Below are 56,561 nucleotides of genomic sequence, written 5' to 3'. Positions count from 1 at the left end.
GCCCGCCGCAGCCCACGGGCTGTCCCGAGCCCTTGTCGTAGGCCACCAGGAAGACGGCGCAGTCGGCGCCCGACGGCGGCGGGCCGGGTTCGTGGTCCGGCCGGCCAAAGCGGGCGTCGAGTTCGGCCTGCTGGGCGCGGCGAAGATCAGCGCCCACGGGATTGGACCAGGGGACCTGCCTGATGTTCAGCCTGGGATTTGTCTGCATATCTGCCTCGATTCGCCGGAGGGGTATGCCTGACAAGGCTAGGTGCCCGGGATTACGCGGGTGTTTCCTAACGGTAAGCACCTGGATAACGCCATTCCGCTGCGTATCCGTAAGTTGCTTGGCAGGCTAGTTATCAGTTGGTCTAAAATGATTCCATGGTTTCTACGGGCAATGAGGGCTCCGGCTACTGGTATGGGCCTGACGGGCAGCTGGACTACAGCGCAGCGGTTTTGAAGTCGCTCCGCGACTACCGGTCGGCGGAGACGGAAATCCGCCGTACCACCAGGGATTCCATGGGCATGGGCGAAACGGACATTCTCGCCCTGCGGTACCTATTGCGGGTGCAGGCGTCCGGCAAGCAGGCGGTGCCCAAGGACCTGAGCCAGTTCCTCAATATCACGAGCGCTTCCACGACGTCGTTGATCGACCGGCTCGTTGCCAGCGGCCATGTCCGGCGTGAACCGCACCCCACCGACCGGCGCTCTGTGGTGGTCATCGCCACCGGGGAATCGGATAAGGAAGTCCGCGAAACGCTGGGGGCCATGCATCGCCGAATGATGTCCGTGGCGGAAAGCCTCTCGGCCGAGGATGCGCGCATCGTGGTTGATTTCCTGCAGCGGATGACGGACGCCCTTGCTGCGCATGACGGGGAAGCAAAGAAGATTAGCTAGGCGGACTAGCTAGATCAACTAGTTATATGTAAGCTTACGATTGTTCCCCGAAGCTGCTTCCCAACGGAGTCGTGAGTGAGTTGGTTACTTTCACCGAAATTTCACCGCCTGATCCCTGCGATGATGCGGCAATGCTGACGAGTCCCCGCCTGGTGCGACCCTCCCTGGACGGCAATTCCGCGCCGCAGGGAAAGTCCGCGATCCACTGCGGTACTGCAATGCAGCTGGTCACTCCCGCTGTGGGCTCCGAGGGCGCCAGCTACACGTTCGCGCCGGCTGACAGCAACAGCATTGAACTTCCGCCCGTGTGGCGCTGCGGCTGCGGGTTCCAGCTCGATGCGTGGCCTGCGGGCGGTGACCGCAAACGATCAGCGGGCGCCTCCCGCCAGGGATCCTCCTCAGCTGTCCTGCCGGCATGACCGCCGTCGGGACGGTGCTGCCCGCGGCAGTGCAGCAGCCCCCCAATCCGGCCGCAGGCGTCGTGTTGGCCGGGCGGTACCGGCTTGGCGAAAGGCTGGGTCGCGGATCCGCTGCCGAGGTGTTCCGGGCCGTTGACCTGGAAGGCGGCCCCGATGCCGCCGTCAAGATTGCCACGGCAGGACACCGGAAGCACCAGCAGCGGATCCACAATGAGGCGGCGGTCCTGGCCGGGCTGGACCACCCCTCCATCGTGAGGTTTATTGCCGGAGGCGTCATGCCTGCCGGTAGTCCTTCCGCCGGGCATGCCTTCCTGATCGAAGAACTGGCGCTCGGGACAAGCCTCGCGGAGGCCATCCGGATGCGGAGCATGCCCCAGGCAGATATTGCCGTGTGGGCGCGCGGTCTCTTCGGTGCGCTGGCGCACCTTCATTCCAGGGGACTGGTGCACCGCGACATCAAACCGGCCAACCTGATGTTGAGCGGCCTGCGGAGGAGTCCGGTGCGGATTATCGATTTCGGGATTGCCGCGCCTGCGGGTTCCGCCCCCGAACCGGGCATCTCCTCCGGGACTGTGCATTACATGAGTCCGGAGCAGGCTTCCGGCCACGTAGCGGACCCGTCGTGGGATGTTTATGCCCTGGGCCTGGTCCTCCTGGAACTCCTCACCGGGACCAAGGCGTTTCCAGGGACGGCAATCGAGTCCCTCGTGGCCCGGACCCTGAGGTCCCCGAAGGTCCCGGACCACCTGGGCGACTGGGGCGTCCTGTTGCGCGCACTGACTGCGATGGACGCCACGCAGAGGCCGGCGGCGGCGGACGCAGCCGCAATGGCAGCCCAGCTTGTCCCCGCGGTTCCGCGGGGCAGCCAGGGCAGTCCGTGCAGGACGCGGCGGATCTTCCCCGGCCGCCGGCACCGGCAGCAGCTCTAGGGAGCCGTGACGTCCCGGCCGGTCGGATCTTCTGCCGTCGGGTCGGCCAAGGCAAGGCCGCCTACGGGGCTGCCATCCCAGTGGATCAGGTTCCACCCGCCATCCAGGCTCCCCTCGACCGCCACGATTCCGGTGTTTGCCAGGATGTGCCGGGCCGCAAACTCGTGTCCTGCACCCCGGGCCCGCAGCCCCGTCCACGTACGGATCGCGGCGCCGTGGCTGACGACGGCCGCCGTGCCGTGCCGGTCCCGCACCGCCCGCTCCACCACGTTCGCGATGGCAGCGTCGAAGCGGTCGAAGAAGGCATGGCCGTCGGGTCCCGCCGGCATGCGCTGGTCCAGGTTCCCTGCGGCCCAGGAGATAACGGTCCCCATGTAGCGCTTGTGCGATTCGTGGTCCGTGAGCTTCTCCAGGGAGCCTGCCTCGATTTCATGCAGGCCGTCCAGGACTTCAATGTCCAGGGAATGCCGCCGGGCCAGCGGGGCCGCGGTGATCTGCGTCCGGATCAGCGTGGAGGCGTAGAGCGCCCCGATCCGCTCGTTGGCCAGGGCCCGTGCCATGGCCTCGGCCTGGCGTTCACCCAGTTCGGTCAATCCAGGACCGGGGTGGTCGGTGTCCAGTTGGCCCAGGACGTTGCCGGGGGTCTCGCCGTGTCGGATCAGGAGCAGCCTCATGATTCCAGTTTCCCACCCGATCGGACACCGGCTCTCACCTGCGCCGCAGCGGCAGGCCGGCACGCGGGCCGGGATTCACGGACGGCGCCGGACCCTCCCGGGCCCGGCGCCGCCGTCGTGCATTCCTGCCCTGCTGTGGGCTTTACTTCAGGTGGTCCACCAGCTGGTCCGCAATGCCGGTGTACTTGCCGGGCGTGAGGTCCAGGAGCCGGGCCTCGGCCTCGGGGGACAAGCCCAGGCCCTGCACGAATTCCCGCATGCGGGCGGCGTCCACGCGGTGGCCGCGCGTGAGGTCCTTCAGCCGTTCGTACGGGTTCTCCATGCCTTCGACGCCGGCGATCGCCTCTGCGCGCATGACCATCTGGATGGCCTCTCCCAGGACTTCCCAGTTGGTGTCCAGGTCGCCTGCCAGCACGTCCTCGGCCACGTCCAGGCGCTCCAGGCCCTTGGCAACGTTCGAGATGGCAAGCAGGGAGTGGCCGAAAGCGACGCCGATGTTGCGCTGGCTGGAGGAGTCGGTGAGGTCGCGCTGCCAGCGGGAGGTGACCAGGGTGGAACCCAGGACGTCCAGCAGGCCGGAGGAGATCTCCAGGTTGGCTTCAGCGTTTTCGAACCGGATGGGGTTGACCTTGTGCGGCATGGTGGAGGAGCCCGTGGCGCCGGCGACGGGGATCTGCGCGAAGTAGCCGATGGAGATGTAGCTCCAGATGTCGGTGCAGACATTGTGCAGGATCCGGTTGAAGCGGGCGACGTCGGCGTACAGCTCGGCCTGCCAGTCGTGGCTTTCGATCTGGGTGGTCAGCGGGTTCCAGGTGAGGCCCAACCCCTCAACGAAGGACTTGGACACCTGCTGCCAGTCAGCACCCGGGACGGAGGCCACATGGGCGGCGTAGGTGCCGGTGGCGCCATTGATCTTGCCCAGGTATTCGGTCCTGGCAATCCGGTCCAGCTGGCGGGTCAGGCGGTGCGCGATGACAGCCAGTTCCTTGCCCAGGGTGGTGGGGGTGGCCGGCTGGCCGTGCGTGCGGGACAGCATGGGAACCGCGCGGTTCTCCTCCGCCATGGCGCTGATTTGCGCCACGAGCTTGCGGGCAGCGGGGAGCCACACGTCCTCCACGGCACCCTTCACGCCGAGGGCGTAGGACAGGTTGTTGATGTCCTCGGACGTGCAGCCGAAGTGGACCATGGCGGTCAGGTTTTCGATGCCGATGGCGGGCAGGCGGCGCCCGATGTAGTACTCCACAGCCTTCACGTCGTGGACCGTAACGGCCTCGATCTCTGCGAGTTCGGCCACCGAGGCGGCGTCGAACTCCGTGACGACGGCGCGGAGCTGCTCCTGCTGTTCCGTGCTCAGCGGGCCGGCGCCGGGAAGGACGTTGTTGCTGGTCAGGTGGATGAGCCACTCCACTTCAACGGCCACGCGGTCCCGGTTCAGTGCTGCCTCTGACAAGTAATCGACCAGGGGCGCGACGGCGGGCTGGTAGCGGCCGTCGAGGGGTCCGAGCGCGATTTTTTCCGGCGACGCGGCGAGGGCCAGGCGTCCTGAGGGCGTACGGGTGTCAGCTGTGGCGGCAGTTTCAGGCATGCGTTGATTCTTTCACGAAGTCGGGCGGCGCCTTAAGCGGGCAGCTCACGTTACTTGTCCACATAGCCGACGGCGGCCCTTATGCGCGGCGGCCGGTGTTCCTAGCGTTGGGATGGCAGGTGGTGGGGCGGGGCGTGATGAGCCCGGAAGGCAGGGTAGGAGAGGGCATGGGGAACGATGTGACGGAGGGGATTTGGGGCAGTGCGCAGCGCACCGGCGGCGAGCTCCAGCAACTGACAGGCCGGATCGCGGGCTGTGAGGGCCGGGTGGAACAGGTCTTGGCAGGTATCCGCGACACCCAGCTGCTCACCTGGGAGTCGCCGGCGGGCCGCGCCTACCGGGATGCGCTTTCAGTGCAGGCTGCCGCGTTGCGTTCGGCAGTCAGGTGGCTGGAGGACGCCAGGCAAGCGGTGGGCCGCCGTGCGGGCGAGCAGGTTCCCCTGCTCCCCACCGGTTCGGGGTGGCCGGGATGACTACAGACTTTCCGCCCGGCTCCGAGGGCATCAGGCTGTCCCGCTCCTCGAGGGACGGGGACCTGACGGTGCGCGGCGGGGTCGGCGGCATCAGCGTTCAGCTCGAGGAACTGACAAGCGGCGCACGCAGGATTGATGACCTTGCCGGAGATCTCCTGGACGCGGAGGTGGAGATGGGGCGTGTCCTGGACGACCTCTGCATGTTCGACCATCAGCCCCCGTGGTCAGATGCGCCGCACGTGGGGGCTGTGCGGGAAGGCCACTTCCGGCTTCGCACTGTGCGCAGCGGGATGCAGGAACTTGCCGCCCATGTTCGGGCCTGCGTGCGTGACTACGCTGACGCCGAGCACTGGGCCGCAGCGGGCCGGCGGATTGGTATCAACTGGTCCAGCGACGCCGGACCTTCCCTCGAACTCATGACCCAAGCCCGCGCGGTGGACCGTTCCGCGATGGAATCGATCATCGTGGGCCTGGGACTTGGGGCGCCGGAAATGCAAAAGGTCATCGACAATGCGCCCCATGCCAGGGACCTGGTCCTGAAGCTCTTTGCCGGGAACGCGGTCCCACGGGCCATCTCTGTTCGGCAGGAGGAATCAGTGCGTGTTGACCTTGATACCTCACCGGCCGGTCTCCTGGAACAGATCCGCCTCATCGATGCCCGCGGGGCCGGTTTTATCGAGGTCATCCAGGTCAATAACGGCGGTCAAAAGACGTTTGTCGTCGTGATTCCGGGTACCCAGTCCGCCGGAAAGTACGCCGGCGGTTCAAACCCTTTCGATGAGGCCGGCATCGCCGAGGGAATGCTCTACGACTCCGAGCAGATCAACGCTGCCGTGCTGCAGGCACTGGCTGCCGCCGGGGCCGAACCAGGAGCACCCGTGGTGGCGGTGGGATACAGCCAGGGTGGCATCCACGCCATGAACTTTGCCTCCGACCCGCGGGTTGGGCAGGAATACGACGTGAGGTATGTGCTGACGGCAGGGTCGCCGGTGGCGGGGATCAGCGTTGACGAAAAGATTTCGGCCCTGCACCTGGAGCACCAGGCCGATTGGGTTCCGGGCGCGGACGGTGCGGCGAACCCCGAAACCCGCAATCGCGTTACCGTCTCCCTCGACACCCCGCTCCGTGAGGTGCAGGGCGAGGGCGCCCTCGGGCTGGGCCACGGCTTGGCCGGTTACCAGGAAGGTGCGCGGCTGGTCTCGGCAAGCAGCGATCCCTCACTCGTCAGGTCCACCGCAGCTTTGGGCGGCGTCTTGGGAGCAGGCGGGGTTGCCACTGCCACGCGGTTTTCCTTGACCCGGGCAAAAGCGCCATCATCCCTGGTTCCCCCTGATGCCCGCGCCAGGGAGCGACACCTCGGCGGCCGCTGAATCACGCGATCTGGGCGGCGTGCATCGCGGCGTAGGCATCAAGCGGGGCCGGGTCCGGCGGCGGGACCGGCAGCGGAGCCGCGGGGGCGGGGGCCGCGCCGGGGCACCGGTAGTTGTAGTCGAGGTCCCCGTCAGTGAACTGCGTGAGGGCAACCATGCCGCCTGGCGTGAGGGGTGCTTCCCCGCACAGCTCCCGCGCCGTGGAGGTGGATTCCGCACCCGCCAGCCAGCTCTTGAGCCCGGAGAGGTTGCTTCCCGGATTGATGGCGCCGACGATTTCGCCGAATTGATATGCCGTGGAGTAGATCCCCACCTCTGCCCCCGCGCTTTGCAGGTACGCCGCCATGCCTTCCAGTTCGGCGGCGTTGGCGGCCTTGTCCCAGAGCCAGCTGTTTCCGGTTTCAACGTCCAGCCACCACGTACGCCGCTCCCCGCCGCCCGCTTCCTTCAGGATCGCCACGTCATTGAGGGCCATGGCGTACCCGTGGACATAGGCGCAGGCTGGCGATGCCGAGCCGTCGCACCCTCCGTAGGGGTTCCCGACGTCCTTGCCCTGGTACGTGTTGCCCGCCGGCCACCACAAGGGTTCCACCGGCCCGGTGGCGGCGGTGTTCACGTACACCGCCGCCGGAGTTCCTGCGGTGGCATCGGAGGTGCGCTCCGCCCAGGCCAATTGGGCGGACAGGCAGGGATTGGCCGTGTCCGGGCGCCCGCCGTTGACCCCCACGATCGCAAAGGCCGGCGGTCCGGGAAGGTCGCCGCCGCATTGCGGCCAGGAGATGTCGTTGCCGAGCGCGGCCCCGTCGGCAGGGGCGGCCCCTGCTGTGACTGCCCCTTGTGCCGGGCCCGCCTGCCAGGCGAACAGCAGGCAGGCGGCAACCATGATTCTTATGGCCCTCACTGATGGCCCCCGTTCCAGTAACTGACAGCAACGGGCCGCACGGCGGCCCAACTGGCAGCAGCCTAGGAGGCCGGGTCCCGCGGGTCATGGGTGGCCGGTACTGCAATTTCAGAGCGGTTCAGAGGACGCGCACCTGCCGAGTACTTGGTTCGGGGCGTATTCCTACTTGGGCGGGAAGGTCCCGGACGGCCGGAATCAGCGCCGGCGGCCCGGCAGGATGCCCGCCACCATGGAGACCAGGGAGATGATGATGGCGGCCAGCACCGCGGTCCAGAAGAAGGAATCAATGGTGAGGTGTACGGGGGTGTAACTGCTGATCCATGCTGTCAGGTAGAGCATGGCGGCGTTGATGACGATGGCGAACAGGCCAAGCGTCAGGATGGTGATGGGCAGGGCCAGGAGCCTTACCAATGGCCGCACGAATGCGTTGACCACCCCGAAGATGAGGCCGATGAAGAGATAGGCCAGGACAATCCCGATGGTGCCGGTATCCTGCGATATCCCGGACCGTGCCACCGCATCGGACGTCGCGGTGCTTGAGATGTCCATTCCCGGCAGTATCCAACTGGCCACCCAGAGGGCTGCTGCGTTGACGATGACGCGAAGGATGAAGGAACCCATGCCACCATGCTTCCACATGGTCAGGGGCGCCGGCTTGCAGTGCGGGCGTGGATTTCCGGGTTTGCCTCCCGGGTGCCCCCGGCACCCGCGAAGTAGGCTGGAACCATGACCTCATCTGAGACCAGGGAAGGCGGAATAGCGCCGCGCCCGGTGCTGGACCGGCTGCCCCGTTATGCCGCAGGAAAACCGCCCGCCGCCGTCAGCGGACTGGCCAGCTATAAGTTGTCATCAAACGAGAACCCGCTGCCGCCGATCCCTGCGGTGCTGGAGGCCATTGCCCGGCAGGATGACTTCAACCGGTATCCGGATCCCCTGAGCAGCAAGCTGAGGGCAGCACTTGCCGAATTCCTTGGCGTACCGGCCGAGGACATCGTGACCGGCGCGGGAAGCCTGGGGGCCCTGGGCCAGATCCTTGCGGCCTTTGCCGGTCAGAATGAGGACGGCAAGGCCGACGAGGTGATCTATGCGTGGCGGTCTTTCGAGGCCTACCCCATCAGCGTCGGCCTTGCAGGTGCGGAAAGTGTGCGCATCCCCGTGCTGCCGGACGGCCGGCATGACCTGGACGCCATGGCCGCTGCAGTCACAGCCCGCACCAGGGTCATCATCCTCTGCACGCCCAACAATCCCACCGGGCCCGCCCTCACGGCGGCCGAGACTGAGGCCTTCATCCGGTCCGTTCCCGCCGATGTGGTGGTGGTGATCGACGAGGCCTACCAGGAGTTCGTCAGGGCGGCAGGCGCCGTCGACGGGATCGACCTCTACCGCAAATACCCCAATGTCGTCGTGCTCCGGACGTTCTCCAAGGCCCATGGCCTGGCAGGACTCCGGGTCGGCTACAGCGTGTCCCATCCCCAGCTGACCCAGTACCTTCGCATCGCAGCAACGCCCTTTGCGGTGTCCCAAATTGCGGAGCGTGCGGCCATTGTTTCGCTCGAGAACTATGGCCAGGTTGTGGAAAGGGTACAAAAGCTCGTCGACGAGAGGGAGCGTGTCACCGCTGGCCTGCGGGATCTGGGCTGGGATATTCCCGATGCGCAGGGCAACTTCGTATGGCTGGCCCTGGGCGCCGAAAGTGCTGCGTTTGCGGAGCTGGCAGGCTCGCGTGCCCTCTCCGTGCGGGCGTTTCCCGGCGAAGGCGTAAGGGTAAGTATCGGGGAGGTTGAAGCCAACACGCGTTTCCTCCAGTTGTGTGCCGACTATACAAAGGCACCGGCCAGTTCCTAGCACTTAACAAGTAGCCCTTCCGCTACCTACCGAAGATAAAGTTAGGATCAGTAAGCCAATGTATATGCCGCAAGCGGAATGTATTCCATGTGCGGCATATATCCCAGCGACATTTGCATTGCATCCGGATGCGGCAAGCAAGGAGACGGTATGGGCACTCATCTGCCTTCCACCGAGTTCGACGGAACAGCGGTAGACGACCAGCGGGAAGCTGATGCTGAGGCTGTCTTGGGCGAGCCCGCGGCCCCCATGGTCCAGCTGCTCGGCCCCGATGGGAAGCTCGGCGCCGATCCGGTGTTCAGCAGGTATGCGGACAAGCTCACCCCCGAAGCGCTGCGCGGCCTGTACGCCGACATGGCCGCGATCCGCCGGTTCGACGTTGAAGCCACAGCCCTGCAGCGCCAGGGCCAGCTGGCATTGTGGGTGCCGCTCACGGGCCAGGAAGCTGCGCAGATCGGCTCGGGCCGTGCCAGTCAGCCGCAGGACTACATCTTCCCCACGTACCGTGAGCACGGCGTCGCCCTGACCCGCAACGTGGACCTTGCCGAACTCCTGCGCCAGTTCCGCGGAGTCTCCAACGGCGGCTGGAACCCCAAGGACACCAACTTCCACCTGTACACGCTGGTCCTGGCCGCACAGACCCTCCATGCCGTTGGCTATGCGATGGGAATCCAGCGCGACCAGAAGCTCGCCGCCGCAACCGATGGCGCAGGCAAGGAGCCGGACGCCGCCGTGATCGCCTACTTCGGCGACGGCGCCAGCTCCGAAGGCGACGTCCACGAATCAATGGTGTTCGCCTCTTCCTACAACGCCCCGGTGGTCTTCTTCTGCCAGAACAACCACTGGGCCATTTCCGTGCCCACCAACGTCCAGACCCGGGTCCCGCTCTCCAACCGCGCCAAGGGGTATGGCTTCCCGGGCATCCGGGTGGACGGCAACGACGTGATCGCCGTGCACGCGGTCACCGAGTGGGCGCTGGAGCACGCCCGCCAGGGCAAGGGGCCGGTCCTGATCGAGGCCTTCACATACCGGGTGGGAGCGCATACCACCGCCGACGATCCCACCAAGTACCGCCAGTCTGCCGAAGAGGACGCGTGGCGGGCGAAGGATCCGCTGGCGCGGCTGGAGAAGTACCTGCGCGCCGAGGGCCTGGCGGCTGACGACTTCTTCGCCAAGGTCAAGGCCGACGGCGACGAGCTCGCCTCCTACGTCCGGCGCACCGCCCACGACCTTCAGGACCCGGACATCCGGCAGGCTTTCGCCAACGTCTATGCCGAGGCCCACCCGCTGGTGGCCGAGGAACTGGCGTGGTTCGAGGAATACAGCGCAGGATTTGCCGGCGAGGACGAGTCCGCCGGGCAGGCAGCAAAGGCAGGCCACTGATGACCACCATGACCATCGCGAAGGCCATCAACGAAGGCCTCCGCGCCACGCTGGCGGCCAACCCCAAGTCGCTCCTGATGGGCGAGGACATCGGCCCCCTCGGCGGGGTCTACCGGGTAACGGACGGGCTGATCGGCGAATTCGGCCCCGACCGGGTCGTGGACACGCCGCTGGCCGAGTCCGGGATCATCGGCACCGCGATAGGCCTTGCCCTGCGCGGGTACAGCCCGGTATGCGAGATCCAGTTCGACGGCTTCGTTTTCCCCGGCTTCAACCAGATCACCACCCAGCTGGCCAAGATCCATTCGCGCAGCAGCGGCAACCTCAGCGTGCCCGTCGTCATCCGGATCCCCTACGGCGGCGGCATCGGCTCCATCGAGCACCACTCCGAGTCTCCCGAGGCGCTGTTCGCGCACACGGCCGGCCTGCGCATCATCACCCCGTCCAACCCGCATGACGCCTACTGGATGATCCAGCAGGCCGTGGAGTGCAAGGATCCGGTGATCATCTTCGAACCCAAGCGGCGCTACTGGCTCAAGGGCGACGTTGACGTCCAGGCCCCCGGCCCCTCCGCGGACCCCTTCAAGGCCCACGTCCTCCGCGAGGGAACGGACGCCACCGTGGTCGCATATGGCCCCCTGGTGCCCGTTGCCCTGGCGGCCGCGAATGCCGCGGAGGAGGACGGCAGGAGCCTTGAGGTCATCGACCTCCGGTCCATTTCCCCGATCGACTTCGACACCGTCACCGCGTCCGTCCTGAAGACCGGCCGGCTGATCGTCGCGCACGAGGCTCCCACGTTCGGCGGAGTGGGCGGCGAGATCGCCGCCAGGATCAGCGAGCGGGCGTTCCACTCCCTGGAGGCGCCGGTAATCCGCGTCGGCGGTTTCCACATGCCGTACCCCGTTGCCAAGGTGGAGGAAGACTACCTTCCGGACATCGACCGCATCCTGGAGGCGCTGGACCGCGCCCTCTCCTACTGAGGACACCATGACCCTTAACAAGTTCAACCTGCCGGACGTCGGCGAGGGCCTTACCGAGGCTGAAATCGTTTCCTGGAAGGTCAAGCCGGGCGACGCCGTCGCCATTAACGACGTGATCTGCGAGATCGAAACCGCGAAGTCGATCGTGGAACTGCCGTCCCCCTTCGCCGGGACCGTCAGCGAGCTGCTGGTGGCGGAGGGCGTGACCGTTGACGTCGGCACGGCCATCATCAGCGTCAGCGACGAAGTCGCCGGCGACCCCACTCCTGCCGATGTCCGCGCGCCGGAGCCCCCGGCGCAGCCGCTGTACGGCAAGCTCCCGGTGGACGCGGCAGAAGAGCCGACGGCGGCCGGCAGCGGGAGCTCCCCGGCCAATGCTCCCTTGGTGGGCTCCGGACCCAAGGCCGACGCCGTCAAGCGGCGCCCCCGCAAGAACGCACCCGCCGCCTCGGTGACGGTAAACGCTCCCGAAGTTGAGCCGGTGCAGCCGCGGACGCCAGCCGAGGTGACCGGCAGCGAAACTGCCGCCGTGGACAACCGCCCCACCCTTGGCGGCACCATCACGGGCCTGGTCAACCGGGTCCTGGCCAAGCCGCCGGTCCGCAAGATCGCCCGCGACCTCGGCATCGACCTCGCGGATGTGGTGGCCACCGGTTCCCGCGGCGAGGTCACGCGCGAGGACCTGGTCAGCTACCAGGCGCAGCGCGATGCGGAACTGGACAAGGCTGACGGCTTCTGGGGCAAGGCCGGCAAGCCACAGGACCAGCGCATCGAGCGTATCCCGGTCAAGGGTGTCCGCAAGGCCACGGCCAAGGCGATGGTGGAGTCTGCTTTCGCGGCCCCGCACGTCAGCATCTTCGTGGACGTCGACGCCAGCCGCACCATGGAATTCGTCAAGCGGCTCAAGGCCTCCCGCGATTTTGACGGCATCAGGGTATCCCCGCTCCTCATCCTCGCCAAGGCCGTTATCTGGGCCGCCGCCCGCAACCCCAGCGTGAACGCATCGTGGGTGGACAACGGCGACGGCAGCGCCGAGATCCAGGTCAAGCACTTCATGAACCTGGGCATTGCCGCCGCCACCCCGCGCGGATTGATGGTCCCGAACATCAAGAACGCCCAGGACCTGTCGCTGAAGGAACTGGCCCTGGCGCTGAACAACCTGGCCACCACCGCCCGGGCAGGGAAAACCCAGCCCGCGGAAATGCAGGGCGGCACGCTCACGGTCACCAACATCGGGGCACTGGGCATCGACACGGGAACGCCCATCATCAACCCGGGTGAGGTGGCCATCGTCGCGTTCGGCACCATCAAGCAGAAGCCGTGGGTCCTGGATGGCGAGGTGATTCCGCGCTGGATCACCACGCTGGGCGGATCCTTTGACCACCGTGTGGTGGACGGTGATTTGTCCGCCCGCTTCATGGCCGACGTCGCGGCCATCCTGGAAGAGCCCGCGCTCCTCCTGGACTAGGCCGTGCCCGTCAACACCGTGCCGCTGCGGGCGAAGAACCGCGCGGCCACCTGGATCACGGAGGTGTTCCAGCCGCCGGTGGTGGTCAGCATCCAGCTGTTGATCAGCCCGCTGGCCGAGCCGGGATTTCCGGGAACCATCGGCTACGGTGCACTCGCGGCGTTGTTTGTCTGCGTGCTGCCGCTGGCGGTGCTGCTGGTCCTGGTCCGGCTGGGCAAGGTCACGGACCACCATGTAAGCGACCGCAAGCAGCGCGCGCCCGTGCTCCTGATGGCATTGGCATGCATCGCCGTCGGACTGCTGGTCCTGGCAGCGGCAGGTGCGCCGCACAGCGTGGTTGCCATGGTCCTGGCGGTGGTGGGCGGCGTGGCGGTGTTGGCCGCGGTCAGCCTGTTCTGGAAAATGAGCGGCCATGCCGCTGCCATATCTTGCGCCGCCGTCGTATCGGTGCTGATGCTCGGCGCCGCCTGGGCGCCGTTGCTGGTGCTGGTTCCGGCGGTCTGCTGGTCGCGCGTTGTGCTTCGGGCGCATACGCTGCCCCAGGTGGTGGCCGGTGCACTCTTTGGCGGGGTGGTGATGGCCGGGATCTGGTGGCTGCTGCGGGGCTGGCTGGTGGGCTGAATGCCCGTCCCGGGGTACGGGGAAGTACGGCGCGCGGGCCTAGTAGGCGGCGTAGGCCGTGAAGGCTTCAAGGACGGCCGGGTCGGCGCTGGTGCCGAGGAAGACGGTTGCGGCCGTCATCAGGCCTCCCAACAGGGCTGCTGCACCTGCCCAGGCGCTGAGGAGTTTCCAGTCTTCGCGCAGGACGCTGCGCACGGTCTGCGGCAGCTGCAGTCCGGGGGCGATCAGGTTGGGAGCGCTGTCCAGGCTGCCGTCGTCGAGCAGTGCCACCACCCTGCCGTTGCTGCGGTCCACCCGCATTGAGGAGATGTGGTTCCCGTGGCGGGCCAGGAGGATGTCGTGGCCGACGAGCTGACGGCGCTGCAGAGTAATCAAGGGAGGCCTTTGCTGGAGGTGAATGGACGTGTCCACGCCTTTGGGGGCCTCTCCAATTTTATCGTTGCAGACCGTGCCGGGCCGCCGTTTCGGCGGTGAGAACGGACACCCCCCGCAGCGATGTCCGCCACCACGGGGAGTGTCCGCCGTTACGCTTCAGTCGGCGTCGTAGGTGTTGGCGATGTAGACATCGCAGGGCGCGTTGTGCGCCACGCTGTTGGCCACGCTGCCCAGTACCCGGCCGATTCCGTGCATCCGCCGGTTCCCCACCACAATCATGCGTGCGTCCACGCGCAGGGCTTCCTTGATGAGGGCGTCCGCCGGCCGTCCGCGCGCGGCCGAGTACGTCACCGTGACATCCCGGCCCAGGGATTCCGCCACCGTGCGGGCAACCTGTTCGGCGGCATCGGCGTCGGACACGATCCAGCGGTCGCTGCCGCTGCCGAACACCTCAGTCTTGTCGCTGTCGAACGCGGACACCACGTGCAGCGAGCTGCCCAGCGCCGCGGCCAGGTCCTTTGCCGACTCGGCCGCTTTCTTTGCCGTTGCGCTGCCGTCGACCCCTACAACGATGATTCCACCCATATGCATGCTCCCTTGCTCGGTTTTCGGCACTCGTGAGCCTTACGCTACAGCGCCGCAATCGCTTCCTGAAGCACCGGCGCCAATCGGCGGACGCCTTCCGCGATGGCGTCCGGGGGGACAGCGCTGAAGGCGAGCCGCAGCTTGTTGGACGGCTCGTCCGACGGCGTGAAGGCGGCTCCGGGGATGAACACCACGCCGGCGTCGATCGCCTTGTGCAGCAGCGGGTAGGTGTCCACGCCCTGGGGCAGCGTCACCCAGACGAAGAACCCGCCCTGCGGGCTGGTCCAGGTGGTTCCGGCCGGCATGTATTCCTCGAGGGCGGCCAGCATGGCCCGGCACCGTTCGGCGTAGAGGACCCGGTAGGTTTCGATCTGGCCCTTCCAGTCGTACTCGCGCAGGTACGCGGAGACCAGCATCTGGTTCAGGGCCGGCGGGCAGAGGGTGACGGACTCGGCGGCCAGGTAGTAGCGCCGCTGCAGGTGTTCAGGGACCAGTGCCCAGCCGATCCGCAGGCCCGGGGCGAAGATCTTGGAGAACGAGCCCAGATAGATGACGTCGTCGGGATTGGCGGCGCGCAGGGGTGCCAGCGGTTCGCCCTCGAAGCGGAGGAGTCCGTAGGGGTTGTCCTCGAGCACAAGGATATTCGCTCTGCGGCATATATCCACCACCTGCTGCCGGCGCTCCTTGGCCAGCGTGATGCCGGAGGGGTTGTTGAAGTTGGGAATTGTGTACAGGAACTTGATGCTTTTGCCGGCGAGCTGGAGGGCCGCGATCCGGGCTTCCAGCAGCTCCGGGACCAAGCCGTACTGGTCCATCTCCACCGTTTCCACCTGGACCTGGTAGGCCTCGAACGTATTGAGCGCCCCGACGTAGGTGGGGTCCTCCACCAGGACGACGTCGCCGGGATTGCAGAAGAGCTTGGTGGCCACGTCCTGTGCCGACTGCGAGCCTGCGGTAATCACCACGTTCCGGGGGTTCGCGTCCAGGATGCCCTCCGCGGCCATGACCTCGCAGATCTGTTCCCGGAGCTCCTCCGTGCCCTGGCCCGCCCCGTATTGAAGCGCGGTCAACCCGTCGTTGGCGATGATCGCGGCCGCCGTTTCCGCCAGACGTTCCAGCGGGAGCGACTGCAGGTAGGGGCTGCCGCCGGCCAGCGAGACCAGGCCGGGGCGCAGCGAAATGTCGAAGACATCCCGGACGGCTGACTGGCGGATGTTGGCAGCCCGTTCGGAGAAGAGCTCCTCGTGGCGGTGTGCCGAGGTGGCGGCACGCTCGATCGCATCGATGGCCTCCGAGGGCAGCGTGCCGGCGGACGCGTCAAGTGTTTCGTGGGTCACAGAGCCAGAATACAACCAGCTGTTGCTTGAAAGGCAACAGCTGTTGATTCCTTATTTACGGGCGCGGGATGTGGAACCCCAGGAGACGCCGGTGCCCGGCACGCGTGATGCGTACCGGGCACTGAAAAGGATGCCGGGCCGTCTTATGCCGCCGGGGTGGAGGCGGCGAGGGAGTCGAAGATGCCCTTGATCTGTTCCACGATCTCTGCGTCGTCCTTGGGGTGGACTTCGGCGAAGCGGACCATGGAGCCCGGCACGGCAAGCTTGACGTCCTCCAGGACGCGGGCGCCGGCGATGCCGGCGGCCTTGCGTGCTTCGTCCTGGGCCCAGACGCCGCCGTACTGGCCAAAAGCGGTCCCGACGACGGCGGTCGGCTTGCCTGCCAGCGCGCCGGCGCCGAAGGGGCGGGACAGCCAGTCGATGGCGTTCTTCAGCGTTGCGGGAACGGTGCCGTTGTATTCCGGCGTGACCAGCAGGACACTGTCGGCCTCCTCGGCTGCGGCGCGCAGGGCGGCGGCCGCGGCCGGCACCTCGCCTTCGACGTCGATGTCCTCGTTGTAGAAGGGGATGTTGCCCAGGCTCTCGTGGATCACAACGTCCACCTGCTCCGGTGCGTTGAGTTGGATCGCTTCCGCCAGCTTCTGGTTGGTTGACTCGGCGCGAAGGCTGCCGACGAGGGTCAGTACGGTGCTCTTGCTCATGGGAACTCCTGGCTAGGGGCGCGGCGGGGGCCGCGATCGGACAGAGGTCAGGCTCAGGGGAGCCTTCACCAGACTAAACGGACCGCGGTCCGCTTATATTCCCCATGGCTACACTGTCTTTGTGAGTTCCATACCAGTGCGGCCGGGTATGACGCCGGTGACGGCCGCGGAACGCAGCGATGCTGCCCGCAACCGGGAGCGCCTCCTGCTCGCTGCCCGCGACCTGATCGAACAGGGGGGCGCCGCGGCGCTCACCATGGACCGCCTGGCGGAACACGCCGGAGTGGGCAAGGGGACGGTCTTCCGGCGTTTTGGGAGCCGCGCGGGACTCATGCTGACGCTGTTGAACGACTCCGAGGCCGCGTTCCAGGCCCGATTCCTGTTTGGGCCGCCGCCCCTGGGGCCGGGCGCCGCGCCTATGGACCGGCTGATTGCTTTCGGTACCGAAAGGATCGCCTATGTGGTCGAGTACGGGGACTTGGTCCTGGCTGCTGGAAACGCCTCCCGGGGCAGGTTCGAAGTTCCGGCGGTGGCCCTCTGGAACCAGCATGTGGAAATGCTGCTGCGCGCCGGTGGCGTCGAGTCCCGGGAGCCGGGGCTGCTGGCCGGTTCCCTGACGGCGACCCTCGACCCTGAGCGGCTCCTGCACCTCATCCGGGAGCACGGCGTCACGAGCGAGCGCCTGGCCGCATCGTGGTCCGAACTTGTCACACGGGTGGCGGGGTCGGCGTAGATTACGCGGAGGAAAGCCCTTTCGTCCAGTCAAGCCAACTTCACAGAACTATTCATAACGATCTGATACGGCCCGCGGTATTTCGGGGGATTACTGCGCTTTCCGGCTGATGGCTTGTGATAGTTTCCTCTGGAATGTGACCCGCAACATAGTCCACCAGGGCGTGCCGTAGAGGCGGCGGGAGGCCAGCTATCCGCTGGCCGCAGGTCCCGGGGAGGCCGGCACAACCCGTGCTCGCCCGGGGAAGACGGAAGGATCCAGCAGTGATGGTTGATGTGGGCGGCATGGCATACCAGCGGACACCGGAGTGTTTTTCGATTCACCGCACGGCGGCGCCGCGGAAGAAATAGCGCCCCATGCTCAAATACCTCGCCAAGCGCGGCATTACCTACGTGGTGATGATCTTCCTCACCACGTCCGCCGGCTACTTCCTGGCTGTCAGTTCACTCAAGCCGGCACTCCTCGAGCAGGAACGCATCCCCCGGCCCACCCCCGAACAGGTCGCCAACTCCATGCGGCTCAAGGGCCTGGACCCGGACCTCAGCCCGTGGGAGCGCTACGTTGACTGGCTCACCGGCATCGTCACCCGGTGGGACTGGGGCCGGAGCCCCAACGGCGCGTACATCAACGCCGAATTCGGGGACCGCGTCTGGATTTCCACCCGCCTTTTCCTGGCCTCGATCATCCTGACCCTGGTTATTGGCGTCGCCCTGGGCGTGTACTCGGCGGCGCGGCAGTACAAGTTCCAGGACCGGGTCATCACGTCCTACAGCTACCTCGCCTACATCGTGCCCGCACCCATCGCCTACTTCCTGGTGCAGCTGGGTGCCATCAACATCAACGAATCCGTCGGTGACCGGATCTTCTTCGTCACGGGCATCTCAACCCCGGGTGTTGCACCCGGCTGGCCCCAGTTCGCCGACCTGATGGCGCACTACGTGGTGCCCACGGTGGCCATCACCCTCGTGGGCTGGGGCGCCTACCAGATCGCCCAGCGGCAGTACCTGCTGGACAACGTCAACGCCGATTTTGTCCGCACCGCCCGGGCCAAGGGCCTGAGCCGGAACCAGGCGATCGCGCGGCACGCGCTGCGGGTTTCCTTCATTCCGGTGGCCCAGAGCATCGCCTTCACCATTCCGGCCATCTTCGCCGGCGGTTTCTTCGCCGAGAAGATCTTCGCGTGGCCCGGCGTGGGGTCCTGGAGCATTGACGCCATCTCACTGCAGGACGTCAATGCCGCCACCGCCACGCTCGCTTACGGTTCAGTGATCTTCGCCTTGGGCGCCATCCTGGCGGACTTCGCCACCACGCTTGTCGACCCGAGAGTGCGGGTGCAGTAGCCATGACCAACCTGAACGCCGTTGACCCGGCAGCCGTGGCGCAGGACGCGCACTTGGAAAGCGCGGACGTCGTCATTGGCAAGTCCACCATCATCATCCGCCGGTTCCTGCGCAATAAGACTGCCGTGACGGGCTTGGCCATCTTCGTAGCCCTGACCGTCTTCTCGTTCATCGGGGGCTTCTTCACCCAGTGGGACAAGGAAACCATCGACCCCTTCAACATCGGGATGCCGCCCTCCGGCGAGCACTACCTTGGCACCTCGCAGGCGGGGATCGATCTCTACGCCATGACAGTCGAAGGAACCAGGATCTCCATCCTGATCGGCCTGGTGGTGGGCCTGGTGTCGGTGCTGATCGCCGCCGTCTACGGCTGCAGCATGGCCTACTTCGGGGGCAAGGTGGACAAAGTCATGCTGTTCATCCTGGAAGCACTGATCATGATGCCGGCGCTCCTGGTGGTTGCCGTTGCCACCAGCGGGGGCGGGGCGGGACTGAAACGCGACCTGCCGTCCTGGCTGCTGCTGATCATCGTCCTGCTCGTGTTCAGCTGGATGGGAACCGCCAGGCTGATCCGGTCCATGTCCATGTCCCTCATGCAGCGCGACTTCGTCAAGGCGGCCCAGTACATGGGCGTCCCGCCGCGCCGGATCGTTTGGCGGCACCTGGTGCCCAACATCGGCTCGCTGCTGATCCTGGACATCACCCGCGGCGTCACCGCAGCCATCCTGGCCGAGGTCGCCTTCTCCTTCATCGGCATCGGCATCAAAGTCCCCGACGTGAGCCTGGGCGTGCTGATCGGCCAGGCCACCTCCCAGGTCTCAACCTTCCCGTGGATGTTCTGGGTTCCGTTGACCGTGATGTTCCTGCTGACCGGCTCCCTGGCCATGATGAACGACGGCCTGCGCGACGCCTTTGACCCCAGCTCCACTTCCAGCGGCAAAGCCAAAAAAGCCAAAGCCCGGACTATCCGTGCGGAGAAGAAGACGCCATGAGCAGCGAAACCACCACCGGAGCCACGGACCCGTCGCAGTCGACCGTGGAGCGCCTGCACGTGGCAGGGCTGCACGCCCCCGGGGACGCCGTCCTGTCAGTCCGGGACCTGAACGTGCGGTTCAATACCGAAAACGGTGTTGTGCATGCCGTCCGCGGTATCGATTTCGACCTGCTGCCCGGCCGCACCCTGGGAATCGTGGGGGAATCGGGCTCCGGCAAATCGGTCACGTCCCTGGCCATCATGGGCTTGCTCGCGCCGACGGCCGAGGTCACCGGATCTGTCCGGCTCAAGGGCCGGGAGTTGCTCGGGCTGAGCGACAAGGCCATGTGCGAATACCGCGGCAACGAGCTCGCGATGGTCTTCCAGGACCCGTTGTCATCCCTCACCCCGGTGTTCACCGTGGGCACCCAGATCATCGAAGCACTCACCATCCACAACCCCACGATGAGCAAGAAGGCCAAGGAAGCCCGCGCCGTCGAACTCCTGGCCATGGTGGGAATCCCCAGCCCCAAGGACCGGCTGAAGGCCTTTCCGCACGAATTCTCCGGCGGCATGCGCCAGCGCGTCATGATCGCGATCGCGATCGCCAACAACCCGCGCGTCCTGATCGCGGACGAGCCGACGACGGCACTGGACGTCACCATCCAGGCCCAGGTCCTCGAGGTGCTGCACAAGGCGCAGGAGGAGACCGGCGCCGCCGTCGTCATGATCACCCACGACCTGGGCGTGGTGGCCGGAATGGCCGACGACATCATGGTCATGTACGCGGGCAAGCCGGTGGAAACCGGGGCCGTGGACCACATCTACTACAACCCGCGGATGCCCTACACCATGGGCCTGCTCGGCGCCGTCCCGCGCGTGGACGTGGCCGAGAAATCCTCGCTCGTGCCCATCGAGGGGATGCCGCCGAACCTCCTGCAGGCCCCCACCGGCTGCTCGTTCGCGCCCCGCTGCCCGCTGGCGTCGGACGCCTGCCTTGACGGCGAACCCGCCCTGGCACCCGTGGCCGACGACGGACTGCACCGCGCCGCCTGCATCAAGTCCGACTCCCTGGGCGGGACGGTGGACGTGCACGATGTCTTCGCCGCCCCGCCGGTACCGGTCTCCCGTTTTGACGCCATCCCGCGTGCTGAACGGGCCACCGTCCTGCAACTCACGGACGTCCGCAAGCACTTCCCGCTGACCAGGGGCGCCCTGATCAAGCGCAGGATTGGCACCGTCAAGGCGGTGGACGGCCTGAGCTTCGACATCCGCGAGGGCGAATGCTTCTCCATCGTGGGCGAGTCCGGCTCGGGAAAGACCACCACCCTCCTGGAAATCATGGAATTCCACCCGGACCAGGACGGCGAGGTGGTGATCGGCGGCCTGAGCAACAAGCAGGCGGCCGATGCCAAGACCAAGGGCAAGATGCGCCGCGAACTGCAGATGGTCTTCCAGGACCCCACAGGTGCCCTGGACCCGCGCTTCACGGTCTACGAGGTCCTGGCCGAACCACTGCAGAACGCGGGCCTGGACCGGGCGGCCATCAAGAAGCGGATCATGGAGCTGATGAAGCTCGTGGGCCTGCAGCCGGACCACGTCAACCGGTTCCCCAACCAGTTCTCCGGTGGCCAGCGGCAGCGGATCGGGATCGCCCGGGCCCTGGCCGTGAATCCCAAGCTGGTGGTCCTGGATGAACCCGTCTCCGCATTGGACGTATCGGTCCAGGCCGGCGTCATCAACCTCCTGGACCAGCTCCGCGCCGAACTGGGCCTGAGCTACCTGCTGGTGGCCCACGACCTGTCGGTAGTGCGCCACATTTCCAACCGCGTGGCCGTGATGTACCTCGGGAAGATCGTGGAGATCGGGGCTGTGGACCGGGTGTTCGACAACCCCCGCCACCCCTACACCCGTGCCCTCCTGTCCGCCATCCCGGTACCCGATCCGCACCTGGAACGGACCCGCGAACGCATCATCCTCCAAGGCGACCTGCCCTCCCCGCTGCAAGCCCCCAAAGGCTGCAACTTCGCCACCCGCTGCCCGGTCTTCGCCGCGCTGCCGCCCGCGAAGCAGGAAAAATGCCTCACCCTCGAACCGCTCCTGGAAGCCGCGGCACCCTCGGCGGCCGTGCAGGTCCTGCAACAGGCTCCCGTGCCCGTGCCGGACCAACAGTTCGCCTGCTTCTATCCGGACGGGGAAATTGATGAGGACATGCTGGTGGTCCATGAACCGGCGGACCACCTTGCACCCTAGGATTTTTTCGACCCACCCGCACCACCACTCGCACCAATCGAAGGGAAAACCATGAGGAAACTGAACAGGATCGGCGGGGCAGCAGCCATTGCTGCCGCCCTGACGCTGACGGCCTGCGGAGGTGGCGGTGCCAGCGGCCCCGAAACAGCCAAGGGGCAGGAGGCAGGCAGCGACCTGTCCAAGCTGATCAGCATCAACGAGAAACCGGCAGCCGACCTCCAGCAGGGCGGCAAGGTCACCCTGCCGCTGGGCAATATCGGCCCGGACTTCAACGGCTTCTCCAACAACGGAAACAGCGCTGACAACTCTGCCCTGCAGATTCCCATGAACCCGGTCGCCATGAACAGCGGCGGCATTGGTGGCTGCTGGAAGGTGGACTTCAAGGGCAAGGTCACCCCGAACCCCGATTTCTGCGAGTCGGTGAAGAGCGAGGTGAAGGACGGCAAGCAGACCATCACCATCGAGGTCAACCCCAAGGCCACGTACAACGACGGCACCCCGATTGACGTCAAGGCCTTCAAGAACACCTGGAATATCCTCAAGAGCGCGGACGCCGGCTACGACATTGTCAGCTCCGGAGCCTACGAGTTCGTGGATTCCGTTGAGGCCGGCAGCAGCGACAAGGAAGTCATCGTCAAGACGTCCCGCCCGGTATTCCCGGTCGATTCGCTGTTCTTCGGCCTGATCCACCCCGCCGTGAACACCCCGGAGATCTTCAACGAAGGCTTCAACGGCAACATGCACCCGGAGTGGATGGCCGGCCCCTTCAAGCTGGACCAGTACGACACCGCGGCCAAGACCGTGACCCTGGTTCCGAACGACAAGTGGTGGGGCCAGAAGCCGGTCCTGGCCAACGTGACCTTCCGCCAGCTGGAGACCAGCGCACAGATCGCGGCGTTCAAGAACGGTGAGATCGATGCCATGTCCGCCAACACCATCTCGCTGTACAAGCAGCTGGACGGCACCAAGGATTCAGACATCCGCCGCGGCCAGCGCCTCTTTGCCGGCGGCCTGAACCTCAACGCCCAGCGCATCACCGACGTCAACGTCCGCAAGGCCATCTTCGCCGCCGTGGACCGCGAAGCACTCCGCAAGGTCCGCTTCAACGGCCTGAACTGGGAAGAGCCCAGCTCCGGTTCCATGATGCTGCTGCCGTTCTCCGAGTACTACCAGGACAACTACCCGGTCAAGGAAACCGGCCCCGACGCCGCCAAGAAGGTCCTCACCGACGCCGGCTATACCGCCAACGCCAGTGGCGTCATGGAGAAGGACGGCAAGCCCGCCTCCTTCAAGATCAGCAACTTCGGTGACGATCCCACCACACTGGCCGTGGCCCAGACCCTGCAGAAGCAGCTCCAGGCCGGCGGCATGGATGTGGGCATCGACCAGCGCGCCTCCGCCGACTTCGGCAAGGTCCTGGGCAGCCGCGAGTTCGACCTGAGCATCTCCGGCTACACCGTGGGCCCGGATGCCACCGACGCCGTCAAGCAGTACTACGACTCCAAGGTCAACGAGAACAAGCTGGGCGACGCCGACCTGGACAAGAAGATCGCCGACCTCGCCTCCATCGAGGACAACGCAGCGCGCAACAAGGCTGCCATGGACGTGGAGAAGGAGCACATGGCGAAGTACTACTCCATGGGCGTGGTCTTCAACGGCCCGCAGATCTCCTTCGTCCGCACCGGCCTGGCCAACTACGGCCCGTCGCTCTTCCAGAGCACCTCGCAGGTCCCGGACTGGACCACCATCGGCTGGGAAAAGAAGTAACCCACCGCGGTCCAACCAAAAAGCCGGCACCCCTGGTTCACCAGGGGTGCCGGCCCGTTTAACGCTGCGCGCTCCGCGGTAGCGTAGCTTCCATGACTGGAGCTGAAGGCGACCCCCGCACCATCCGCACCGCCGTCGTCGGCTACGGGCTGGCAGGGAGCGTGTTCCACGGCCCGTTGCTGGCAGCCAACGGCAACTATTCGCTGGACCTCATTGCCACGTCCGACGCCGGGCGGCAGGCGGCTGCCGCATCCCGGCTGCCGGGGGCGGACGTGGTGCGCGACGGCGCCGCTGTCCTTGGGCGGGCAGCTGACCTTGACCTGGTGGTATTGGCGACGCCGCCGGACACGCACTATCCGCTGGCCAAGGCGGCCCTGGAGGCTGGACTGGACGTGGTGGTGGACAAACCGTTCACGGTGACCCGCGCGCAGGGGCAGGACCTGGTTGAGGTGGCCCGGCAGCGGGGCAGGGTATTGACGGTGTTCCACAACCGGCGGTGGGACGGTGATTTCCTGACCCTGCGGAAACTGCTGGCTGCCCGGTCCCTGGGTGAGGTGACACGCTTCGAGTCCCGGTTCGAGCGCTGGCAGCCCACCATCGCCAAGCCGTGGAAAGCACGGGCCACGGCCGCGGACGGGGGAGGGGCACTGTTCGACCTTGGCAGCCACCTGGTGGACCAGGCGCTGCAGTTGTTCGGTCCCGCCACGGTGGCCCACGCCGAGCTGTCGGCGCGCCGGTCCGATGAGCGCGCGGACGATGACGTCTTCCTGGTCCTGCGGCACGAATCGGGCGTTACCAGCCACTTGGCCATGAACATGCTGTGCGCGCAGCAGGAGCCGCGCTTCCGGGTGCTTGGTTCGGTGGGCGGGTACACGAAAAACGGCGTGGACCCCCAGGAGCCCTACCTTGCCGCCGGCGGCAGCCCCCTGGACGCCGCGTACGGGCAGGAAGCGCCCGAGTGGGCCGGGCTGCTGGGCCGTGACGGCCACCTGGACCGACTCCCCACGGAACGGGGGAACTACCCGGAGTTCTACCGGATCCTGGCGGACAAGATCCTCGACGGCGGCGTCAGCTCGCCGTTGCCGGCTCCCGTAGACCCGGAAGACGCTGTCGAGGTCCTAAGAATCATTGAAAAGGCACGCGAACTGGCTTAAACGCGTCGATTGCTCCGTAGATGCCGTTTGAGGGTTCAAAAGGACAAGTACGGAGCAATCGATGAAGGGCTTAGGCGGAAACCAGGTCGTGCCAGTCGGCGACGAGCGGCAGGTTGTGCGCCTCGGACACCGAGTGGTGTGCCACGTGGCCGGCGGCGATGTTGAGGCCGGCGGCCAGTGCGGGGTCGCGGTCGAACGCGGCCTTGACGCCCAGGTTGGCCAGGGACACGGCGTAGCGCAGGGTGACGTTGGTCAGTGCGTACGTCGAGGTGTTGGGCACGGCGCCGGGCATGTTGGCCACGCAGTAGAAGATGGTGTTGTGCACCTTGTAGGTGGGTTCCTGGTGCGTGGTGGGGTGCGTGTCCTCGAAGCAGCCGCCCTGGTCCACGGCGATGTCCACCAGGACAGAACCGGGCTTCATCCGTGCCACGAGGTCGTTGGTGACCAGCTTGGGAGCCTTGGCGCCGGGGATCAGCACGGAGCCGATCACCAGGTCGGCGTCCACTACTGACTTTTCGATCTCGTACTTGTTGGAGGCGACCGTCTTCAGCCGGCCCTGGTACTGGGCGTCGAGTTCGCGGAGCCGGTTGATGTTGATGTCCAGGATGGTCACGTCGGCGCCCAGGCCCAGGGCCATGGCGGCGGCGTTGGTTCCGGCCACGCCGGCGCCCAGGACAACCACCTTGGCGGGGCGGACGCCCGGGACGCCGCCCAGCAGCACGCCCTTGCCGCCGGCGGGTGCCATCAGCGAGGTGGCGCCCACCTGGACGGACAGGCGTCCGGCCACCTCGGACATCGGGGCCAGCAGCGGCAGCGTGCGGCCTTCCTGCACGGTCTCGTAGGCGATCGCGGTGACGCCGGAGTTGATGAGTTCCTGCGTCAGTTCCGGCTCTGCTGCGAGGTGCAGGTAGGTGAACAGGATCAGGCCCTTGCGGAAGCGGTGGTACTCGGCCTTCACCGGTTCCTTGACCTTCATGACCATGTCGGCGCGGGACCAGACGTCGTCTGCCTCATTGACGATCTCGGCGCCCGCGATCGCGTATTCCTCGTCGGTGATGCCCGAGCCCAGGCCGGCCCCGCGCTCCACCAGGACGGTGTGGCCGTGGGTGCGGAACTCGTGGACGCCGGCAGCGGTGATCGCTACGCGGAATTCGTTGTTCTTGATCTCTTTGGGGACGCCGATGATCATCGTCTGCTCCAAGGTGTGGTCCCGGCGGGCCGGGAAAGTGGAAGGATTTTCGTGTTTCAACGATAAATCCGCCAGTGAGCCAGGCGACATGGGCGGGGGTGAGGCCGGCCGGCGCAGGCGCGTGATTCCGGGGTTTTTGCCGTGGCAGGCTCGACAACTGTCGACTCCTGAAGCGTCAGGTGTCGCCTCGTGTTGGTTCGTGGGTCCGCCTGCGCAGGCAGTAGTGTGAGCCCATGCAGCAGCAGGGTGTGGAGCAACTCGTAGAACAGGTGGCACAGAAGCTTGGCCGCGGCCTATCCCTGGAGGACCTGGACGGCCTGCTGCTTGCCTACAGCTCCAACCAGTCCCACGCAGACCGAGTCCGGGTGAATTTCCTGCTGAGCAAGAAGGTCCCGGCGGATGTCAGCGCCTGGCAGCTCTCCCACGGGATCGCCACCGCCGTCCGGCCGGTGGTGATTCCGGGCAATCCGGACCTGGGCATGCTTGGCCGGGTCTGCGTCCCGCTGATGGTCCGGGGCTTCCGCGTCGGCTATCTGTGGGTGCAGCAGGACTCGGCAGAGGAAAGCCCGACGGCGATCCTCACCCAGTTGCCCGGCGTCAACCATGAGCTCGAGCTGCTTTCGGGGCTCCTGCTCGACTCGAACACGGCGGAATCAGAATTCCGGCGGGGCCGGGAGCGCGAGTTCCTGGCAGCCTGCGCCGGTGAACCCAACGCGGTGGCGGCGGTGGCGGGCTGGAAGGAAGTCCAGGGCCGCGGCCCCTGGCAGATGGTCACCATCCTCGACGCGGACGGCTGGGCCAGCGGGCCGGACCCCATCGCATCGGCCCTGATCCACCGTTCTACGGCGCTGCAGGCAACGGTGGGTGTGGATGCGGCCCTCTTCAGTGCCGGCACCGAAACCCATTCGGTGGTGCTGTTCCGCGAATCGACGGGCAGGGCCAACCACGCCCAGGTGCTGGTGCACTACCAGCTGGAGCTGGCCAAGCGCTCCGGCCGGCCGGTCCACCGGATCATCCTGGGCATCAGCGAGGGGTTCGCCAGGACGCGCCAGCTCGCGGAGGCCTACCGGCAGTCCCGGCTGGCAGCCCAGGCGGCCGCCGTCGACCCGCAGCTGGGCGAACTCGTGGACTGCCGCGCCACCGGCGTCTACCAGCTGCTCGCGTCGGCCGGCGGGGGAGTGGGTGCGTGGGCGGACTCCGGGTCCGTGTACTTCCGGATGCTTGAGGACCACGACCGCAACGGCGAGCTCATCCCCGTCCTGGAGCTGGTGTATGACAATGACGGCTCCGTCCAGGACGTGGCAACCCGGCTCCACTTGCACCGCAGCAGCATCTACAACCGGCTGGGGCGGATCCGTCAACTGCTGGGGGTGGACCCGCTGAAGGGCTTGCCGCGGCTGGAACTGCACGCCGCGCTCAAGATGCGGCGCTGGGCGGCAAGGCCCAGGATCTGACGCCAGGGAATCCCGGTTAGCGGGAGGGTGCCCCGACGAAGGACCGGATGGCCTCCGCAACCTGCCGCGGGCGCACATGCTGGACCACGTGGCCTGCCTGCGGTATTTCCACGAAACTTCCCTGCGGCACGGCCTGGGCGAGCCGGATGCACCACTCCGGCCCGGCCACCTGGTCATGGTTGCCGCGCAGGACCAGGACGGGCACATTGATGCCGGCCAGCCGCCGCTCCGTGGGGTAACCCATCATCACCGGCACTTCAGTGAGATACCAGCGCGGCCCGCAGCGGAAGTAGTCGGTGACCACAATCCAGTTGGATGAGGCACTTTCCCGGAGCAGCGCGTCCAGGAAGAGGGCCACTCCCTGCCGCGGGACGCTCCGGTGCCGGGAATCCACCACGGGTCCCATCAGGACCAGCCGGCGTGCCCGCTCCGGTGCGTAGAGCGCGGCCTCGATGGTGAACTGCACGCCCATCGAGTGTCCGACGAGGATGTAGGAGTCGATGCCGCTTGCCTTCAGTGTCTGGGCGATGAACGCGCCGTAGTCCTCCGCGGAGAGCTGCCTGCCGGGCCGGGGGGTGCCGGCGAAACCCGGCAGGTCAAGGGAGTAGGTGGGGGCGCCGGCCAGTTCGCCGTGCAAACGGCGAAGGTAGCGGTGGGAGACGCCGATGCCGTGAATGAGGACATAGGCCGGTCCGGCCGGGTTGCCTGCAGCGTCCCGCCCGGGTGCGGGCGTACCGTCAGCCCAGAACAACCTCCCCGTCAAACCATTGGCGGCCACCTCCGCAGAGCGCAGGCCGGCGTCTTTCCGGCGCAGGCCTTGGGGAAACCGCACTACTCCGCCTCGCCGGCGCGGCCGCCGGCGGCCTTGTCCTGCTTGCGCTTCCGGTCCTCAAGCTTCTGGTGCTCCAGCCATGCAAGGATGTCGGCCTGCCGGATCCTGCGGTGCGAGCCGCGGTACTCCACCGGGATCTCGCCGCGGTCGGTCATGTTGCGCAGGTACGTGTGCGAGATCCCCGCAAGTTCCGCGGCCTGGGAGGTGGTCAGCATTTCCTCCACGCTGCTCACAGTCACCGTTTCGCCGCGGCCCAGCCGTGCCAGGAGATCCACGACGGCGTCCCGTGCCTGCGCGGGCAGCCGGTGGACGGTGCCGTCAACGAAGACGGTGATGTCGTTGCTGTCCTCCAGGGCGCGCGCAAGGCTGCCGGCCTCGCCTGCGGGCAGGCCGGCCGTAACGCGGGTGGCTATCAATGCCATGGACGTAGCCTATCCCGCGTCCGGCTGCCGTCAGGCGAGGCCGGTTCCTCCGGATCAGAGCCCCAGTTCCTCCAGGACCGGCAGTTTCTCCCGGACCCATGCCCGGGCTTCCGTTGCGCTCGGCGCGGAGAGGGCAAGTTTTGCCAGTTCCTGGGCCTCGGAGAGCGTCACCGTCTTCAGCACGGCGGCCACCGCGGCGAGCGAGCGGGCCGTCATGGACAGGGTGGTCACGCCAAGCCCGGTGAGGACGACGGCGAGGGCGGGGTCCGCGGCAGCCTCACCGCAGACACCCACGGGCTTGTTGTGGCCTTCGGCCCTGGACCCTTCAACCGTGAGCCCGACGAGGCGCAGGACCGCGGGCTGCCACGGGGTGTTCAGGTTGGCCAGGGGGCCGAGCTGGCGGTCGGCGGCCATGGCGTACTGGGTGAGGTCGTTGGTGCCCAGGCTGGCGAAGCCCACTTCGCGGAGGATCGCTTCGGCGGTGAGGGCGGCGGAGGGGACCTCCACCATGACGCCGGGGGTCTTGATGCCGGCGTCCGCGCACATGGAGGCGAAGCGCGCGGCTTCCTCGGCGGTGGAGATCATGGGGGCCATGACCCAGACGTCGGCCTCGGACTGCTGCTGGGCCAGTGCGATGGCTTCCAGCTGCCGGTCCAGGACGCCGGGGGTGGTGAAGTCGGTGCGGTAGCCGCGGACCCCCAGGGCCGGGTTGGGTTCCGTGGAGTCGGTCAGGAAGGGCAGGGGCTTGTCGGCGCCGGCGTCCAGTGTGCGCAGGACCACTTTCTTGCCGGGGAACGCGTCGAAGACGCTCTTGTAGGCAGCTGCCTGCTCTTCGACGCTGGGTTCGGTGTCGCGTTCCAGGAAGCAGAACTCGGTGCGGAACAAGCCCACACCCTGGGCTCCGAGCTTCGCAGCGGCCTCGGCGTCCTTGCCGCCGCCCACGTTGGCGAGCAGCGGCACCTCGTGGCCGTCCGCCGTCGTGCCCGTGCCGTTGAATTCTGCCAGCAGCGACGCCGTGGCAGCCCAGGCCTCGGCTGTCGCCCGGAGGGTCTCGTCCGGTTCCGAGGTGATGTTGCCGGCAGCGCCGTCGACGTACACCTCGGTGCCGTCCGCGAGTTCGTCAACGCCGACGGCGGCAACGACTGCCGGCAGGCCCAGGGACCGGGCGATGATGGCCGTGTGGGACTGCGGGCCACCTCCAGCGGTGACCAGCGCCAAGACCTTGTTGGGGTCCAGCGTGGCGGTGTCGGCCGGCGCCAGGTCCTCGGCCACCAGGACGAATGGGGTGTTGGAGGCGGGGATGCCGGGGGCGGGAACCCCGCGGAGCTCCGCGACGATCCGGGCACGGACGTCCAGGACGTCGGTGGCGCGTTCGGCCATGTAGCCGCCCAGGTTGTGCAGCATCTCGGAAACCGAGGAGCCGGATTCCCAGATGGCGCGTTCAGCGGAGGTCCCGCGCGCCACAAGCTTGGCCGCGCCCTTGATCAGCATGGTGTCCTTGGCCATCAACGCAGTGGCTTCCAGGACGGCCTTGCCGTCACCCACGGCATGGGTGGCCCGGTCCTTCAGTTCGTCGTGCACGGCCTGGGCCGCGGCCTTCAGTGCTGCAGTCGCTTCCTCGGCAGTGGTGCCGGCCGCCAGCTGCTCGCCGGCGGGCGGCTCGCTGATTGGTTTGGGCATCTGGCGGATGGTGCCGATGACGCGGCCCGGACTGACGCCTACTCCTGGGAAGTTCTGCACTGAAGGTCCTCATTCTCTGCCGGTAGACAGGCCCGCCAAGGTCTCCGGCGCCGTGCCGGGGCTGCCGGTGGACTGCTACGTCCAGGGCAGGAAACGTGCCTGAAAAAATTGTATGTGATTCAGTTCATATAGCAACGCTATAGGTGCTAGGGTAGCGGTTATGAGTTTGGATGGCCAGCTTCCCCCCAAAATGCGGCTGCTCCGCGCAGCCGCGGAGTTGCTGGCAAATTCCGCGGGAGCGCCGGTGTCCACCCGCCAGATCACCCAGCTGGCGGGCGTTTCGGCGCCCACGCTGTACCACCACTTCGGTGACAAGGAAGGACTGTTCGACGCCGTCGTCGCCGCAGGGTTTGAGGAATATGTCGCGGGCGAAAGGGATTTCGCCCCTTCCGGACAGCCGCTTGAGGACATCCGGAGAATGTGGGACAACCACGTCCAGTTCGGCCTGAACCAGCCCGAGCTGTACCTGGTGATGTTTGGCAACATCCGCCCGGAGAGCCGGCCCGCCATCGTGGCGGACGCCGAGTCGCTGATGGAGGAGATGCTGAACAAGGCAGCGGCGGCGGGCCAGCTTAACGTCCAGCCCAGGGAAGCGGCCAGGTCCATCCTGGCGGCCAACGTGGGCGTGACGTTGATGCTGATTGCGGAGTCTGCCGCCGAGAGGAACCTCGAATTGTCCACCATGACCCGGGACGCCATGATCTTCGCGGTGTCCGCCGAGCCCGCCAGCGGCCCGGCCGCGGGCAGCACCGGAAAATCCTCGGTGGTGGTGGCAGCGATCGCCCTGAACGCCGCACTTCAGGCCTCGCACTCTGACCAGCTTTCCAGCTCGGAACTCAAGCTCTTCCTCGAATGGCTGCACCGGATCTCCACCAGCACCGCCGGCTAAGCCCCAATCAGCGCATTACCCAGCACTACGTCGTCGTAATCATTCGGACCATCCTGCGGAGCAGCAGGAATGACGGTTAGGAAATCACATGGCAACAGAGACAGTTGCAAAACCCCGCACCAGCGCGCGCGTGCACGTCCAAAAGTTCGGGACATTCCTGTCCGGCATGATCATGCCCAACATCGGTGCGTTCATCGCCTGGGGCATCATCACCGCCCTCTTCATTGAGAAGGGCTGGCTGCCGGTGCCGCAGCTGGGTGGATTCGGCGAAACCGACGGGAAGCCCAACATCGGCCTCGTTGGCCCCATGATCACCTACCTGCTGCCCCTGCTGATCGGCTACACCGGCGGCAAGATGGTCTACGACGTCCGCGGCGGCGTGGTGGGTGCCATCGGCACCATGGGTGTGATCGTCGGTGCCGGCATCCCCATGTTCATCGGCGCCATGATCATGGGCCCGCTGGGCGGCTGGACCATGAAGAAGATCGACATGCTGTGGGAAGGCAAGATCCGCCCCGGCTTCGAGATGCTGGTCAACAATTTCTCCGCCGGCATTTGGGGTGCCTTGCTGGCCCTGCTGGGCTTCTACGGCATATCCCCCTTGGTCACTGCGTTCAGTACGGCTGCGGGCAACTTCGTGCAGTTCCTGGTCCAGAACGGCCTCCTGCCGCTGACCAGCATTTTCATCGAACCGGCCAAGGTCCTGTTCCTGAACAACGCCATCAACCACGGCGTGCTCACCCCGCTGGGCGTCCAGCAGTCGCTGGACCAGGGCAAGTCCATCCTGTTCCTGCTCGAAGCCAACCCCGGCCCCGGCTTGGGTATCCTGCTCGCGTACACGTTCTTCGGCCGCGGCGCAGCCAAGGCGTCGGCCCCCGGCGCAGCCATCATCCAGTTCTTCGGCGGCATCCACGAGATCTACTTCCCGTACGTCCTGATGCGCCCGCTGCTGATCCTCGGCGCCATCGCCGGCGGCATGACCGGCATCGCCACCCTCGCCGTCACCAACTCCGGCCTGGTGGCACCGGCCGCCCCGGGCTCCATCTTCGCCGTGCTGGCCCAGACCTCCCGCGACAGCTACTTCGGTGTGATCCTGTCCGTGGTCCTCGCGGCGGCAGTTTCCTTCCTGGTGTCCTCGGTCATCCTGCGGACCACCAAGCACAGCGATGAGGCGGACCTCGGCGACGCCACCGCCCGCATGGAAGAGATGAAAGGCAAGAAGAGCTCGGTCGCCTCAACCCTCACCGGCGCCGGCGTCGGAACTGCCGCGGGTGCGGCCGCCGGCCGCGGCGGGGTAGGCGTCCTGGCCGGCCCGGTGCGCAACGTGGTGTTCGCCTGCGACGCCGGCATGGGCTCCAGCGCCATGGGAGCCTCGGTGCTGCGGAACAAGATCAAGGCCGCCGGGTTCCCCGACGTCAAGGTCACCAACGCCTCGATCGCCAACCTCACCGACAGCTACGACGTCGTGGTCACCCACCAGGACCTCACCGAGCGTGCCAAGCCCGCGACGTCCAGCGCCGTGCACTACTCCGTGGACAACTTCATGAGCAGCCCGCGGTATGACGAGATTGTTGAACTGGTCCGCGAGAGCAACACCGAGCGCGCAGGCTCGGGCGACGCCGGCGCCACCCACGGTGCGCACGCCGCCGAAGCCCCGGTGGACGCTGCGCCCGCTGCCGCGGCAGGAACCGCCGCTTCCACGGCCGGGACCTCCGAGATCCTGGCACGGGAGAGCGTAGTCCTGACGGGTTCGGCCACCACCCGCGACGCCGCCATTGACGAAGCCGGCAGGCTCCTGCTGGCCCGGGGTGCCGTGGATGAGGGCTACATCGCCGCCATGCACGAGCGCGAGGAATCGGTGTCCACCTACATGGGCAGCTTCCTGGCCATCCCGCACGGCACCAACGCCGCCAAGGACCACATCCGCAAGTCCGCGGTGTCCGTTATCCGCTACCCCGAAGGCATCGACTGGAACGGCAAGGAAGTGAAGTTTGTGGTGGGTGTCGCAGGCATCAACAACGAACACCTGCACATCCTGTCCTCCATCGCCAAGGTCTTCACGAACAAGGAGCAGGTGGCCAGGCTCGAGGCTGCCACGTCCGAGGATGAAGTCCTGGAGCTCTTCGGAAAGGTCAACTCATAGTGAAGGCAGTACATTTTGGCGCCGGCAACATCGGCCGCGGCTTCGTGGGCCTGCTCCTGCACGATGCCGGCTACGAGGTGGTGTTCGCGGACGTGGCCGATGAACTGATCACCCGGCTGGCGGCCGCGGACAGCTATGCGGTCCACGAGGTGGGTGAGAACCCCGCCGTGCGGACCGTGGACAACTTCCGGGCGCTGAATTCCAACACCCAGGAGGCTGAGCTGGTCGCGGAAATCGCGACCGCGGATATCGTCACCACAGCGGTGGGTCCGCACATCCTGAGGTTCGTGGCGCCTGTGATCGCCAAGGGCATCGTCGCCAGGGAGCCCGGCCGGGCTCCCCTGCAGGTGATGGCCTGCGAGAACGCCATCAACGCCACGGACATCCTGGCCAAGGAAGTGGCCGCCCAGCCGGGCGCCGCAGCCGGGGCCCTGGATGGGAAGGTGGTCTTCGCGAACACGGCCGTGGACAGGATCGTGCCCAACCAGGAGCCCGGCCAAGGCCTGGACGTCACCGTGGAAACCTTCTACGAATGGGTCATCGACCGCACCCCGTTGGGTGACTCCGCGCCCGTGATCCCCGGGGCCACCTTCGTGGACGACCTCTCGCCGTACATCGAACGGAAGCTCTTCACCGTGAACACCGGGCACGCCTCCGCCGCCTACCTGGGGTTTGAGGCGGGGCTGGAAAAGATCTCCGACGCCATGGCGGACCAGGATGTGGCGGAAGATGTCCGGGCGGTGCTGGAGGAGACCAAGCAGCTCCTGGTGGCCAAGCACGGGTTCAGCAACGACGAGCAGGAGGCGTATGTCCAGAAGATCCTGGTCCGGTTCTCCAACCCCTACCTGCCGGACACCGTCAACCGGGTGGGCCGCGCCCCGCTGCGGAAGCTGAGCCGCCACGAGAGGTTCATCGGCCCGGCGGCGGAGTTGGCAGAACGCGGCGTGGTGCCGGAGGCCCTGCTGGGCGCGATCGCTGCCGCACTCCGCTTCAACGATCCCGCAGACGCCGAGGCCACCGAACTCGCGGGCATCCTCGGCTCCGCCAGCCCGGCTGATGCCACGGCCAGGATCACCGGACTTGAAGCGGACCACCCGCTGTTCAGCGCCGTCGCCACCCTCGTGGAGGAACGGCAGGCCGAACTGGCAGGCGCCCCCGCCTGACGCGCGCCATCCCAGCGACGCCGGCACCCACTTCATCGCAGGAGTGGGTGCCGGCGTTCGTCCGTCGTGCAATACCCCGGAAACCCCCGCTCACCTTTTGCCCGCTTTCCCGCAACGCCCGCTCACCTTTTGCAGGCTTTCCCCAAACCCCCCCTCAGATCCTGTGCCAAGCTGGGCAGGTGACCGATACCCAACGTGCCGTGACTCCCTTGCTGACCGCCGACGTCGACGGCGGTACGTTCCGCCTCCGCCATGCCACCCCTGCCGACCTCCCGGCCATGGTGCAGCTGCTCGCCGACGACGCCCTGGGCGCCGGCCGCGAGACCGCACAGGACATGGAGCCCTACCAGCGGGCCTTTGACGCGATCGACGCCGACCCCGCCCACTTCTTGATCGTCGGCGAGGCCGTGCCGGTGGGGGACCAGGCCGGCCCCGTGGTGGCCACCTTCCAGCTCAGCTTCCTTCCCGGCATCTCCCGGCAGGGTGCCTGGCGTTCGCAGCTCGAGGGCGTCCGCGTTGCCGCGTCCCTTCGCGGGCAGGGCCTGGGGAAGCTGATGGTGGGCTGGGCCGTCGCGGAGTCCCGGCGCCGGGGTTGCACCCTGATGCAGCTGACCACGCACCACAGCCGCTCCGCGGCGCACCGGTTCTACGAGCAGCTGGGCTTCGAGGCCAGCCATGTCGGGATGAAGTTGACGCTCTGAGCCTTGACTGTTAGGTGCCCTAAATGTTAGGCTGCCTAACGATGAACGACGATAACGCACTCCAGGAACTTGCCAGCGGATTCCGCGAGGCCCTCCGCCACAGCGTCTACCTGGTCCGGCGCCTCGACGCCGACGGTGAACTCAGCGCCGCCCAGCTCAGCACCCTCAAGATGCTGCTTGACGAGGGCCAGCGCGTCGGCGAGATCGCCCGCAATCTCGGGGTCCGCGTCCCCAGCGCCACCGAGCAGATCATCAAGCTCGAGCGCGCCGGGCTGGCCCGCCGTGAACCGGACCCGAACGACTCCCGCGCTGTCAGGGTGATCCTGACCCCCGAGGGCCGGGACGCCGTCGACTCGGCAAACCGGCGCCGCAACCAGGTGATGGCAGGCATCCTGAGCACCCTCAGCGACCAGGACCGCAAAGCCCTGGCTGACGCGCTGCCGGTCATCGACAAAATCAACGCTTCCCTCCAGAACTGAACCAGTGACGAATTTAGGAGTACCCTCCATGGACGGCCAGCTCGCAGAAACCCTGCCGGCACCAGAAAACACCCTGCAGGCTGAAAAGGCCTCATTCCTCAAGCAGCCGAAGGCGGTGTGGGCCACCGCGCTCGCTGCAGTGTTCGCCTTCATGGGCATCGGCCTGGTGGACCCCATCCTCCCCGCCATTGCCACCAACCTGCAGGCGAGCCCCAGCCAGGTCTCGCTGCTCTTCACCAGCTACTTCCTGGTCACTGCACTCGCCATGCTGATCACAGGGTTTGTCTCGTCACGGATCGGCGGCAAAAAGACCCTCCTGATCGGCCTGGCCGTCATCGTCATCTTCTCCTCGCTCTCCGGCCTGTCTGCCAGCGTCAGTGAGCTGGTGGGCTTCCGGGCCGGCTGGGGATTGGGCAACGCCCTGTTCGTGGCCACGGCCCTTGCCGTCATTGTCGGCGTCGCCAGCGGCGGTGCCGGGACCGCGATCATCCTCTACGAAGCCGCCCTGGGCCTGGGCATCTCGCTCGGCCCGCTCCTGGGCGCCCTCCTGGGCGGCTGGCAGTGGCGCGCACCGTTCTTCGGCACCGCCGTCCTTATGGCGGCCGCCTTCATCGCCCTGATCGCCCTGCTGCCCAAGACGCCGCTGCCCGAGCGCAAGGTCCGCCTGCGGGACCCCTTGCTGGCACTGGGCCACAAGGGACTGCGGACGACGGCGGCGAGCGGCCTGTTCTACAACTACGGCTTCTTCACCATCCTGGCTTTCACCCCGTTCATCCTGGGCATGAACGCCTACGGAATCGGCGGCGTCTTCTTCGGCTGGGGCGTGGCCGTGGCTGTGTTCTCCGTCTTCGTGGCACCGCCGCTGCAGGCCCGCTTCGGTGCCGTCAAGGTGCTGACCGGCACGTTGTTCCTGCTCATGCTGGACCTGGCCGGGCTGGGCCTGGCGGCGGGGCACTCGGTGCCGGCCGTCGTCGTCCTGGTGATCGTCGCCGGTGCCCTGCTGGGCGTCAACAACACCATCTACACGGAACTGGCCATGGGTGTCTCCGATTCGCCCCGCCCGGTGGCGTCCTCCGGCTACAACTTCGTCCGCTGGATGGGCGGCGCGCTGGCCCCGTTCGCGGCTGCACAGCTCGGTGAGCACTTTGGCCCGCAGGTTCCGTTCTTTGCCGGCGCGGCGGCCATGGTGGTGGCCATCCTGATCGCCCTCGGCGGCCGGGCCTACCTCTCCTCGCACGAACCGCACGTGGTGTAAGCGGCCCGACAACAAACAAACCCTCCATCACGCCAGGTGATGGAGGGTTTTGTTGTTTCCAGCGAAAGCCGCGGCGGCGTTACGAGGCCTTCTTGGAACCCTTGGGCACGAACAGCGTCTCGGCCTGCTCGAGGGACATTCCGTTGGTCTCCGGCACCTTGAACATCACGAAGAAGAAGGAAGCCGCCGCGAACAGCGCGTACATGGCGTACGTCAGGGGCAGCGAGCCTGCGGCCATCACCGGGAAGCTGAGGGTGATGGCGAAGTTGGCCACCCACTGCGCGGCAGCTGCCAGGCCCAGGGCCCGGGCGCGGATCTTGGATGGGAAGATCTCGCCCAGGAGCACCCACACCAGCGGTCCCCAGGACGCGCCGAAGCTGATCACGAACACGTTGGCTGCCACGAGGGCCACCGGTCCCCAGGCGCCCGGCAGGGTGATGTCCTCGCCGCTGCCCGTTGCCGAGGAGAACGCAAGGGCCATGGCGCCCAGGGACACCGCCATTCCCACGGAGCCGGTGAGGAGGATGGGGCGCCGCCCAATACGGTCCACCAGGGCGATGGCCACCAAGGTAACCAGGATGTTGGTGACCGCCGTTGCCACCGAAATGGCCAGCGAGTCCTTTTCCTGGAACCCGACGGCCTTCCACAGGGTGGTGGAGTAGTAGAAGATCACGTTGATGCCCACGAACTGCTGCAGCACGGACAGGATGATGCCCACCCACACCACCGCCTGCAGGCCAAAGGCCTTGCCGCGGAGGGAGCCCTTTTGGCCGGCCAGCTTGTCTTCCTCGATGGCTTCCCGGATGTCGCGGATGTGCCGGTCGGTGTCCTCGGCGGGCGCAATCGAATCGAAGACCGTCCGTGCCTGGTCCTCCTTGCCCTGGAACACCAGGAAGCGCGGGGATTCAGGCAGCGTGAAGGCCACCCAGCCGTAGACGACGGCGGGAACGGCGGCGGCAAGGAACATCCACCGCCAGGCTTCGATACCGAGCCAGAACGACTGGTCCGCGCCACCGGCCGTCGTGGCCAGGAGCGCATCGGAGAGCAGGGCTGCGAAGATACCGGTGGTGATGGCCAGCTGCTGCAGGGAGGCCAGGCGTCCCCGGACCTTGCGCGGTGAAATCTCGGAAATGTAGGCGGGGGCGATCACGGACGCCAGGCCGATGCCCAGGCCGCCCACCAGGCGCCAGAAGATCAGGTCCCAGACGCCGAAGCAGAAGCCCGTGCCCACGGCGCTGACCAGGAAGAGCAAGGCGCCCAGCTTCATGGCGGGAATGCGGCCGTAGCGGTCCGCCACCTTGCCGGCCAGGAAGGCCCCGGCGGCGCAGCCAAGCAAGGCGATGGCGACGGCGAAGCCGGTCACGGCCTCGGACAGCGCGAATTCTTCCTTCATGGCGTCCACGGCACCGTTGACCACGGACGAATCGAAGCCGAAGAGGAATCCGCCCACCGCCCCCGCGAGCGCCAGCCAGATCACCCGCCGTGGAATCCGGGTGGTTGTCTGCTCCTGTGCAGTGGGCATGGTTCTCCCTGGTGTTGGGGGTTTATGGATGCGGTGCGGACGTCGTCGGCTGCTGTACCGGCCCAAAGGGCCGGCGCACACGCGCTAAACAGTGTGGCACGCCACCGCCGCAGGTTCCACTTGACGCCCCTTGCCCCACAACTTGCCCCGCAACGAAAAACGACGACGGCGGGCCGTGCCGCCGTCGTCGTTTCTCCGTGCGCTTCCGGGCCTAATGGGCCGGAATCTGCATGTCGTCCTTGTCCTGCGGCGAGGCCTTCTGGTCCGTCAGCTTCTTCCGCGGCAACGCAAAGCTGATGAGGAACGCCAGGCCCGTCAGGGCAGCAGCGGTCAGCATCACGGTGTCGATCGAGGTGGCGAAGCCTTCGGTGATGGGCCTGGTCAGGGTGGAGTTGGCCGTGTGCAGCCAGCTGGTGTCGTTCAGCGAATCGTTGGAGGCACCGTTCTTGAAGAAGTCATACAGCTTGGCGTTGGCGGGATCGGACGCGACGGCGGGGTCCTTCAGGACGGCGAGGTAGGCAGGATCCGTGGTGGCGCTCTTCATGCCGTCCGCGATCCGGCTGGCGGCCAGGCTGAAGAGCATGGAGATGAACACGGCGGTACCCACGGCGCCGCCCATGGAGCGGAAGAACGCCGCGGAGGAGGTGCCTACGCCCATGTCGCGCGGCGGAACGGAGGTCTGCATGGCAAGGGTGAGGGGCTGCATGCAAAAGCCCAGGCCCACGCCGAAGAACACGGCGATGAGGCCGGGAACCCACAACCCGGTGTCCACGCCCAGGGAGAAGCCCATCACCAGGGCGGCAGCGGTCAGGATGCCGGTGCCCATGATGGGGAAGATGCGGAACGTTCCGGACGCGGAAATGGTGCGGCCGGCGGTGATGGAACCGAACAGGATGCCCACCGTGAAGGTGATCATCATCAGGCCCGCCTGTGTGGGGGTGAGGCCCTTCACCAGCTGCAGGTACATGGGAAGCATGGCAATGGCGCCGAACATGCCGATGCCGATGATGAAGTTCAGCAGCGAGGACAGCCCGAACGTGACGTTGTGGAAGAGCCGCAGCGGGATCAGGGCGTAGTCGCCGGCGCGCTTCTCGGCGAGCAGGAACCAGGCAATGCCCACGACGCCCAGGCCGTAGCAGAGGAAGGAGTTGACCGAGGCCCAGCCCCAGGAGCGGCCCTGCTCGGCCACCAGCAGGAGCGGAACTATCGCCACGGTGATGGCCGCGGCGCCCCAGTAGTCGATCTTCTGCTTCAGGTGCTTCGCCGGCAGGTGCAGGAACAGGAACACCACCGTCAGGGCGGCAAGGCCGATGGGGATGTTGATGAAGAAGACCCAGCGCCAGCCGTCAAAGCCCAGGATGTTGGCTGATCCGGCGAACGCGCCGCCCACCACAGGGCCGAGAACCGAGGAAATACCGAAGACGGACATGAAGTAGCCCTGGAACTTGGCACGGTCCTTGAGGGAGACGATGTCGCCGATGATGGTCAGCGCCAGGGCCAGCAGCCCGCCCGCGCCGAGGCCCTGGATGCCGCGGGCAATGGCCAGTTCGGTCATCGAGTGCACCGAGCCCGCGTACAGCGAACCCACCAGGAAGATGGCGATGGCCGTCAGGTACAGCGGCCGGCGGCCGAAGATGTCGCTCAGCTTGCCGTACAGCGGGGTGCTGACGGTGGACGTGATCAGGTACGCGGTGGTGGCCCACGCCTGCAGCGAGAGCCCGTCGAGATCGTTGGCGATGGTGTAGATGGACGTCGAAACGATGGTCTGGTCCAGGGATGCGAGGAACATGCCCAGCATCAGGCCAACCATTACCGTGACGATCTGGCGTTGCGTCAGTGTTTCTCCGGCGCGGGGCGCGGCAGAGGCTTTGGACATGGGGGCTCCAGGGGAAGAAAAGGATATAAGCAGCGATAGTTGCTTTCAGTAACTATCTTACTCGCACTTTTTATTCCCCGCCCTGCCAACTTTCCGCGGTTGCCGTTGCCGGGCGGCGCTCCCTGCCTAGGCCTCCACGAGGATGCCGTCCGGGTCGCACCAGATGGCGGCCCCGGCACGGATGGTCACGCCGTCAATCACCACGTCCACGTCGACCTCCCCGGCGCCGGCCTTCAGGCTCTTCTTCGGGTTGCTGCCGAGTGCCTTGACCCCAAGGTCCAGCCGGGCAAGGGCCTCCCGGTCCCGGATGGCGCCATTGATCACGACGCCGGCCCAGCCGTTCGCCACGGCGCTTTCGGCGATCATGTCCCCCATGAGGGCCGTCCCCAGCGATCCGCCGCCGTCCACCACCAGGACGGCGCCGTTCCCCGGGGATGCGAGCGTCGACTTCACCAGGGCGTTGTCCTGGAAGCACCGGATGGTCCGGGCCGGGCCGTTGAAATGCGTCCGTCCGCCCAGGGACTGGAACTGCAGGGAGATCGATGCCAGTTCGGAGCCGCGTTCGTCATAGAGGTCTGCAGTGTTCACGGGTGGGTTTCCCGCGGGAGTGGGTGCGCTCATCTGTTGCTCCTTGGTCTTCAGTGACGGGGCACCGGGGCGGGGCCCCGCGGCCAGGTACGGCCCACGATAGTCTGATTCCCACCGCCAACCGGCCGCACCAGGGGGAGCCAAGCCAATGAGTCTGTCCAAGAAGCCTCTGCCGCCGCCCGGCTCCGCACCGGAAAGTGCGACGGCGGCGCTCGCCGAGCCGGTGCAGAAGGTCACCGCTCGGTGGGTCACCGGCCTGGTATTGGTGAACGTCGGCATCAACGCCGCCTTCTTCGGCCCGATCAACGTGTTCATCGGCCAACAGGCCATCAGTATCGACGCGCCCAGCAAGGAAGCAATCCTTTCCTTGGTGACGGCCTGCGGTGCCGCCGTGTCCTTGGTGGCCAACCCGCTTTTCGGCGCCCTCTCGGACCGGACCACCTCGCGCTTTGGCCGCCGTGCCCCGTGGATTTTGGCAGGGGCGGTGCTGGCGACGGCGGCCCTGCTGGCGATGTCGTTTTCCGGCGCCGTGGCGCTCATGGTGCTTTTCTGGTGCCTGGTGCAACTGGGTGCGAACGCCGCCTATGCTGCCATCACCGCCGCCGTCCCGGACCGGGTGCCCGTGGCCCAGCGCGGCGGCGTGGGCGGGCTCGCGGCCATGGGCCAGACCCTGGGCATCCTCACCGGCGCCGTCTTCGGGGCGGTGGTTGGCGGCAACTTCATGGTGGGCTACTGGCTGTGCGCCGCGGCCCTCCTGCTGTCCGTCCTGCCGTACCTCTTCCACCGGAACGATCCCGTCCTGCCGGCGTCGGAACTGGAGGCGTTCCGCCCCCGCGTCTTTGCCAAGGGCTTCTGGATCAGCCCGGTGCGGTATCCGGACTTCGCCTGGGCGTGGCTGACGCGGTTCCTGGTGAACGTGGGCAACCAGCTGACCATCGTGTACCTGCTGTTCTTCCTGCGGGACGTGATCGGCTACCCTGACCCGGCCGCGGGGGTACTGGTCCTGACCGGCATCTATGCCGTGATGGTGATGATCACCGCCGTGCTGGCCGGTCCCTGGAGCGACAGGGTGGGCCGGCGGAAGCCGTTCGTCATCGGTTCGTCCGCCACGATCGCCATGGCCGGGGCCATCATGGCGTTCTTCCCCGTGTGGCCGGGCGCCCTCGCGGGGGCAGCGGTCCTGGGCATCGGCTTCGGTGCCTACCTCGCGGTGGACTTCGCTCTGCTGACCCAGGTCCTCCCGTTCGCCGTCAGCCGCGGTAAGGACATGGGCGTAATCAATGTGGCCAACTCCCTGCCCCAGGTGGTTGCCCCGGCCCTGGCGCTGGTGGCCGTGACGTACGCGGGCGGCTACCGGACCTTGTTCCTCACCGCCGCCGTCATCGGGCTTTTGGGCGCTGTTTTCGTCGTCAAGATCAAGGGCGTGGACTGACCCGAAGGCGGCCGAAGGTAAGCCCGCTGACCAACCTGCTCGGTGCGGTTGCCGTATAGTTGAACCGGGCTGCAGGGTGGTACGGAAGTGGGGGCACTCCTGGCCGCAGTCCCCTAAAACACAACCCCGGAATGCTGATGCCCGAGACTTTTTCAGACCATCCGCCCATGGCCGCCCGGCCTTCCGCTCCCCGCCAGCGCCTCCGTTACGCGCGGATCCTCGACACCGCCGCAGGGTTTGCCCGCAGGGGACTGGACGCTGTGGAGCTCTCCGAAGTCGCAGAAAGAGCCGACGTCCCGCTGGGGACGCTCTACCGGTATTTCCCGTCTCCCACCCACCTGATGCTCGCGCTCTTCCGGCACCAGCTGGACGAACTGCAGGCCGGTGCCCGTGGATCATCGCCGCGTTTCCGCGGACGTGCCCTCTCCGGCCTGGTAATGGAGATTTTCCACATGCGCGTCATGCAGCCTGCCGTGGAACAGTGCCTGAGCCGGAGTGTGTACCTGCCGGAGCGGGATACCACGGAGCTCCTGCGCGAGATCGACGCGCTCAGCGAGAAGCTCGTTGCCGGCGCGTGCGGCGATGCGGTGGGCGCGCGGGTCCTCCTGCTGACCGTCACTGGTCTGGTCCAGTCCGTGCGGAACCGCCGGCTTTCCCTCTTCGAAGCCGAGGAAGACCTCAAAAAAGCCTGCGGTCGCTTGTCTCCGGAGGCTGAATCCGGATTAACAGTGACTAAATCCGCGTAACTGGTCTAGACCAATGCGCAATTAAATCCGCCATAATGCCGTGATCTGGATCACTAAAACGCCTGCTTAAACCTTTTGGCACTGCATCAGCGGTTCCTTGACGTTCCTGCCGGACGTTTGTGGGTGCCTACCATGGTCGCACCGGAGCGGCAGGGCGGAAACACCCCCGGCGTTCCCCCTGGACCCGCCACCCTTGGGTTTCCGGTCGCACTACTTTCCCCGCTGGGCCCGGCCGGGTTCCAGCTCCATGTGCCGTGCGCCCACGGCGAGCACCAGGAGACAACGACGTGTCCATTGACGCAGTTACCGCCACCGACAACTCAGCAGCGACGGCCCTGACCGAAGACGAAATCTTCGGCGCCCACCAAGGCGGCAAGCTGTCCGTGACCAGCACCGTTCCGCTCTCCAACAAGCGGGACCTGTCCATCGCCTACACCCCTGGTGTTGCCGAAGTCAGCCGCGCCATCCACGCCAGGCCTGAACTTGCCCGCACCCTCACCTGGGCCGAGCGCCTGGTGGTCGTGGTCAGCGACGGCACGGCCGTCCTGGGCCTGGGCAACATCGGCGCCAGCGCCTCGCTGCCCGTCATGGAAGGCAAATCGGCGCTCTTCAAGACCTTCGGCGACCTCGACTCCATCCCGCTGGTCCTGAACACCACCGACGTGGACGAGATCGTGGAGACCCTGGTCCGGCTGCGCCCCAGCTTCGGCGCCGTCAACCTCGAAGACATCTCCGCACCGCGCTGCTTTGAACTCGAGGAAAAGCTGATCGAGGCGCTGGACTGCCCCGTCATGCACGATGACCAGCACGGGACCGCCGTCGTGGCCCTGGCAGCCCTCACCAACGCCGCCAAGGTGACCGGCCGGGGCCTGGAAGGCCTCAAGGTGGTGGTGTCCGGTGCCGGTGCCGCCGGGATCGCCGTCGCCGAGATCCTGCTGGCCGCCGGCATCACCGACGTCGTCCTGCTGGACTCCCGCGGTGTCATCAACAGCAGCCGCGCCGACCTTGCGGCCGACACCGCCAGCAAGAAGGCGGACATCGCAGCCCGCAGCAACCCCCGCGGCATCACCGGCGGCCCCGCCGAAGCGCTGGCCGGCGCGGACGTGTTCATCGGCGTCTCCTCCTCCAAGCTGGCCGAGGAACACCTGGCCCTGATGAACCAGGACGCCATTGTGTTTGCCCTGTCCAACCCGGACCCCGAAGTCCTTCCCGAGGTAGCCGTGAAGTACGCCGCGGTGGTGGCTACCGGCCGCAGCGACTTCCCGAACCAGATCAACAACGTCCTGGCCTTCCCGGGTATCTTCCGCGGCGCGCTGGACGCCGGCGCACGCCGCATCACGCCGGCCATGAAGCTGGCTGCCGCCCGCGCCATCGCTGAACTGGCCGCCGAGGACCTGTCGGCCGACTACATCGTGCCCAGCCCGCTGGACCCCCGCGTAGCCCCCGCGGTCACCGCAGCCGTCGCCGCGGCGGTGGAAGCGGAGTAAGCCCTCGCCTGGGGACAGGCAACGACGGCGGTGCCTCCTTCGCGGAAGGAGGCACCGCCGTCGGGCGCTTGAGGAGCGCCCCTAGACTGGGGACCATGACCTCCGAAACCGTGGTGACCATCCTGTGCGGCCTGGGAATCCTGGTGGGCGTGGCCGGCACCATCATCCCCGTCCTTCCCGGCAGCGTCCTGGTAGGCATCAGCCTGCTGGCCTGGGCCATCTGGGGCGGCGCCGGCACCGTGGGGTGGGTGGTTTTCGCGGTGGCCATGATCTTTGTTGCCGCGGGCATGACCGCCGGCGCCGTGCTCACCGGCAGGAAGCTCAAGCAGCACGCCATCCCCAGCCGGAGCGTCGTGGTGGCGCTCGTGGCGGCCGTTGTGGGGATGTTCATCATCCCGGTGCTGGGACTCTTCGTTGGTTTTGCCGCCGGCCTGCTGGTCAGCGAGTTCCTCCGCACCAGGGATTTTCTGACGGCGGCCAGGTCCAGTTGGGCTGCCCTGAAGGCCACCGGCCTGGGGATGCTCGCCGAGTTCGGGCTGGCCTGCCTGGCCGCCAGCACCTGGGTGGTCGGAGTATGGATTGCGGCCGCCGGCCGCTGACCGCCCGGCGGGGCCCCGCCCCTTCCCGGTTAGCATGGAACGATGAGCGCCGGGGACACCGCACCGATCTATTGGGACAGCCGTGACCTCACGCCGTTCGGGCACGCCCAGCTGCGGACGCCGGTCCACGACCTTGCCGGCGGCGTGGGCGGCCTGCTTACCGGCGTGCTGGGCGGACGGAACCCGGCCCTGCTGTCCATCGACGGCGAGGTTCCTCGGCTTAAGCGGTTGCCGTCAAAGCCCGCCAGGGCAGTCCACGAGGCGGTTTTCTCCAGCCGCGAACCCGAGCGGCTGATCTACCTGGCGCGGACCTACCCCGGCTGGGCCGGGCTGTGCTACCTCATGGCAGGCCTCCTCGAGTACAAACACGGCGGCTACCTCCGTGCCTCCGAACTCCTGCAGCGCGGGCTCACCACCCGGAACGATGAGGAGGCCAACCGGTACTCCTCCACCTACCTCACCAGGATCATCACCCGGATCGAACTGGCTGAACGGGTGGAAATCCCGGTGCTGTTCAGCGAGGAGTCGGTGTTCCTGGCCCTGGCCCATTCGTTGCGCGAGACAGGCCGCACGGAGGCTGCCCTGGATGCCCTCTCGGGGTTGCCGCCGTCACTCCCCATGGCTTTGGCCCGCTGCTCGCTGGCCCTGGACCTTGGCCGGAGCCGCACTGTCATCGATTGGACGGAGGGCTTGCTGAACGCCGACGACCTCTCTGCTGCCCTGCTCCTGGTCCGAGCCCGGGCGCTGCGCCGGGAAGGTCGGCTGGACGCGGCGCAGCAGGCCATCGCCGAGGTCCTGCGCCGCCGCAAGACCCACCTGGCACTCCGCAACGACGCCCTGACGGACCGCGCGCTGCTGGTCTTGGAGTCAAGCCGGCGGTCCCTGAATCCGCGCGACTGGGGACGCCGGCGCGGGGACCCGGAGCCGCAACGGGAAATCGGGGCGCCGGTGCCCATCCGCAAGGACGAGGAAATGCGGCGGATGTGGGAGCAGGACTGGAAGGAACTCAGCGGTGACTAGGCGCGGCCGGCAAGGAACGGCACCACCTGCTCGCCGAGCAGGACGGTCCCCAAAACAACCATGATGATGCCGCTGGCAAGGGTCACCACGCGCGCAGCCCCGGGCCGGCTCTGCAAGAGCGTCCTCGAGAGCAGTGCCACCGCCGTGTAGACCAGTCCCGCCAGGGCCACGAACGTCATACCCAGCAGTCCCGACTGCACCGGGACCGGCAGGGAGGCGTCCGCGCTGACGAACTGCGGAATCAGCGCCACATAGAACAGCAGCCCCTTGGGGTTGATCCCGCTGGTCCCCATGCCCTGCAGGAAGGTGCGCAGCCGCGTTCCGGAGCCGCCCGCCGCCGCGGCACCAAAGCTTGCACCCCGCCAGGACCGGAGGGTCCCAATGCCGAGCCAGAGAAGATAGGCCGCACCGGCCAGGGTGATCCATCCCAGGAGGCCAGGCATTCCGGCCAACAGCGCCGCCAGGCCTGCCACCAGCAGGACGGTGTGGAGGATGTAGCCACCGCAGAGCCCCGCCACCGCCGGCACGAAACTGCGCTGCCGGAGGCCGGCGGCAATGGTGTACGCCCAGTCCACTCCCGGCGTGCAGGCCAAAGCGGCGGCCACCACGATAAAGGCCAGGAACAGCTGGGGATTCACGGGGGTTCTCCTGTCGACGGTGTCTCAAGAGCAACCTTAGGTAGAATCACGCCATAAGTGCTGTCCGGTTTTCGCCCGCCTCGCGGTGCGGGCAGTATGTTTATTGCGTGATAGACGACATTGACAGGAATATTTTGCGCTACCTCCAGGAGGATGGCCGGATGACTGCCACGGCGCTCGCCGCAAAGGTGGGGCTGACGGTGGCGCCCTGCCACCGCCGGCTGCGTGACCTGGAGCAGTCCGGCGTGATCCGCGGCTACAAGGCGGACATTGACCCGGCGGCGGTCGGCCTGGGTTTCGAGGCGATCGTGTTCGTCACCCTGCGCCAGGTGGACCGTCCCACCATGGAAATCTTCGAGAACCGGGTGGCGGACAATCCCAACATCGTGGAGGCGCAGCGGTTGTTCGGCTCGCCCGACTACCTGCTGAAGATCATCGCCGCAGACCTGCCCGCCTACCAGCGTTTTTACGACACCGAACTGACATCGCTTCCCGGGGTGGAGCGGTTGACGTCCACCCTCGTGATGAAGAACCTCAAGTCCAACGCCGGTCCGCCCGTGTAGGAAGGCTAGGTCAGCGGGTTGATGTGGACGATGATGACCTGGACGTCCTTTGAGCCGTCGTAGCGGAGGTCGTAGTTCACTTCAAGTCCCGTGCTGGTGCCGGACGTGATGGAGAAATTGCTCTTGGTGCCCGGATTGCTTTCCATGCTGCTGATCCACCTCTCCGCGGCGGCAGAGTCCACCCCATACTTCTCAACCCCGTCCCGGATCAGGCCGGTGTACTCCTCCAGCGACCCTGCAGTCAGGAAATAGGTCACCTCGCGGAAATCGGGCTCCTGTTCCGTGGTGCTGAAGCGGATGCGGTCTGTTTCGGCCTGCACGTCTCCGGTGGGACCGGCAATGGTCAGGGAAATCTTGCCGAGGTCGCGGGTGTTGATCTCCGGGCCAAAGCTGTCGTCGGTCAGCCTCACCGACGCTTTTTGCAGCCTGCCCGAGCGCATGTCCAGGCGGGCCGTCCTCGTCTCGCGGATGGCATCCACGCCGGCGGCGTCAAGGGTGGAAAATTCGGAAGTGTGCACGGTGCTCCCTGCGGAAGGTGATGAGGCGGACGGCGGAGTGGAGGTCGGGGCGGCGGGCGCGCAGCCCGCCAGTGCAGCAGCGGCCAGGAGGACCAGGACGACGCCGGCACGCGGCCGCAGTGCGCGGCCGGCAGGAAGAAAGGGCGTCGTCACTGGTGCACCTCGGCTCCGAAACCATCAAGGAAGCGGCCCATGATGGCAGGGATGTTGTTGGTGGGCCGGTACTGGTCCACCCGGGCATCGAAGTCGGATCCGATGATCCCGGCCGCGCGGGCCGGATCTGTTGCCAACAGATGCTGATAGGCAGGCAGCGTGTCCTGCTTGATAAGGTTCCAGCGCTGGTCCGCGTTGGCGATGTTGCCGTCCGGGAAGCCGGTGGTGAAATCGGTGCGGAACTGGGCCGGGTTGTCCCAGTTGGTGAACGGGATGTTCTGCGGGCCGGGACTTTCCACGCTGAAGCTGTAAGGAAATACCTCCGGATAGCTCCTGGCGCCCGGGATGGAGGGTTCGCCGGCGAGGGTCACCATGTATGTCACGGCTTCACCGCCGGGGTGGCTGCGCATGGAGTCGTAGTCGTCCGCGATGATGTCGTTCTGCTCGCGGTAAAGCAGGGCCGTATTGCCCTTCCGAACTTCATCCGGAATGCCGGAGTCCACCTGGGCCCATGCACGCGCCGTCTCGGGATCGATGGCGCCTGAGTCGCGGAGCCGGTTGATTTCTTCGATGCCGCCGTTGAGGTAGGCCTGGTGCTGGCGGCCCTGGTCCAGGAAGATTTCCTTGTTCATGTCCAGCATGCTGGTCTCATAGAAGCGGATCTCACTATCGGTCATGCCCGCCAGTTGCTCCAGTTGGTCCAGGACCGGCAGGGGAACATCGGAGGCCGGGTTGTCCGCGATCTGGCGGGCCAAGTCCCGCAGCATGGCCATGTCCCGGAAACCGCCGGCGAACGATGGCCCGATCATGTTGGCCATTCCAGCCCACTGGAGGTCGGGGTTCGCGAGGTAGGCCTGTCCGTAGTAGTCGTAGACGCTGCGGATGGTATTCCAGTTGTATTCGGTCCCCTTGGAGGTGTCCCAGGTGGAGGGATCGATCCCCATCTGCAGCATCGCCTGGTTGTTCCAGTACGAGCTGAGGAAGTCCGCATATTCCGGGGACTTCTTCTCGATCAGCCCGGAATCTGCGGCGGCGTCCATTGCTGCCTTGGCTGCCTCCGGGTTGGCCAGGGCCCACTGGCGGAACTCCGCGCCCTGCAGGTACTGCAGCCGCTCCGAGGGGGACATGCCGGTCAGCAGATCCGTCAGTTCCTGCGCAGTACCGCCACCGGACGCGCCCGAGCCTCCTGTTCCCGTCCCGCCGGAACCGCCGGCACTGGCTTTCTCCTGCTCGTCCGCGTTGGCCAGCAATGCTTTGGACGCCGATTCCAGCCCTGCGGTGGCAGACCTCAGCAACCTGGCGTGGGAGGAGGTCCACTCGCTGCGGAACCTGTCGCCGTCGTGCCCCTTCCACAGCCCTGAAGCGATGCTGCTGGAGAGCTGCTGGCCCAGGGACTCAAGCCGGCTCGCACTCCTGGACAGGTCCTTGGCAAGCTGCCGGAGCTGTGCCACATCACCGCCGTAAAAATTCCCTGCCATATTTTCCCCCTGTTGGATCCCGTGCCAGCCTAGCCGCAGCCGCCGACCGGCGGCGATGGGGAGAGCTGCCCTGGGGGCGCCAGGCTACCCCTGCCCTTCCTGCAGGAGCCCGGTGGTCCGGTACGGGATGACCTCGCGCAGGAACATGCTCGTTGAGGTGCGGACAATGCCCGGGCAGAGGCGGATCTCCTCGGAGACCCGGTAGAGATCGTCGGGGCTTTTGGCCACCACGCGGATCAGCAGGTCAGTGTCCCCCGCGGGGGCATGGCATTCCAGGACTTCGGGGATCTTGCGCAGCGCAGCGATCGCCTCGTTAAGGTGGCTTTGGTCCAGTTCTGCGCTGACAGCTGCGGCCACGCCACGGCCGAGCGCGGAGGGCAGGACCCGGCTGCTGTTGGGGCGGAGGGCGCCCGAAGCAGCCATCCGCTCCAGGCGCGACTGGACGGTGCCGCGGGCAAGGCCCAGTTTCTGGGCAAGCACCATGATGGGCACCCGTGGATCGTTATCAAGCGCGGCCAGGATGCGCCGGTCGGTCGAATCGAGTTCCTGCAATCTGACCACTTCCTGCTTTGCTGTGCATCGTCAATTAGTCAGTCTGCCCAGTCCGAGTGACCTCGGTTGCGCCTACTGTAGGGCATCTGCTGAAATCATGGCAATAAGGGATGCAGGCTACCGCCGCAGTCCCGCAGGCTACAGGATCCCCGGCACACCACCCGGTCCCTGGACCAAGCTTCCCGCAAGGACGCTGCCGCAGATTGACTCATGTTCACACCAATGTCATTCCGCATCACACGGCAAGAGCCCCTGAGCTACCGACGTCGGCATTCCCCGAAGTCATCGGTAGCTGAGGGGCTCTTGTGCTGTTCCGTTTAAGGTGGATTTATGACCTCCGCCGGACGTTTCGCCCCCAGTCCCTCCGGTGACCTGCACGTCGGAAACCTGCGGACCGCCATCCTCGCCTGGCTCTTTGCCCGATCCACGGGACGGGCGTTCCTCCTGCGGGTGGAGGACCTGGACCGCGCCCGCGCCGGATCAGAGGCGGGACAGCTGCGGGACCTCCAGGCCGTCGGCGTGACCTGGGACGGCGACGTGGTGCGGCAGACGACACGCGGGCCCCTCTACGCCCGGGCGATTGCCGGCCTGGAACAGGCGGGGCTCACCTACGAGTGCTTCTGCACGCGCCGGGAAATCCAGGAAGCAGCCTCCGCGCCGCACGCTCCCCAAGGCGCCTACCCGGGGACCTGCCGGAACCTGGGCCGGGCGGACCTGGAGTTCAAGCGCTCCACCCGGCCCGCGGCCCTCCGGCTGCGGGCGGACGTCACCGAATTCACGGTCCATGACACCCTGCACGGCGAGTTCACCGGGGTGGTGGACGATCTTGTGCTGCGCCGCAATGACGGTGTCACCGCGTACAACCTCGCGGTGGTGGTGGACGATGCCGCGCAGGGCATAGACCAGGTGGTCCGGGGTGGGGACCTCCTGCCGTCCACGCCACGCCAGGCGTATCTCGCGTCCCTGCTGAATATTCCCGTACCGGAATATGCCCATGTGCCCCTCGTGGTAAACGTCGACGGCGCCCGGCTGGCGAAGCGCGACGGCGCCGTGACCCTGGCGGACCTGGCAACGGCAAGGGTGGACGCAACCCGGGTCCGCGACGCCATCCTCGAATCCGTGGGCCTTCCGCCCGGTCCGTTGGACCATGCCCTGGAGTCCTTTGACCCCAGCTCGCTCCCCATGGAGCCATGGACGTGGCCGGGCGTGCCCGGGGCGGGCGCGTAGGCTGGACCCATGCCAGAAACAGGAACCGCGGACGCGAGCCTCCACGGGCCGCGATTCACGGTGGAGACTGCCAAGGTCCTCGCCGAAGTTGCCCACAACCGCCAAAAGGACAAACTCAAGCGGCCGTACCGCGAGCATGTCCTGGCCGTCGGCGACGCCCTTGCGGACTTCGACGACGACATCCGGATCGCCGGCTACCTGCATGACATCGCGGAAGACACCCCGATCACCCGGCAGGCGCTGCTGGACATGGGCGTCTCCGAGCGCGCCGTGCGCATCATCGAGCGCGTCACCAAACGGCTGCACGACAACCCCGACGACTACCAGGCCGGAATCCGCTTCATCGCCGAGGACCACGACGCGACCCTGGTCAAAATTGCCGACAACGCCCATAACTCGCTGCCCGAACGGGTGAAGGCCCTCGCGGAAAAGTGGCCGGACAAACCGCCCGTCACCCGCTACGACGACGCCCGGCCGGTGCTGTACGCGGCGGTTCCCGTGGAGGAAACCCGCAAGATCCTGGCCCGGATCAACCCCTGGCTGCTGGAGGAATTCGACGCCATGCTGGACGAGGACGACGACACCGACTACGAGAACCTCTCCTACGACGACGTTTCCGGGGATTAGACCCGGCCCAGCGAGCCGATGTCTTCCAGGAAATCCGCCTGCACCTCCGCGCTGACGGTGGTGCGCGTTTCACCGACCGCATCCAGGTAATCCTGGGTGGACGGGCCCTTCCGCACCGCCTCGCGCACCGAAGCGTCACCGCCCGATGCCAGCCCGCCGTCGTCGTACACTGCCTTTTCCAAAGCCCGCTGGGAAGCGCTGCGGGCAGCGTACTCGATGTCCGCCGGCGAAAACCCTTCGGTGCGTTCCACCAGCAGTTCCACGTCCACGGCGTCCACCACGGCCGCGGGGATGAACCGCTGCCACATCGCCTCGCGTGCCTGCCGGTCCGGCAATCCGATGGGAATCACGTAGTCGAACCTGCCGTGGCGCAGGAAGGCGGAGTCCAGCGCCCGGATGAAATTGGTGGCGCACACCAGCAGCCGGCCGGGCTGCTCGCGGAATGCCGGAATGATCTTCAGCAGCTCATTGGTCACGCCCTGCAGCGGCGACGGCGGATCACCGGCCCGCTGGGACGCGATCTCCTCCACCTCGTCGATGAACACCACGGCGTGCTCCAGCTCCGCGATCTCCAGGAAGGTCTCCCGCAGCGCACCGGCCAGGCCCTGCGGGTCGCCGGCCAGCCGGGACGGGAACACCTCCACGAACGGCCACTCGAGCCGGGATGCGATGGCCTTCGCGAAAGTGGTCTTGCCGGTGCCAGGCGGGCCGAAGAGGACGACGGCGCGCGGCGGCACCACGCCGAATTCATCCGCAAGGTCCGCCTCGGCCAGCGGGAGCACCAGGCGGCGTTCCAGCAGCTCCTTTTCCTTGCGCATGCCGGCCACGTTCTCCCACAGGTCCCGGGCGAGGACGCGGCCGCCCAGCTGGCCCAGGGCCCCCAGTTCCTGGCGCTGCACCGGAATGGTGCGCTCGAAGTACCGCAGGTTCTTCTGCAGCGCAAAGCCCCTGCCCAGGAAGGCCTCCACCCGCGTTTCGGACTCCGGCATCAGCGCTGAGAGCTTGTTCAGCCCGTGCGGGGCCATCCGGCTCTCGACGGCGGCCAGCAGCGAGGTGCCGATGCCGCGGCCCCGGTATTCGGGGAGGGTGGCCAGGAACACGATCCACCCTTGGTCGTGCGCGGCGCGTCCGACCGCGGCGCCCACCACCTGGTCGCCCTGAACCGCCACCACCGCGTGGTCCTTCTCGCAGGACGCGAGGACCTCGGAGAGCGCATACACAGGTTCGACGTTGTTCGTCTTCAGGGTCTCCCAAAGGTGCAGGATCCCGTCGAGGTCCGCTGAGTGGAAATCCCTGATCCGCCAGTTGGTCATGGGTTGCTCCTGTTGGTTCGTCGTTGAGCCAGTGTGGACATCTCAGGTGAGCATATGCGAACCGCGCAGCGGGCGGGGTTGCGGCGGCGTTGCATGACGCCGGCCGCCCGTCCCCGTGGCCCCGCTCAGATCCCCAGCCTGTCCATCGTGTTCCGCAAGGTGTCAGCGGAAACCTGCAGGGCCGCCAGTTCGCCGCCGTCCATGGGTGTGTCCAGGACCCGGTGCACCCCGCCGCGGCCCACCACGCTGGGAAGTGACAGCGCCACTCCCGAGATTCCGTACTGCCCGGACAACACCGTGGAGACGGGGAGGACGGCATTGTCATCGCGCAGCAGCGCCTCCACGATGCGGGCGCCGGAGAGGCCGATGGCATAGTTGGTGGCCCCCTTGCCGGCGATGACCTTGTACGCGGCCTGCACCACGTCCCGGGCCGTGGCGGCCAGGTTCTCGGAGGTGAAGACCCGCCCGCCGCCGTCCGTCCAGTCGCGGATCGGGACAGGCCCGATCGTGGCCCCGGACCACAGCGGAAATTCGGTGTCGCCGTGTTCGCCCACCATGCTGGCATGCACGCTGGTGACGGAGACACCTGCACGCCGGGCCAGCAGCCAGCGCAGCCGGGAGGTGTCCAGGACGGTGCCGGAAGAGAAGATCCGCTCCGGCGGCAGCCCGGAGATGCGCTGGGCCGCGACCGTCAGGACGTCGCACGGGTTGGTGACGAGGACGTAGACGGCGTCCGGCGCCCGCTCCAGGAGCTGCGGCATCAGCTGTTCAAGGATCCGGACGTTGGTGCCGGCCAGGTCCAGGCGGCTCTGCCCTGGGTTCTGCTTGGCACCCGCGGTAATCACCACGACGTCGGCACCCTCCGTGACGGCGATGTCCCCGCCGCCGGCCACCGTCGCGGACGCCGCGGCGAACTGGCTGCCATGGGCAAGGTCCAGGGCCTCCGCTTCGGCCTTGGGCGCATTGACGTCGAACAGGGCGATACTGCTTGCCGAGCCGCGGATCAGCGCGGCGTAGGCCAGCGACGTGCCTACGCTCCCGGCCCCCACTACGGCGAGTTTGGATCCACCAGGCATGGTGCCCTTCCTTTCGGAATCGTTGAGTGTGTCCTACCCGAAGAGTAGCGTGGCCACCATCACACGAACCCCCACTAAGGAGCCACCATGCCACATTTCGGACGCCGGCTCGCTGCTGTGACGGCGGCGCTGGCCATCGGCGTGACCACCGGGGCTATCAGTCCCGCTGCAGCGGACCCCCGGCAGACCGACAAGAGTCCCACGGCCACCGGGTACGGCGGCGCGGTCAGCACGGTGGACCCGGAAGCGTCGACAGCGGCCATCGAAGTCCTCCGGAAGGGCGGGAACGCCGTGGACGCCGCGGTTGCCGCCGCAGCTACGCTGGGCGTCACCGAACCCTACAGCGCCGGCATCGGCGGGGGCGGCTATTTTGTCTACTACGACGCCAAATCCGGGAAGGTCAGCACCATTGACGGCCGCGAGACTGCGCCGGCCGGAATCAAGCCGGATGCCTTCATCAATCCCGCTACCGGCAAGCCCTACCCGTTCACCCCTGAACTGGTCACCAGCGGCGTCTCCGTGGGCGTGCCCGGCACCCCGGCCACATGGGAACGTGCGCTGGACCGCTGGGGCAGCATCAGCCTGGGGGAGGCACTGAAACCGGCCATCAAGGTGGCGGACCGAGGTTTCGTGGTGGATGAGACCTTCCGCAACCAGACACAGGACAACCAGACGCGGTTCGCGGCGTTCACCTCCACCAAGGACCTGTACCTCCAGGGCGGCAAGCTGCCGGAGGTGGGCTCGGTCTTCAAGAACCACGACCTCGCGGACACCTACCGGCTGCTGGCACGCAACGGAATGGACGCGTTCTACGACGGTCCGCTCGCCGAAGAGATCGCCAACACCGTCCAGAATCCGCCCAAGTCCCCGGACACCAAGCTTCCCGTTCCCGTTGGCTCCATGACGGCGGAGGACCTGGAAAACTACCGGGCGGTGGACCAGGACCCCACTCACGTGAACTACCGCGGCTATGACGTCTATGGCATGGCACCATCCAGCAGCGGCGGCACCACCGTCGGGGAGTCCCTGAACATCCTGGACGTCTTCGACCTGCCGGCCTTGAAGGCAGACCAGCCTGCCGTCCTGCACCACTACCTCGAAGCCAGTGCCCTCGCGTTTGCCGACCGCGGGAAGTACGTCGGCGATCCTGCCTTCGTGAAAGTCCCCACGAAAGCCCTGACTGATCCCGTCTTCGGCAAGGAACGCGCCTGCGAGCTGGACCCAACCCACGCCGCAACCAAGCCGGTCCTGCCCGGCGACGTGACCTCCTACGACGGCGCCTGCCCGGCCGGCCCGGCTGCTGCCGCCGAGGAGAAGGACACCGAAAACATCTCCACCACCAACATGACTGTCTCCGATAAGTGGGGGAACGTGGTGGAGTACACGCTGACCATCGAACAGACCGGCGGGTCCGGCATGGTGGTCCCCGGCCGCGGCTTCCTGCTGAACAACGAGCTCACGGACTTCTCCACGGTGTACAGCGCCACCGATCCCAACCGGATTGAGCCGGGCAAACGGCCGCGGTCCTCGATGTCGCCCACCATCCTGCTGAAGGACGGCAAGCCGTTCCTGGCCCTGGGCTCCCCGGGTGGCTCCACCATCATCACCACGGTGCTGCAGACCCTGGTGAACAAGATCGACTTGGGTATGAGCACCCCGGACGCCATCGCCGCGCCGCGTGCGTCGCAACGGAACACGGCCAGCGTCACGGCCGAGCCTGCCTTCATCGACAAGTACGGGGCAGCCCTGACCTCGCGATTCGGCCACACGCTGACCCCGTCCGGCGACTCCTTCACCTCCGCCTCGGAGATCGGGGCGGCCACCGCCATCGAATTCCTGAAGGACGGCCGGACCCTCGCCGCCGCGGAGCCGGTCAGGCGCGGCGGCGGCTCGGCCATGGTGGTCAAACCGTCACAGTAGGAGGACCACCGCATTAAGCGCCCGACGGCGGCACCCGGGTTCCGGAATTCCAGAACCCAGGTGCCGCCGTCGGCGGTTAAGCCCGAAGGCCGTTACTTCTTGAAGGTATCCGCCGGCGCGTTGGCGATGACGGGGGAGGTGCCGGTGTAGCCGTCGCGGGTTTCGGCGATGTGGCGGATGCGGGTGCGGCAGGCGTACCAGCCGATGACCATGA

Annotated in this window: 54 protein-coding genes (1 of these 54 running past the window's edge); 32 read left to right on the top strand and 22 right to left on the bottom strand. The window is 66.8% G+C overall.

The features are described from left to right. A protein-coding gene (locus tag DFO47_RS16575; RefSeq protein WP_109044787.1) for a GNAT family N-acetyltransferase crosses the window boundary here: on the bottom strand, positions 1-208 show its 5' portion. The gene continues 296 nt to the left of window position 1, outside the view; the window shows 208 of its 504 coding nt (coding positions 1-208); its start codon is at positions 206-208; its stop codon lies off the left edge, out of view. A 155-nt stretch (positions 209-363) separates the two neighbouring features. Here DFO47_RS16575 and DFO47_RS16570 point away from each other — a divergent pair, with 155 nt between their 5' ends. From DFO47_RS16570 to DFO47_RS16560, 3 genes are all read left to right on the top strand, one after another. Further along, the gene (locus DFO47_RS16570; RefSeq protein WP_018763702.1) at positions 364-879 is read left to right on the top strand and encodes a MarR family transcriptional regulator; all 516 of its coding nucleotides are present in this window, start codon (positions 364-366) and stop codon (positions 877-879) included. 131 nt (positions 880-1,010) lie between these two features. After that, on the top strand, positions 1,011-1,298 hold the full coding sequence (locus DFO47_RS16565) for a hypothetical protein (RefSeq protein WP_109864188.1): 288 nt from the start codon (positions 1,011-1,013) through the stop codon (positions 1,296-1,298). Next, positions 1,295-2,227: a serine/threonine-protein kinase gene (locus DFO47_RS16560; RefSeq protein ID WP_133832362.1), complete on the top strand. Its 933-nt coding sequence runs from the start codon at positions 1,295-1,297 to the stop codon at positions 2,225-2,227. Before DFO47_RS16565 ends, DFO47_RS16560 begins: the two co-directional genes overlap by 4 nt. Here the strand turns inward: DFO47_RS16560 and DFO47_RS16555 are convergent. After that, positions 2,224-2,901, bottom strand: a complete 678-nt coding sequence (locus DFO47_RS16555; protein ID WP_018763699.1) for a histidine phosphatase family protein — start codon at positions 2,899-2,901, stop codon at positions 2,224-2,226. The genes DFO47_RS16560 and DFO47_RS16555 overlap by 4 nt on opposite strands. Before the next feature lie 142 nt (positions 2,902-3,043). Next, complete coding sequence (gene purB, locus DFO47_RS16550) at positions 3,044-4,486, bottom strand: adenylosuccinate lyase (protein ID WP_109864190.1); 1,443 nt, start codon at positions 4,484-4,486, stop codon at positions 3,044-3,046. A 167-nt stretch (positions 4,487-4,653) separates the two neighbouring features. On the opposite strand from purB, the gene DFO47_RS16545 reads away from it, so the two are divergent. Together DFO47_RS16545 and DFO47_RS16540 are read left to right on the top strand one after the other, a co-directional pair. Continuing rightward, positions 4,654-4,959, top strand: a complete 306-nt coding sequence (locus tag DFO47_RS16545) for a hypothetical protein (protein WP_109864191.1) — start codon at positions 4,654-4,656, stop codon at positions 4,957-4,959. Beyond that, on the top strand, positions 4,956-6,329 hold the full coding sequence (locus tag DFO47_RS16540) for a hypothetical protein (protein WP_243835515.1): 1,374 nt from the start codon (positions 4,956-4,958) through the stop codon (positions 6,327-6,329). Before DFO47_RS16545 ends, DFO47_RS16540 begins: the two co-directional genes overlap by 4 nt. A 1-nt stretch (position 6,330) precedes the next feature. Here DFO47_RS16540 and DFO47_RS16535 read toward each other — a convergent pair whose 3' ends face one another. Next, positions 6,331-7,230 (bottom strand): hypothetical protein, encoded by a 900-nt coding sequence (locus tag DFO47_RS16535; protein ID WP_243835513.1) that lies wholly within the window; start codon positions 7,228-7,230, stop codon positions 6,331-6,333. 195 nt (positions 7,231-7,425) lie between these two features. Beyond that, a complete protein-coding gene (locus DFO47_RS16530) occupies positions 7,426-7,851 on the bottom strand; it encodes a phage holin family protein (RefSeq protein ID WP_018763694.1) in 426 nt (141 codons plus the stop codon). 105 nt (positions 7,852-7,956) lie between these two features. On the opposite strand from DFO47_RS16530, the gene DFO47_RS16525 reads away from it, so the two are divergent. From DFO47_RS16525 to DFO47_RS16505, 5 genes are all read left to right on the top strand, one after another. Beyond that, the gene (locus DFO47_RS16525; RefSeq protein ID WP_133832360.1) at positions 7,957-9,075 is read left to right on the top strand and encodes a histidinol-phosphate transaminase; all 1,119 of its coding nucleotides are present in this window, start codon (positions 7,957-7,959) and stop codon (positions 9,073-9,075) included. Between the two features lie 150 nt (positions 9,076-9,225). Further along, positions 9,226-10,458: a pyruvate dehydrogenase (acetyl-transferring) E1 component subunit alpha gene (gene pdhA / locus DFO47_RS16520; RefSeq protein WP_133832359.1), complete on the top strand. Its 1,233-nt coding sequence runs from the start codon at positions 9,226-9,228 to the stop codon at positions 10,456-10,458. Continuing rightward, a complete protein-coding gene (locus DFO47_RS16515; protein WP_018763691.1) occupies positions 10,458-11,438 on the top strand; it encodes an alpha-ketoacid dehydrogenase subunit beta in 981 nt (326 codons plus the stop codon). The genes pdhA and DFO47_RS16515 overlap by 1 nt, the downstream gene beginning before the upstream one ends. A 7-nt stretch (positions 11,439-11,445) precedes the next feature. After that, entirely contained in the window at positions 11,446-12,906 is a 1,461-nt protein-coding gene (locus DFO47_RS16510) for a dihydrolipoamide acetyltransferase family protein (protein ID WP_133832358.1), read from the top strand. Positions 12,907-12,909: 3 nt separating this feature from the next. After that, on the top strand, positions 12,910-13,527 hold the full coding sequence (locus DFO47_RS16505; protein WP_018763689.1) for a phosphatase PAP2 family protein: 618 nt from the start codon (positions 12,910-12,912) through the stop codon (positions 13,525-13,527). Positions 13,528-13,566: 39 nt separating this feature from the next. Here the strand turns inward: DFO47_RS16505 and DFO47_RS16500 are convergent, their stop codons facing one another. The 4 genes from DFO47_RS16500 to DFO47_RS16485 form a co-directional block, all read right to left on the bottom strand. Further along, the gene (locus DFO47_RS16500; protein ID WP_018763688.1) at positions 13,567-13,902 is read right to left on the bottom strand and encodes a hypothetical protein; all 336 of its coding nucleotides are present in this window, start codon (positions 13,900-13,902) and stop codon (positions 13,567-13,569) included. Positions 13,903-14,058: 156 nt separating this feature from the next. Next, positions 14,059-14,487 (bottom strand): universal stress protein, encoded by a 429-nt coding sequence (locus tag DFO47_RS16495; protein ID WP_018763687.1) that lies wholly within the window; start codon positions 14,485-14,487, stop codon positions 14,059-14,061. Between the two features lie 44 nt (positions 14,488-14,531). After that, complete coding sequence (locus tag DFO47_RS16490; protein WP_133832357.1) at positions 14,532-15,824, bottom strand: PLP-dependent aminotransferase family protein; 1,293 nt, start codon at positions 15,822-15,824, stop codon at positions 14,532-14,534. Positions 15,825-15,967: 143 nt separating this feature from the next. Next, positions 15,968-16,525: an NADPH-dependent FMN reductase gene (locus DFO47_RS16485; RefSeq protein WP_018763685.1), complete on the bottom strand. Its 558-nt coding sequence runs from the start codon at positions 16,523-16,525 to the stop codon at positions 15,968-15,970. A gap of 148 nt (positions 16,526-16,673) precedes the next feature. On the opposite strand from DFO47_RS16485, the gene DFO47_RS16480 reads away from it, so the two are divergent. From DFO47_RS16480 to DFO47_RS16455, 6 genes are all read left to right on the top strand, one after another. Continuing rightward, positions 16,674-17,258, top strand: a complete 585-nt coding sequence (locus DFO47_RS16480; RefSeq protein WP_109864196.1) for a TetR/AcrR family transcriptional regulator — start codon at positions 16,674-16,676, stop codon at positions 17,256-17,258. Between the two features lie 356 nt (positions 17,259-17,614). Beyond that, positions 17,615-18,598: an ABC transporter permease gene (locus tag DFO47_RS16475; protein WP_133832356.1), complete on the top strand. Its 984-nt coding sequence runs from the start codon at positions 17,615-17,617 to the stop codon at positions 18,596-18,598. A 2-nt stretch (positions 18,599-18,600) separates the two neighbouring features. Beyond that, positions 18,601-19,590, top strand: a complete 990-nt coding sequence (locus tag DFO47_RS16470; RefSeq protein ID WP_018763682.1) for an ABC transporter permease — start codon at positions 18,601-18,603, stop codon at positions 19,588-19,590. After that, positions 19,587-21,824 carry an ABC transporter ATP-binding protein gene (locus tag DFO47_RS16465; protein WP_133832355.1) on the top strand — a complete coding sequence of 746 codons (2,238 nt, stop codon included), beginning with the start codon at positions 19,587-19,589 and terminating at the stop codon, positions 21,822-21,824. Before DFO47_RS16470 ends, DFO47_RS16465 begins: the two co-directional genes overlap by 4 nt. Before the next feature lie 51 nt (positions 21,825-21,875). Continuing rightward, a complete protein-coding gene (locus DFO47_RS16460) occupies positions 21,876-23,591 on the top strand; it encodes an ABC transporter family substrate-binding protein (RefSeq protein ID WP_133832354.1) in 1,716 nt (571 codons plus the stop codon). A 92-nt stretch (positions 23,592-23,683) separates the two neighbouring features. Continuing rightward, entirely contained in the window at positions 23,684-24,745 is a 1,062-nt protein-coding gene (locus DFO47_RS16455) for a Gfo/Idh/MocA family oxidoreductase (RefSeq protein WP_133832353.1), read from the top strand. Between the two features lie 70 nt (positions 24,746-24,815). On the opposite strand, the gene ald is transcribed toward DFO47_RS16455, so the two are convergent. Next, positions 24,816-25,934: an alanine dehydrogenase gene (gene ald / locus DFO47_RS16450; protein ID WP_133832433.1), complete on the bottom strand. Its 1,119-nt coding sequence runs from the start codon at positions 25,932-25,934 to the stop codon at positions 24,816-24,818. A 233-nt stretch (positions 25,935-26,167) separates the two neighbouring features. Between ald and DFO47_RS16445 the strand changes: the two genes are divergently transcribed. Next, positions 26,168-27,388 carry a PucR family transcriptional regulator gene (locus DFO47_RS16445; protein WP_133832352.1) on the top strand — a complete coding sequence of 407 codons (1,221 nt, stop codon included), beginning with the start codon at positions 26,168-26,170 and terminating at the stop codon, positions 27,386-27,388. 16 nt (positions 27,389-27,404) lie between these two features. Here the strand turns inward: DFO47_RS16445 and DFO47_RS16440 are convergent, their stop codons facing one another. Genes DFO47_RS16440 through ptsP form a run of 3 tightly spaced genes read right to left on the bottom strand, consistent with a single transcriptional unit; the run spans position 27,405 to position 30,382 of the window. After that, positions 27,405-28,220, bottom strand: a complete 816-nt coding sequence (locus DFO47_RS16440) for an alpha/beta hydrolase (protein ID WP_243835512.1) — start codon at positions 28,218-28,220, stop codon at positions 27,405-27,407. Then, complete coding sequence (locus DFO47_RS16435; protein ID WP_133832351.1) at positions 28,220-28,642, bottom strand: helix-turn-helix domain-containing protein; 423 nt, start codon at positions 28,640-28,642, stop codon at positions 28,220-28,222. Before DFO47_RS16435 ends, DFO47_RS16440 begins: the two co-directional genes overlap by 1 nt. 54 nt (positions 28,643-28,696) lie before the next feature. Further along, the gene (ptsP, locus tag DFO47_RS16430) at positions 28,697-30,382 is read right to left on the bottom strand and encodes a phosphoenolpyruvate--protein phosphotransferase (RefSeq protein WP_133832350.1); all 1,686 of its coding nucleotides are present in this window, start codon (positions 30,380-30,382) and stop codon (positions 28,697-28,699) included. Between the two features lie 160 nt (positions 30,383-30,542). Between ptsP and DFO47_RS16425 the strand changes: the two genes are divergently transcribed. The 6 genes from DFO47_RS16425 (at position 30,543) to DFO47_RS16400 (ending at position 37,012) form a co-directional block, all read left to right on the top strand. Then, positions 30,543-31,271, top strand: coding sequence for a TetR/AcrR family transcriptional regulator (locus DFO47_RS16425; RefSeq protein ID WP_109864202.1), 729 nt, complete (start codon positions 30,543-30,545; stop codon positions 31,269-31,271). Positions 31,272-31,359: 88 nt separating this feature from the next. Beyond that, on the top strand, positions 31,360-33,414 hold the full coding sequence (locus DFO47_RS16420) for a PTS mannitol transporter subunit IICBA (RefSeq protein WP_133832349.1): 2,055 nt from the start codon (positions 31,360-31,362) through the stop codon (positions 33,412-33,414). After that, a complete protein-coding gene (locus DFO47_RS16415) occupies positions 33,414-34,577 on the top strand; it encodes a mannitol-1-phosphate 5-dehydrogenase (RefSeq protein WP_133832348.1) in 1,164 nt (387 codons plus the stop codon). The genes DFO47_RS16420 and DFO47_RS16415 overlap by 1 nt, the downstream gene beginning before the upstream one ends. A 209-nt stretch (positions 34,578-34,786) precedes the next feature. After that, positions 34,787-35,278: a GNAT family N-acetyltransferase gene (locus tag DFO47_RS16410; RefSeq protein WP_133832431.1), complete on the top strand. Its 492-nt coding sequence runs from the start codon at positions 34,787-34,789 to the stop codon at positions 35,276-35,278. A 41-nt stretch (positions 35,279-35,319) separates the two neighbouring features. Further along, positions 35,320-35,757 carry a MarR family transcriptional regulator gene (locus DFO47_RS16405; protein WP_133832347.1) on the top strand — a complete coding sequence of 146 codons (438 nt, stop codon included), beginning with the start codon at positions 35,320-35,322 and terminating at the stop codon, positions 35,755-35,757. Between the two features lie 28 nt (positions 35,758-35,785). After that, the gene (locus tag DFO47_RS16400) at positions 35,786-37,012 is read left to right on the top strand and encodes an MFS transporter (RefSeq protein WP_109864205.1); all 1,227 of its coding nucleotides are present in this window, start codon (positions 35,786-35,788) and stop codon (positions 37,010-37,012) included. Between the two features lie 79 nt (positions 37,013-37,091). Here the strand turns inward: DFO47_RS16400 and DFO47_RS16395 are convergent, their stop codons facing one another. The 3 genes from DFO47_RS16395 to rraA all read right to left on the bottom strand — a co-directional run bounded on the left by DFO47_RS16395 (position 37,092) and on the right by rraA (position 41,031). Further along, positions 37,092-38,534, bottom strand: a complete 1,443-nt coding sequence (locus tag DFO47_RS16395; RefSeq protein ID WP_133832346.1) for a sugar porter family MFS transporter — start codon at positions 38,532-38,534, stop codon at positions 37,092-37,094. A 211-nt stretch (positions 38,535-38,745) separates the two neighbouring features. Next, positions 38,746-40,410 carry an MDR family MFS transporter gene (locus DFO47_RS16390; protein WP_018763666.1) on the bottom strand — a complete coding sequence of 555 codons (1,665 nt, stop codon included), beginning with the start codon at positions 40,408-40,410 and terminating at the stop codon, positions 38,746-38,748. 126 nt (positions 40,411-40,536) lie between these two features. Next, positions 40,537-41,031 (bottom strand): ribonuclease E activity regulator RraA, encoded by a 495-nt coding sequence (rraA, locus tag DFO47_RS16385; protein ID WP_133832345.1) that lies wholly within the window; start codon positions 41,029-41,031, stop codon positions 40,537-40,539. Between the two features lie 115 nt (positions 41,032-41,146). Here rraA and DFO47_RS16380 point away from each other — a divergent pair, with 115 nt between their 5' ends. From DFO47_RS16380 to DFO47_RS16360, 5 genes are all read left to right on the top strand, one after another. Beyond that, positions 41,147-42,430: an MFS transporter gene (locus tag DFO47_RS16380; RefSeq protein ID WP_133832344.1), complete on the top strand. Its 1,284-nt coding sequence runs from the start codon at positions 41,147-41,149 to the stop codon at positions 42,428-42,430. A gap of 137 nt (positions 42,431-42,567) precedes the next feature. After that, a complete protein-coding gene (locus tag DFO47_RS16375) occupies positions 42,568-43,176 on the top strand; it encodes a TetR/AcrR family transcriptional regulator (RefSeq protein WP_133832343.1) in 609 nt (202 codons plus the stop codon). A gap of 287 nt (positions 43,177-43,463) precedes the next feature. After that, positions 43,464-44,663, top strand: a complete 1,200-nt coding sequence (locus DFO47_RS16370) for a malic enzyme-like NAD(P)-binding protein (RefSeq protein ID WP_133832342.1) — start codon at positions 43,464-43,466, stop codon at positions 44,661-44,663. A 95-nt stretch (positions 44,664-44,758) separates the two neighbouring features. After that, the gene (locus DFO47_RS16365; RefSeq protein WP_133832341.1) at positions 44,759-45,262 is read left to right on the top strand and encodes a DUF456 domain-containing protein; all 504 of its coding nucleotides are present in this window, start codon (positions 44,759-44,761) and stop codon (positions 45,260-45,262) included. A gap of 42 nt (positions 45,263-45,304) precedes the next feature. Beyond that, entirely contained in the window at positions 45,305-46,282 is a 978-nt protein-coding gene (locus DFO47_RS16360) for a hypothetical protein (RefSeq protein WP_133832340.1), read from the top strand. On the opposite strand, the gene DFO47_RS16355 is transcribed toward DFO47_RS16360, so the two are convergent. Then, positions 46,279-46,920 (bottom strand): LysE family translocator, encoded by a 642-nt coding sequence (locus DFO47_RS16355; protein WP_133832339.1) that lies wholly within the window; start codon positions 46,918-46,920, stop codon positions 46,279-46,281. The genes DFO47_RS16360 and DFO47_RS16355 overlap by 4 nt on opposite strands. A 107-nt stretch (positions 46,921-47,027) precedes the next feature. Between DFO47_RS16355 and DFO47_RS16350 the strand changes: the two genes are divergently transcribed. After that, positions 47,028-47,483, top strand: a complete 456-nt coding sequence (locus tag DFO47_RS16350; protein ID WP_133832338.1) for an Lrp/AsnC family transcriptional regulator — start codon at positions 47,028-47,030, stop codon at positions 47,481-47,483. A 5-nt stretch (positions 47,484-47,488) separates the two neighbouring features. On the opposite strand, the gene DFO47_RS16345 is transcribed toward DFO47_RS16350, so the two are convergent. From DFO47_RS16345 to DFO47_RS16335, 3 genes are all read right to left on the bottom strand, one after another. Next, positions 47,489-48,154, bottom strand: coding sequence for a hypothetical protein (locus DFO47_RS16345; RefSeq protein ID WP_133832337.1), 666 nt, complete (start codon positions 48,152-48,154; stop codon positions 47,489-47,491). Beyond that, positions 48,151-49,632 (bottom strand): WXG100 family type VII secretion target, encoded by a 1,482-nt coding sequence (locus DFO47_RS16340; protein WP_133832336.1) that lies wholly within the window; start codon positions 49,630-49,632, stop codon positions 48,151-48,153. The genes DFO47_RS16345 and DFO47_RS16340 overlap by 4 nt, the downstream gene beginning before the upstream one ends. An 84-nt stretch (positions 49,633-49,716) precedes the next feature. Beyond that, the gene (locus tag DFO47_RS16335) at positions 49,717-50,193 is read right to left on the bottom strand and encodes an Lrp/AsnC family transcriptional regulator (RefSeq protein ID WP_026265119.1); all 477 of its coding nucleotides are present in this window, start codon (positions 50,191-50,193) and stop codon (positions 49,717-49,719) included. Between the two features lie 321 nt (positions 50,194-50,514). On the opposite strand from DFO47_RS16335, the gene gluQRS reads away from it, so the two are divergent. Together gluQRS and DFO47_RS16325 are read left to right on the top strand one after the other, a co-directional pair. Further along, positions 50,515-51,411: a tRNA glutamyl-Q(34) synthetase GluQRS gene (gene gluQRS / locus DFO47_RS16330; protein WP_133832335.1), complete on the top strand. Its 897-nt coding sequence runs from the start codon at positions 50,515-50,517 to the stop codon at positions 51,409-51,411. A gap of 9 nt (positions 51,412-51,420) precedes the next feature. Beyond that, positions 51,421-52,038 carry an HD domain-containing protein gene (locus DFO47_RS16325; protein ID WP_133832334.1) on the top strand — a complete coding sequence of 206 codons (618 nt, stop codon included), beginning with the start codon at positions 51,421-51,423 and terminating at the stop codon, positions 52,036-52,038. Here the strand turns inward: DFO47_RS16325 and DFO47_RS16320 are convergent. Together DFO47_RS16320 and DFO47_RS16315 are read right to left on the bottom strand one after the other, a co-directional pair. Next, the gene (locus DFO47_RS16320) at positions 52,035-53,351 is read right to left on the bottom strand and encodes a GNAT family N-acetyltransferase (RefSeq protein WP_133832333.1); all 1,317 of its coding nucleotides are present in this window, start codon (positions 53,349-53,351) and stop codon (positions 52,035-52,037) included. The two genes, DFO47_RS16325 and DFO47_RS16320, sit on opposite strands and share 4 nt — an antisense overlap. Before the next feature lie 125 nt (positions 53,352-53,476). Continuing rightward, a complete protein-coding gene (locus DFO47_RS16315; RefSeq protein ID WP_133832332.1) occupies positions 53,477-54,427 on the bottom strand; it encodes an L-lactate dehydrogenase in 951 nt (316 codons plus the stop codon). Between the two features lie 87 nt (positions 54,428-54,514). Here DFO47_RS16315 and ggt point away from each other — a divergent pair, with 87 nt between their 5' ends. Further along, positions 54,515-56,347 (top strand): gamma-glutamyltransferase, encoded by a 1,833-nt coding sequence (gene ggt / locus DFO47_RS16310; RefSeq protein WP_133832331.1) that lies wholly within the window; start codon positions 54,515-54,517, stop codon positions 56,345-56,347. Positions 56,348-56,561 lie beyond the last annotated feature (214 nt).

This window comes from Arthrobacter sp. AG258, from assembly GCF_004364695.1.
In the GTDB taxonomy this organism is placed as follows: domain Bacteria; phylum Actinomycetota; class Actinomycetes; order Actinomycetales; family Micrococcaceae; genus Arthrobacter.
This window is presented reverse-complemented; position numbering and strand designations above follow the sequence as displayed.

Coding starts and splice junctions, on each gene's coding strand:
- DFO47_RS16455 (WP_133832353.1), top strand. CDS start 23,684: ATGACTGGAGCTGAAGGCGACCCCCGCACCATCCGCACCGCCGTCGTC.
- DFO47_RS16435 (WP_133832351.1), bottom strand. CDS start 28,642: ATGGCATTGATAGCCACCCGCGTTACGGCCGGCCTGCCCGCAGGCGAG.
- gluQRS (WP_133832335.1), top strand. CDS start 50,515: ATGACCTCCGCCGGACGTTTCGCCCCCAGTCCCTCCGGTGACCTGCAC.
- DFO47_RS16560 (WP_133832362.1), top strand. CDS start 1,295: ATGACCGCCGTCGGGACGGTGCTGCCCGCGGCAGTGCAGCAGCCCCCC.
- DFO47_RS16365 (WP_133832341.1), top strand. CDS start 44,759: ATGACCTCCGAAACCGTGGTGACCATCCTGTGCGGCCTGGGAATCCTG.
- DFO47_RS16495 (WP_018763687.1), bottom strand. CDS start 14,487: ATGGGTGGAATCATCGTTGTAGGGGTCGACGGCAGCGCAACGGCAAAG.
- DFO47_RS16465 (WP_133832355.1), top strand. CDS start 19,587: ATGAGCAGCGAAACCACCACCGGAGCCACGGACCCGTCGCAGTCGACC.
- DFO47_RS16315 (WP_133832332.1), bottom strand. CDS start 54,427: ATGCCTGGTGGATCCAAACTCGCCGTAGTGGGGGCCGGGAGCGTAGGC.
- DFO47_RS16325 (WP_133832334.1), top strand. CDS start 51,421: ATGCCAGAAACAGGAACCGCGGACGCGAGCCTCCACGGGCCGCGATTC.
- DFO47_RS16420 (WP_133832349.1), top strand. CDS start 31,360: ATGGCAACAGAGACAGTTGCAAAACCCCGCACCAGCGCGCGCGTGCAC.
- DFO47_RS16510 (WP_133832358.1), top strand. CDS start 11,446: ATGACCCTTAACAAGTTCAACCTGCCGGACGTCGGCGAGGGCCTTACC.
- DFO47_RS16530 (WP_018763694.1), bottom strand. CDS start 7,851: ATGGGTTCCTTCATCCTTCGCGTCATCGTCAACGCAGCAGCCCTCTGG.
- ald (WP_133832433.1), bottom strand. CDS start 25,934: ATGATCATCGGCGTCCCCAAAGAGATCAAGAACAACGAATTCCGCGTA.
- DFO47_RS16360 (WP_133832340.1), top strand. CDS start 45,305: ATGAGCGCCGGGGACACCGCACCGATCTATTGGGACAGCCGTGACCTC.
- DFO47_RS16565 (WP_109864188.1), top strand. CDS start 1,011: ATGCTGACGAGTCCCCGCCTGGTGCGACCCTCCCTGGACGGCAATTCC.
- purB (WP_109864190.1), bottom strand. CDS start 4,486: ATGCCTGAAACTGCCGCCACAGCTGACACCCGTACGCCCTCAGGACGC.
- DFO47_RS16405 (WP_133832347.1), top strand. CDS start 35,320: ATGAACGACGATAACGCACTCCAGGAACTTGCCAGCGGATTCCGCGAG.
- DFO47_RS16340 (WP_133832336.1), bottom strand. CDS start 49,632: ATGGCAGGGAATTTTTACGGCGGTGATGTGGCACAGCTCCGGCAGCTT.
- DFO47_RS16445 (WP_133832352.1), top strand. CDS start 26,168: ATGCAGCAGCAGGGTGTGGAGCAACTCGTAGAACAGGTGGCACAGAAG.
- DFO47_RS16425 (WP_109864202.1), top strand. CDS start 30,543: ATGAGTTTGGATGGCCAGCTTCCCCCCAAAATGCGGCTGCTCCGCGCA.
- rraA (WP_133832345.1), bottom strand. CDS start 41,031: ATGAGCGCACCCACTCCCGCGGGAAACCCACCCGTGAACACTGCAGAC.
- DFO47_RS16380 (WP_133832344.1), top strand. CDS start 41,147: ATGAGTCTGTCCAAGAAGCCTCTGCCGCCGCCCGGCTCCGCACCGGAA.
- DFO47_RS16395 (WP_133832346.1), bottom strand. CDS start 38,534: ATGCCCACTGCACAGGAGCAGACAACCACCCGGATTCCACGGCGGGTG.
- DFO47_RS16540 (WP_243835515.1), top strand. CDS start 4,956: ATGACTACAGACTTTCCGCCCGGCTCCGAGGGCATCAGGCTGTCCCGC.
- ggt (WP_133832331.1), top strand. CDS start 54,515: ATGCCACATTTCGGACGCCGGCTCGCTGCTGTGACGGCGGCGCTGGCC.
- DFO47_RS16570 (WP_018763702.1), top strand. CDS start 364: ATGGTTTCTACGGGCAATGAGGGCTCCGGCTACTGGTATGGGCCTGAC.
- DFO47_RS16475 (WP_133832356.1), top strand. CDS start 17,615: ATGCTCAAATACCTCGCCAAGCGCGGCATTACCTACGTGGTGATGATC.
- DFO47_RS16555 (WP_018763699.1), bottom strand. CDS start 2,901: ATGAGGCTGCTCCTGATCCGACACGGCGAGACCCCCGGCAACGTCCTG.
- DFO47_RS16515 (WP_018763691.1), top strand. CDS start 10,458: ATGACCACCATGACCATCGCGAAGGCCATCAACGAAGGCCTCCGCGCC.
- DFO47_RS16525 (WP_133832360.1), top strand. CDS start 7,957: ATGACCTCATCTGAGACCAGGGAAGGCGGAATAGCGCCGCGCCCGGTG.
- DFO47_RS16480 (WP_109864196.1), top strand. CDS start 16,674: ATGACGCCGGTGACGGCCGCGGAACGCAGCGATGCTGCCCGCAACCGG.
- DFO47_RS16545 (WP_109864191.1), top strand. CDS start 4,654: ATGGGGAACGATGTGACGGAGGGGATTTGGGGCAGTGCGCAGCGCACC.
- DFO47_RS16470 (WP_018763682.1), top strand. CDS start 18,601: ATGACCAACCTGAACGCCGTTGACCCGGCAGCCGTGGCGCAGGACGCG.
- DFO47_RS16400 (WP_109864205.1), top strand. CDS start 35,786: ATGGACGGCCAGCTCGCAGAAACCCTGCCGGCACCAGAAAACACCCTG.
- pdhA (WP_133832359.1), top strand. CDS start 9,226: ATGGGCACTCATCTGCCTTCCACCGAGTTCGACGGAACAGCGGTAGAC.
- DFO47_RS16375 (WP_133832343.1), top strand. CDS start 42,568: ATGCCCGAGACTTTTTCAGACCATCCGCCCATGGCCGCCCGGCCTTCC.
- DFO47_RS16320 (WP_133832333.1), bottom strand. CDS start 53,351: ATGACCAACTGGCGGATCAGGGATTTCCACTCAGCGGACCTCGACGGG.
- DFO47_RS16390 (WP_018763666.1), bottom strand. CDS start 40,410: ATGTCCAAAGCCTCTGCCGCGCCCCGCGCCGGAGAAACACTGACGCAA.
- DFO47_RS16485 (WP_018763685.1), bottom strand. CDS start 16,525: ATGAGCAAGAGCACCGTACTGACCCTCGTCGGCAGCCTTCGCGCCGAG.
- DFO47_RS16460 (WP_133832354.1), top strand. CDS start 21,876: ATGAGGAAACTGAACAGGATCGGCGGGGCAGCAGCCATTGCTGCCGCC.